At 47.8% G+C, this 54213-nt stretch carries 70 protein-coding genes and 2 other annotated features; of the genes, 1 reads left to right on the plus strand and 69 read right to left on the minus strand.

Annotated features, from left to right (window positions below; translation table 11 throughout):
• Positions 1 to 222: 222 nt before the first annotated feature.
• The 3 genes from D3D03_RS15360 to D3D03_RS15370 all read right to left on the minus strand — a co-directional run bounded on the left by D3D03_RS15360 (position 223) and on the right by D3D03_RS15370 (position 2676).
• Positions 223 to 828 (minus strand): KinB-signaling pathway activation protein, encoded by a 606-nt coding sequence (locus D3D03_RS15360; protein ID WP_026834288.1) that lies wholly within the window; start codon positions 826 to 828, stop codon positions 223 to 225.
• Positions 829 to 831: 3 nt separating this feature from the next.
• Positions 832 to 1863 carry a P-loop NTPase gene (locus D3D03_RS15365; RefSeq protein ID WP_026834289.1) on the minus strand — a complete coding sequence of 344 codons (1032 nt, stop codon included), beginning with the start codon at positions 1861 to 1863 and terminating at the stop codon, positions 832 to 834.
• 180 nt (positions 1864 to 2043) lie between these two features.
• On the minus strand, positions 2044 to 2676 hold the full coding sequence (locus tag D3D03_RS15370) for a M15 family metallopeptidase (RefSeq protein WP_026834290.1): 633 nt from the start codon (positions 2674 to 2676) through the stop codon (positions 2044 to 2046).
• 100 nt (positions 2677 to 2776) lie between these two features.
• Between D3D03_RS15370 and D3D03_RS15375 the strand changes: the two genes are divergently transcribed.
• Complete coding sequence (locus tag D3D03_RS15375; RefSeq protein ID WP_119924073.1) at positions 2777 to 3067, plus strand: hypothetical protein; 291 nt, start codon at positions 2777 to 2779, stop codon at positions 3065 to 3067.
• Positions 3068 to 3151: 84 nt separating this feature from the next.
• Here the strand turns inward: D3D03_RS15375 and rpsI are convergent, their stop codons facing one another.
• The 66 genes from rpsI to D3D03_RS15705 form a co-directional block, all read right to left on the minus strand.
• The gene (gene rpsI, locus D3D03_RS15380; protein WP_012369042.1) at positions 3152 to 3544 is read right to left on the minus strand and encodes a 30S ribosomal protein S9; all 393 of its coding nucleotides are present in this window, start codon (positions 3542 to 3544) and stop codon (positions 3152 to 3154) included.
• 24 nt (positions 3545 to 3568) lie between these two features.
• Positions 3569 to 4006, minus strand: a complete 438-nt coding sequence (gene rplM / locus D3D03_RS15385) for a 50S ribosomal protein L13 (RefSeq protein WP_012369041.1) — start codon at positions 4004 to 4006, stop codon at positions 3569 to 3571.
• A 155-nt stretch (positions 4007 to 4161) separates the two neighbouring features.
• Positions 4162 to 4911, minus strand: a complete 750-nt coding sequence (truA, locus tag D3D03_RS15390) for a tRNA pseudouridine(38-40) synthase TruA (protein ID WP_026834292.1) — start codon at positions 4909 to 4911, stop codon at positions 4162 to 4164.
• Complete coding sequence (locus D3D03_RS15395; RefSeq protein WP_026834293.1) at positions 4911 to 5702, minus strand: energy-coupling factor transporter transmembrane component T family protein; 792 nt, start codon at positions 5700 to 5702, stop codon at positions 4911 to 4913. Before D3D03_RS15395 ends, truA begins: the two co-directional genes overlap by 1 nt.
• A complete protein-coding gene (locus tag D3D03_RS15400) occupies positions 5699 to 6556 on the minus strand; it encodes an energy-coupling factor transporter ATPase (RefSeq protein ID WP_119924074.1) in 858 nt (285 codons plus the stop codon). Before D3D03_RS15400 ends, D3D03_RS15395 begins: the two co-directional genes overlap by 4 nt.
• Complete coding sequence (locus D3D03_RS15405; protein ID WP_119924075.1) at positions 6544 to 7374, minus strand: energy-coupling factor ABC transporter ATP-binding protein; 831 nt, start codon at positions 7372 to 7374, stop codon at positions 6544 to 6546. Before D3D03_RS15405 ends, D3D03_RS15400 begins: the two co-directional genes overlap by 13 nt.
• Before the next feature lie 96 nt (positions 7375 to 7470).
• Positions 7471 to 7842, minus strand: coding sequence for a 50S ribosomal protein L17 (gene rplQ, locus D3D03_RS15410; protein ID WP_012369036.1), 372 nt, complete (start codon positions 7840 to 7842; stop codon positions 7471 to 7473).
• A 33-nt stretch (positions 7843 to 7875) separates the two neighbouring features.
• On the minus strand, positions 7876 to 8820 hold the full coding sequence (locus D3D03_RS15415; RefSeq protein ID WP_012369035.1) for a DNA-directed RNA polymerase subunit alpha: 945 nt from the start codon (positions 8818 to 8820) through the stop codon (positions 7876 to 7878).
• Between the two features lie 137 nt (positions 8821 to 8957).
• The gene (gene rpsK / locus D3D03_RS15420; protein WP_012369034.1) at positions 8958 to 9353 is read right to left on the minus strand and encodes a 30S ribosomal protein S11; all 396 of its coding nucleotides are present in this window, start codon (positions 9351 to 9353) and stop codon (positions 8958 to 8960) included.
• 16 nt (positions 9354 to 9369) lie between these two features.
• On the minus strand, positions 9370 to 9735 hold the full coding sequence (gene rpsM / locus D3D03_RS15425; RefSeq protein ID WP_012369033.1) for a 30S ribosomal protein S13: 366 nt from the start codon (positions 9733 to 9735) through the stop codon (positions 9370 to 9372).
• Between the two features lie 20 nt (positions 9736 to 9755).
• Complete coding sequence (gene rpmJ, locus D3D03_RS15430; RefSeq protein WP_003156543.1) at positions 9756 to 9869, minus strand: 50S ribosomal protein L36; 114 nt, start codon at positions 9867 to 9869, stop codon at positions 9756 to 9758.
• 33 nt (positions 9870 to 9902) lie between these two features.
• Positions 9903 to 10121, minus strand: coding sequence for a translation initiation factor IF-1 (infA, locus tag D3D03_RS15435; RefSeq protein ID WP_012369032.1), 219 nt, complete (start codon positions 10119 to 10121; stop codon positions 9903 to 9905).
• A 150-nt stretch (positions 10122 to 10271) separates the two neighbouring features.
• Positions 10272 to 11024 carry a type I methionyl aminopeptidase gene (gene map, locus D3D03_RS15440; protein WP_026834296.1) on the minus strand — a complete coding sequence of 251 codons (753 nt, stop codon included), beginning with the start codon at positions 11022 to 11024 and terminating at the stop codon, positions 10272 to 10274.
• Entirely contained in the window at positions 11024 to 11671 is a 648-nt protein-coding gene (locus tag D3D03_RS15445; protein WP_026834297.1) for an adenylate kinase, read from the minus strand. Before D3D03_RS15445 ends, map begins: the two co-directional genes overlap by 1 nt.
• Positions 11672 to 11743: 72 nt before the next feature.
• Positions 11744 to 13033, minus strand: a complete 1290-nt coding sequence (gene secY / locus D3D03_RS15450; protein WP_026834298.1) for a preprotein translocase subunit SecY — start codon at positions 13031 to 13033, stop codon at positions 11744 to 11746.
• Positions 13033 to 13473, minus strand: coding sequence for a 50S ribosomal protein L15 (gene rplO, locus D3D03_RS15455; RefSeq protein ID WP_012369028.1), 441 nt, complete (start codon positions 13471 to 13473; stop codon positions 13033 to 13035). Before rplO ends, secY begins: the two co-directional genes overlap by 1 nt.
• A gap of 36 nt (positions 13474 to 13509) precedes the next feature.
• The gene (rpmD, locus tag D3D03_RS15460) at positions 13510 to 13695 is read right to left on the minus strand and encodes a 50S ribosomal protein L30 (protein WP_012369027.1); all 186 of its coding nucleotides are present in this window, start codon (positions 13693 to 13695) and stop codon (positions 13510 to 13512) included.
• A gap of 18 nt (positions 13696 to 13713) precedes the next feature.
• Positions 13714 to 14214 (minus strand): 30S ribosomal protein S5, encoded by a 501-nt coding sequence (rpsE, locus tag D3D03_RS15465; RefSeq protein WP_012369026.1) that lies wholly within the window; start codon positions 14212 to 14214, stop codon positions 13714 to 13716.
• 22 nt (positions 14215 to 14236) lie between these two features.
• Positions 14237 to 14587: a 50S ribosomal protein L18 gene (rplR, locus tag D3D03_RS15470; protein WP_012369025.1), complete on the minus strand. Its 351-nt coding sequence runs from the start codon at positions 14585 to 14587 to the stop codon at positions 14237 to 14239.
• 37 nt (positions 14588 to 14624) lie between these two features.
• Complete coding sequence (rplF, locus tag D3D03_RS15475; RefSeq protein ID WP_026826919.1) at positions 14625 to 15161, minus strand: 50S ribosomal protein L6; 537 nt, start codon at positions 15159 to 15161, stop codon at positions 14625 to 14627.
• A 31-nt stretch (positions 15162 to 15192) separates the two neighbouring features.
• Positions 15193 to 15591, minus strand: a complete 399-nt coding sequence (gene rpsH, locus D3D03_RS15480) for a 30S ribosomal protein S8 (protein WP_012369023.1) — start codon at positions 15589 to 15591, stop codon at positions 15193 to 15195.
• A 31-nt stretch (positions 15592 to 15622) separates the two neighbouring features.
• Positions 15623 to 15892, minus strand: coding sequence for a 30S ribosomal protein S14 (gene rpsN, locus D3D03_RS15485; protein WP_012369022.1), 270 nt, complete (start codon positions 15890 to 15892; stop codon positions 15623 to 15625).
• Between the two features lie 14 nt (positions 15893 to 15906).
• Positions 15907 to 16446, minus strand: coding sequence for a 50S ribosomal protein L5 (rplE, locus tag D3D03_RS15490; RefSeq protein ID WP_012369021.1), 540 nt, complete (start codon positions 16444 to 16446; stop codon positions 15907 to 15909).
• 31 nt (positions 16447 to 16477) lie between these two features.
• Entirely contained in the window at positions 16478 to 16789 is a 312-nt protein-coding gene (gene rplX, locus D3D03_RS15495; RefSeq protein WP_014969156.1) for a 50S ribosomal protein L24, read from the minus strand.
• A 34-nt stretch (positions 16790 to 16823) separates the two neighbouring features.
• Complete coding sequence (gene rplN, locus D3D03_RS15500; protein WP_012369019.1) at positions 16824 to 17192, minus strand: 50S ribosomal protein L14; 369 nt, start codon at positions 17190 to 17192, stop codon at positions 16824 to 16826.
• 48 nt (positions 17193 to 17240) lie between these two features.
• Positions 17241 to 17504, minus strand: a complete 264-nt coding sequence (gene rpsQ, locus D3D03_RS15505; protein WP_014969155.1) for a 30S ribosomal protein S17 — start codon at positions 17502 to 17504, stop codon at positions 17241 to 17243.
• Between the two features lie 31 nt (positions 17505 to 17535).
• The gene (rpmC, locus tag D3D03_RS15510) at positions 17536 to 17739 is read right to left on the minus strand and encodes a 50S ribosomal protein L29 (RefSeq protein WP_012369017.1); all 204 of its coding nucleotides are present in this window, start codon (positions 17737 to 17739) and stop codon (positions 17536 to 17538) included.
• Positions 17726 to 18163, minus strand: a complete 438-nt coding sequence (gene rplP / locus D3D03_RS15515; RefSeq protein WP_012369016.1) for a 50S ribosomal protein L16 — start codon at positions 18161 to 18163, stop codon at positions 17726 to 17728. The genes rpmC and rplP overlap by 14 nt, the downstream gene beginning before the upstream one ends.
• Before the next feature lie 33 nt (positions 18164 to 18196).
• Complete coding sequence (gene rpsC / locus D3D03_RS15520) at positions 18197 to 18853, minus strand: 30S ribosomal protein S3 (protein ID WP_026834299.1); 657 nt, start codon at positions 18851 to 18853, stop codon at positions 18197 to 18199.
• 12 nt (positions 18854 to 18865) lie between these two features.
• Complete coding sequence (gene rplV / locus D3D03_RS15525; RefSeq protein WP_012369014.1) at positions 18866 to 19198, minus strand: 50S ribosomal protein L22; 333 nt, start codon at positions 19196 to 19198, stop codon at positions 18866 to 18868.
• Positions 19199 to 19218: 20 nt separating this feature from the next.
• Positions 19219 to 19497 carry a 30S ribosomal protein S19 gene (rpsS, locus tag D3D03_RS15530; protein WP_012369013.1) on the minus strand — a complete coding sequence of 93 codons (279 nt, stop codon included), beginning with the start codon at positions 19495 to 19497 and terminating at the stop codon, positions 19219 to 19221.
• Positions 19498 to 19560: 63 nt separating this feature from the next.
• Entirely contained in the window at positions 19561 to 20391 is an 831-nt protein-coding gene (gene rplB / locus D3D03_RS15535; RefSeq protein WP_012369012.1) for a 50S ribosomal protein L2, read from the minus strand.
• Positions 20392 to 20423: 32 nt separating this feature from the next.
• Entirely contained in the window at positions 20424 to 20708 is a 285-nt protein-coding gene (gene rplW / locus D3D03_RS15540; RefSeq protein ID WP_012369011.1) for a 50S ribosomal protein L23, read from the minus strand.
• Complete coding sequence (rplD, locus tag D3D03_RS15545) at positions 20708 to 21331, minus strand: 50S ribosomal protein L4 (protein WP_012369010.1); 624 nt, start codon at positions 21329 to 21331, stop codon at positions 20708 to 20710. Before rplD ends, rplW begins: the two co-directional genes overlap by 1 nt.
• A gap of 29 nt (positions 21332 to 21360) precedes the next feature.
• Positions 21361 to 21987: a 50S ribosomal protein L3 gene (rplC, locus tag D3D03_RS15550; protein WP_026834300.1), complete on the minus strand. Its 627-nt coding sequence runs from the start codon at positions 21985 to 21987 to the stop codon at positions 21361 to 21363.
• 68 nt (positions 21988 to 22055) lie between these two features.
• The gene (rpsJ, locus tag D3D03_RS15555) at positions 22056 to 22364 is read right to left on the minus strand and encodes a 30S ribosomal protein S10 (RefSeq protein ID WP_012369008.1); all 309 of its coding nucleotides are present in this window, start codon (positions 22362 to 22364) and stop codon (positions 22056 to 22058) included.
• A gap of 318 nt (positions 22365 to 22682) precedes the next feature.
• On the minus strand, positions 22683 to 23870 hold the full coding sequence (gene tuf, locus D3D03_RS15560) for an elongation factor Tu (protein ID WP_026834301.1): 1188 nt from the start codon (positions 23868 to 23870) through the stop codon (positions 22683 to 22685).
• Between the two features lie 117 nt (positions 23871 to 23987).
• Positions 23988 to 26066, minus strand: a complete 2079-nt coding sequence (gene fusA, locus D3D03_RS15565; RefSeq protein WP_026834302.1) for an elongation factor G — start codon at positions 26064 to 26066, stop codon at positions 23988 to 23990.
• A gap of 124 nt (positions 26067 to 26190) precedes the next feature.
• Entirely contained in the window at positions 26191 to 26661 is a 471-nt protein-coding gene (gene rpsG, locus D3D03_RS15570; protein ID WP_026834303.1) for a 30S ribosomal protein S7, read from the minus strand.
• Positions 26662 to 26710: 49 nt separating this feature from the next.
• Positions 26711 to 27133, minus strand: coding sequence for a 30S ribosomal protein S12 (rpsL, locus tag D3D03_RS15575; protein WP_012369004.1), 423 nt, complete (start codon positions 27131 to 27133; stop codon positions 26711 to 26713).
• Positions 27134 to 27258: 125 nt separating this feature from the next.
• On the minus strand, positions 27259 to 27510 hold the full coding sequence (locus D3D03_RS15580; protein ID WP_026834304.1) for a ribosomal L7Ae/L30e/S12e/Gadd45 family protein: 252 nt from the start codon (positions 27508 to 27510) through the stop codon (positions 27259 to 27261).
• Between the two features lie 80 nt (positions 27511 to 27590).
• On the minus strand, positions 27591 to 31190 hold the full coding sequence (rpoC, locus tag D3D03_RS15585; RefSeq protein WP_026834305.1) for a DNA-directed RNA polymerase subunit beta': 3600 nt from the start codon (positions 31188 to 31190) through the stop codon (positions 27591 to 27593).
• A gap of 20 nt (positions 31191 to 31210) precedes the next feature.
• Positions 31211 to 34768, minus strand: coding sequence for a DNA-directed RNA polymerase subunit beta (rpoB, locus tag D3D03_RS15590; RefSeq protein ID WP_026834306.1), 3558 nt, complete (start codon positions 34766 to 34768; stop codon positions 31211 to 31213).
• A 230-nt stretch (positions 34769 to 34998) separates the two neighbouring features.
• Positions 34999 to 35595, minus strand: coding sequence for a class I SAM-dependent methyltransferase (locus D3D03_RS15595; protein ID WP_119924076.1), 597 nt, complete (start codon positions 35593 to 35595; stop codon positions 34999 to 35001).
• Between the two features lie 83 nt (positions 35596 to 35678).
• Positions 35679 to 36044: a 50S ribosomal protein L7/L12 gene (rplL, locus tag D3D03_RS15600; protein ID WP_026834308.1), complete on the minus strand. Its 366-nt coding sequence runs from the start codon at positions 36042 to 36044 to the stop codon at positions 35679 to 35681.
• A 76-nt stretch (positions 36045 to 36120) separates the two neighbouring features.
• Complete coding sequence (gene rplJ / locus D3D03_RS15605) at positions 36121 to 36627, minus strand: 50S ribosomal protein L10 (RefSeq protein ID WP_014969141.1); 507 nt, start codon at positions 36625 to 36627, stop codon at positions 36121 to 36123.
• Between the two features lie 50 nt (positions 36628 to 36677).
• Positions 36678 to 36832 (minus strand) — a sequence feature (ribosomal protein L10 leader region).
• Positions 36833 to 36886: 54 nt separating this feature from the next.
• Positions 36887 to 37573 (minus strand): 50S ribosomal protein L1, encoded by a 687-nt coding sequence (gene rplA / locus D3D03_RS15610; protein WP_026834309.1) that lies wholly within the window; start codon positions 37571 to 37573, stop codon positions 36887 to 36889.
• A gap of 116 nt (positions 37574 to 37689) precedes the next feature.
• A complete protein-coding gene (gene rplK, locus D3D03_RS15615; RefSeq protein WP_012368996.1) occupies positions 37690 to 38115 on the minus strand; it encodes a 50S ribosomal protein L11 in 426 nt (141 codons plus the stop codon).
• Positions 38116 to 38264: 149 nt separating this feature from the next.
• Positions 38265 to 38816, minus strand: coding sequence for a transcription termination/antitermination protein NusG (gene nusG / locus D3D03_RS15620; RefSeq protein WP_026834310.1), 552 nt, complete (start codon positions 38814 to 38816; stop codon positions 38265 to 38267).
• 19 nt (positions 38817 to 38835) lie between these two features.
• On the minus strand, positions 38836 to 39006 hold the full coding sequence (gene secE, locus D3D03_RS15625; RefSeq protein ID WP_012368994.1) for a preprotein translocase subunit SecE: 171 nt from the start codon (positions 39004 to 39006) through the stop codon (positions 38836 to 38838).
• Between the two features lie 44 nt (positions 39007 to 39050).
• The gene (rpmG, locus tag D3D03_RS15630) at positions 39051 to 39197 is read right to left on the minus strand and encodes a 50S ribosomal protein L33 (protein ID WP_012368993.1); all 147 of its coding nucleotides are present in this window, start codon (positions 39195 to 39197) and stop codon (positions 39051 to 39053) included.
• A gap of 157 nt (positions 39198 to 39354) precedes the next feature.
• Positions 39355 to 39996 carry an RNA polymerase sporulation sigma factor SigH gene (gene sigH / locus D3D03_RS15635; RefSeq protein ID WP_026834311.1) on the minus strand — a complete coding sequence of 214 codons (642 nt, stop codon included), beginning with the start codon at positions 39994 to 39996 and terminating at the stop codon, positions 39355 to 39357.
• Positions 39997 to 40187: 191 nt separating this feature from the next.
• On the minus strand, positions 40188 to 40718 hold the full coding sequence (locus tag D3D03_RS15640) for an NYN domain-containing protein (protein WP_026834312.1): 531 nt from the start codon (positions 40716 to 40718) through the stop codon (positions 40188 to 40190).
• A complete protein-coding gene (gene rlmB / locus D3D03_RS15645) occupies positions 40715 to 41479 on the minus strand; it encodes a 23S rRNA (guanosine(2251)-2'-O)-methyltransferase RlmB (protein WP_026826906.1) in 765 nt (254 codons plus the stop codon). Before rlmB ends, D3D03_RS15640 begins: the two co-directional genes overlap by 4 nt.
• 94 nt (positions 41480 to 41573) lie before the next feature.
• Complete coding sequence (locus D3D03_RS15650) at positions 41574 to 41978, minus strand: Mini-ribonuclease 3 (RefSeq protein WP_026834313.1); 405 nt, start codon at positions 41976 to 41978, stop codon at positions 41574 to 41576.
• Positions 41975 to 43372 carry a cysteine--tRNA ligase gene (gene cysS / locus D3D03_RS15655; RefSeq protein ID WP_026834314.1) on the minus strand — a complete coding sequence of 466 codons (1398 nt, stop codon included), beginning with the start codon at positions 43370 to 43372 and terminating at the stop codon, positions 41975 to 41977. The genes D3D03_RS15650 and cysS overlap by 4 nt, the downstream gene beginning before the upstream one ends.
• Complete coding sequence (gene cysE / locus D3D03_RS15660; protein WP_026834315.1) at positions 43326 to 44009, minus strand: serine O-acetyltransferase; 684 nt, start codon at positions 44007 to 44009, stop codon at positions 43326 to 43328. Before cysE ends, cysS begins: the two co-directional genes overlap by 47 nt.
• 45 nt (positions 44010 to 44054) lie before the next feature.
• Positions 44055 to 44272 (minus strand) — a binding site (T-box leader).
• Entirely contained in the window at positions 44272 to 45717 is a 1446-nt protein-coding gene (gene gltX / locus D3D03_RS15665) for a glutamate--tRNA ligase (RefSeq protein ID WP_119924078.1), read from the minus strand. (Overlaps the previous feature by 1 nt.)
• Positions 45718 to 45762: 45 nt before the next feature.
• Complete coding sequence (ispF, locus tag D3D03_RS15670) at positions 45763 to 46245, minus strand: 2-C-methyl-D-erythritol 2,4-cyclodiphosphate synthase (RefSeq protein ID WP_026834317.1); 483 nt, start codon at positions 46243 to 46245, stop codon at positions 45763 to 45765.
• 2 nt (positions 46246 to 46247) lie between these two features.
• Positions 46248 to 46931: a 2-C-methyl-D-erythritol 4-phosphate cytidylyltransferase gene (ispD, locus tag D3D03_RS15675; RefSeq protein ID WP_119924079.1), complete on the minus strand. Its 684-nt coding sequence runs from the start codon at positions 46929 to 46931 to the stop codon at positions 46248 to 46250.
• 58 nt (positions 46932 to 46989) lie between these two features.
• Complete coding sequence (locus D3D03_RS15680; RefSeq protein ID WP_119924080.1) at positions 46990 to 48081, minus strand: PIN/TRAM domain-containing protein; 1092 nt, start codon at positions 48079 to 48081, stop codon at positions 46990 to 46992.
• A gap of 131 nt (positions 48082 to 48212) precedes the next feature.
• Positions 48213 to 49589 (minus strand): DNA repair protein RadA, encoded by a 1377-nt coding sequence (radA, locus tag D3D03_RS15685; RefSeq protein ID WP_026834320.1) that lies wholly within the window; start codon positions 49587 to 49589, stop codon positions 48213 to 48215.
• A gap of 75 nt (positions 49590 to 49664) precedes the next feature.
• Positions 49665 to 52118 carry an ATP-dependent protease ATP-binding subunit ClpC gene (gene clpC / locus D3D03_RS15690; protein ID WP_026834321.1) on the minus strand — a complete coding sequence of 818 codons (2454 nt, stop codon included), beginning with the start codon at positions 52116 to 52118 and terminating at the stop codon, positions 49665 to 49667.
• Entirely contained in the window at positions 52118 to 53191 is a 1074-nt protein-coding gene (locus D3D03_RS15695; RefSeq protein WP_026834322.1) for an ATP--guanido phosphotransferase, read from the minus strand. Before D3D03_RS15695 ends, clpC begins: the two co-directional genes overlap by 1 nt.
• Entirely contained in the window at positions 53184 to 53612 is a 429-nt protein-coding gene (locus D3D03_RS15700) for a hypothetical protein (RefSeq protein ID WP_026834323.1), read from the minus strand. Before D3D03_RS15700 ends, D3D03_RS15695 begins: the two co-directional genes overlap by 8 nt.
• A 16-nt stretch (positions 53613 to 53628) precedes the next feature.
• Positions 53629 to 54084 carry a CtsR family transcriptional regulator gene (locus tag D3D03_RS15705; protein WP_026834324.1) on the minus strand — a complete coding sequence of 152 codons (456 nt, stop codon included), beginning with the start codon at positions 54082 to 54084 and terminating at the stop codon, positions 53629 to 53631.
• Positions 54085 to 54213: the final 129 nt, after the last annotated feature.

Raw genomic sequence — 54213 nt, forward strand, 5'->3', positions numbered from 1 at the left:
TCGTTTGACGACTTTTAAATCTTACAGTAAAGTATTAACTGGTGTCAATAACTTTTTTCATAGGTTTTTTTCGTTTCCGACGTGTCTGTGTGGCGTGTGCCTCAGCGACATGTATTAATATATCAACTCTTGTTTTTTACGTCAACTGTTTTTCTAAAAAAATATTAAAAAAAGATGGACGCCGCTCTGACCGGATCAAACGGTAGAACGGCGCCCTTTCTTTTATGCTCTTTTTTCAGACGTTGCGTTAGCTGAATTCGGTTTTTCCTGTAACCGATGTAACATCAAAATCTGATAGGCGTTACAAACGAGTAGTGTGGCGAGTGCCGCCCACAACATCCGTTTATCCTGTGTCGCCTGAAGTGCCGGCACCCATTCAATTAATGTGATGACCGTCATCAGAAACAAGGTCGGGATGAAAGCCGTGAAATTCGTTTCCCGTGCTTTCGTCCGGGCTACGAGGAAGGCGATGAACAACAGAACGACCATTTCCCCGATGTACAAGTTCGTCTTCTCAAACCCAAATGCCAGACCGCGTAAATAGATGCCGTCAAACAAGGCAAACGCAATCAAGACAATTTGGACCCGGTTCCACAATCTCGCGCCCCGGAAGATATCAAGCCCCACCCGGTGCAGGATCAGGTACGAAAAGAATCCCATCAGGCTGATGGCAGTCCATGTGCTGCTGTAAGCCAGTGCGGTGACATATCCGCTGATCGATTGGTTCCGGATATATCCTGGTTCAGCAACAAGGTTAAACACGAAGCCGGCGAGCGTCCCGATGAGGAGCGTCATCCAAAACAGCTTCAAAAATCCTCTAGTCTTCATTCATTATCCCTCTACTTTTTCGATGACACGCGTTGCGAGTTCATTATAGTGTGTTTCAAATGGATGGCCGTCACGATAAATCGACGGTGCAAAATCCGTCTCGTTCGCATACGGTTGACCAAGTGGAATCTTAGCTAGGATATCTGTTTTCAGCGCTTCTGACAACTTCTCTCCGCCACCCGAACCAAAGACATACTCTCTTTCGCCTGTCTTCTGACTTTCGAAATACGCCATGTTCTCGATAATTCCGAGCAGACGGTGGTTTGTTTTGATCGCCATCGCCCCGGCGCGTGCTGCAACAAATGCCGCAGTCGCATGCGGTGTCGTGACGATTAATTCCTGGCAACTCGGCAGCATCGAATGGATATCAAGTGCCACATCACCGGTGCCTGGAGGTAAATCAAGCAACAGATAATCCAGTTCGCCCCACTCGACGTCCGAGAAGAAGTTGTTTAACATCTTCCCGAGCATTGGACCACGCCAGATGACAGGTGCATTGTCTTCGACGAAGAAGCCCATGGAGATGACTTTGACACCAAACCGTTCAGGCGGAACGATCCGGTCATTGACGACCGTCGGACGGGTTTCGATTCCCATCATGTCCGGGACGCTGAATCCGTAGATGTCCGCATCAATCAAACCAACCTTTTTCCCTGCCCGGGCGAGTGCCACTGCCAAGTTGACGGAAACAGTTGATTTTCCGACGCCCCCTTTACCGGAAGCAATCGCGATGAAGGTCGTACCCGACTCCGGTTTGAGAATCGACGGCGTCGTGGCCGCTTGGATCCCGTGATCACCGAGTGCCTCAAAACGTAAGCCGACCGTCTTGAATCCTTTTTCCTTTAATTCTTTGACAATCTGTTGCTGTAACGTCAACTGTTCACCGGAACCCGCTTGAGCAAGGGCGATTTTCAGACTGACATAATCCCCCTTGATGCGGACATCCCGAATCCCGTTCGTATCTGAAAGCGAGCGTTCAATCGTCGGATCGATCAATTGCCCGACCACCTCGCGAATTTCTTGTTCATTCAACATAGTGCCTTCCCCCTGAGAACGTTCGATTTAATCCATTTCAGTATAACAAAAATAAGATAGCGCTTGCACATTTCGGCTCATAAAGGATGACATTTCCTTGTCGACCCGGAAGAATCGGTCCAGCAGCTTTAAAAAAAGAGATCTCCTCCGCGCTGTCGCTAAAAGGGATCTCCCGATTTGTTAAAACATTCGATTCCAGGTTGCCGGTCCGACGACTCCGTCAACCGCTAATCCTTGGCGTGCTTGGTAGGCACGGACCTTTTCAACCGTCTCTGCATCAAATCGTTTCGTGACGGTTGCCTTGACCGCCCGCTGAATCCGCTCGATGTCCCGGCTGTTCATCTGGACGGCCCCTCGATAGAGCGGTTGTCCCGGATAAGGCACCAAAACATCCGTCGTCACTTTATTTAACTCAAAGTGCGGGTAATCTTTAAATCCACTCCAGTCTCCGCCCCAGGAAAACCCTTGCCGTTTCATTGCCTGGACGATTTGTTGAAAGTTGGCATCGGTATTAAAGATCGCTTCCATTCCGTCCATGGAGTATTGAAACAGATCAACGGCAATCCCGCGGTTATGATTCGATTGCCCTCCACGGGCATTCGTGACAATCGCTCCCGGCGTCGTTCGTCCTTGCGCATAGAGTTTCTCCTGCTCGGCATAGGACCGGAAGCCTTGGGCCACCCCGACATAAATTCCTTTGACATGAAGCTCCCGGATGACTTGGCGTGTCTTTCGGGCGACTTCCGGCGAGAGTCCGGGAACATCCAGTTTTCGATTGGCCCGCTCGAGCAACCAACTGACTGATAGTGTCATCTTTCACCACACTCCTTTCTCCTCTGTTCCCGAAAACAGAATCCGGTATACTTGATGATGGACTTGTCCTCACCAAGCATTCGGAAAAAGGAGTTTTTTGATGAAAAAAATGTTCGCCTTCGCGGGCATCTTGACCGTTCTCTTACATATCGGTTATGCGTTCTACTTTTATACGTCGTATGAAGCGAACGCGACTTATCAGCCCGCTCTCCCTGAAAACAGCACCGTATTAAGTCAGGATACATCATTTGTCGGAAAGGTCGGTTCGCAAACTGCGTTTGATCCGGCTGCTTTTTTACAGGATCTGTTCCTGTGGAGTGTACCGCTCACGTTCGTTGGCCTGTTATTGCTTTTCTTATTGATACGCCGGATTCGTCGGCACATATCTTAAAAACCGCTTCTTGACCATTTCCGGTCAAGAAGCGGTTTTTTAAACAAAAAAATCTCCCACCCGTAAGGATGAGAGATAAAACGATTAACGTTTTGAGAACTGAGGTGCACGACGTGCTGCTTTAAGACCGTATTTTTTACGTTCTTTCATACGAGCATCGCGTGTGAGGAAACCTTTAGCTTTAAGTGTGCCACGGAAGTCTGGATCCGCTTGAAGAAGAGCACGTGAGATACCGTGACGGATTGCGCCTGCTTGACCAGTGAAGCCGCCGCCTTTAACCGTTACCATGATATCGTATTTGCCTTCTGTTTCTGTGAGTACAAGTGGTTCTTTTGCAGTCATGATTAAAGTTTCATAACCGAAGTATTCGCTGATATCGCGCCCGTTAACTGTGACTTTACCGTCTCCAGCAACGAGGAAAACGCGAGCTGCCGCGTGTTTACGGCGACCAGTGCCGTAGTAACGTACATCTGCCATCGTGTAGTTCCTCCTAAATTCGTATTAACCGCGAAGTTCGTAAACTTCTGGTTGTTGTGCTTCTTGCTTATGAGTATCTCCAGCGTAAACGTGGAGTTTGTTGAACATTTGACGACCGAGGCTACCTTTTGGAAGCATCCCTTTGATCGCGAGTTCAAGCATACGCTCAGGTTTGTTAGCGAGTAAGTCGCGTGCGACAGTCTGCTTCAAGCCGCCTGGATGACCAGAGTGACGGTAGTAGACCTTTTTGTCGAGTTTGTTACCAGTTAAAACGATTTTCTCAACGTTGATGAGGATAACGTGATCCCCACAGTCAACGTGTGGTGTGAACGTAGGTTTGTGCTTACCGCGGAGAAGTGAAGCCACTTCGCTCGAAAGACGACCGAGTGTTTTGCCTTCTGCGTCGATAAGGAGCCATTTGCGTTCTACATCAGTAGCTTTCGCCATGAAAGTTGTGCGCATGTAAAATACCTCCTAAGGAATTTAAAAATTTCTTTTTTGATTTTTCATTTATTCACTGTTTGAATCTATCAGAATCTTAGGTGTACGGGGCTAAGATTGTGGTTTCATAATAAATGAAATGCCAATAAACATTGTATGTTTTTTAGCGGCTAATGTCAAATGCCTTTTTTAGACTCTGGATAGAAAACTTCCCAAAGGTATAACCCGTGCGGTGGTGCCGTCACACCAGCGACGTTTCGATCCTTCGCTTCGAGCATCCGTTTGATGTCTTCCGGTGCAAAACGCCCGCGTCCGACATCAAGCAACGTGCCGACCATGATACGGATCTGATTGTAGAGAAAGCCGCTTCCCCGGAAACGGAAAATCAGTTCTTCCCCTTGTTCAATCAGCTCTGCCTCATAAATCGTCCGAACACGATTGTCCGTCTCTGTCTTCGCGACACAGAACGAACTGAAGTCATGAGTCCCGATTAAATGCGCCAGTCCCAGACGAACTTGCGCCACATCGAGCGAATACGGAATCAGCACGGATTGATGACGCCGAAACGCATCTTCCGTCTGACGCACGAAGTACCGGTATTCTTTCCCTACTACATCATACCTTGCTTCGAAGTCAGAAGCGACCTCTATACAGTCACGAATTCGAATATCGTCCGGTAATAACGTATTTAGGGCCTTCACCATGCTTGCGGGTGCAATCGACAGTTCCGTATCAAAATGGATCACCTGCCCCTGTGCGTGCACACGGGCGTCTGTACGCCCGGAACCGATAACCTTGACCGGGTGCTTATGCATCCGCTCAAGCGTCTTCTCGAGGACTTCCTGGATCGTCAGACCGTTTGGCTGCACTTGATAACCGGAATAGTCCGTTCCGTCATACTGAATCGTACATTTAAAACGTCGCATCAAAATCCTCCCCGTAAATAGACTAGAAGCAATCCGATGACGACCAGAAGTATCATCAGTCCGGTATCACGGCCTGTCCATTTTGACTCACGGAGCCGTGTCCGCCCTTCTCCGCCCCGGTATCCCCGGGCTTCCATCGCTGTTGCGAGATCCTCCGCCCGTTTAAAGGCCGAGATGAAGAGTGGGATCAGCAGCGGAATGATTGCCCGCAAACGTTCTTTGATCGGACCTGCCGACAAGTCGACGCCGCGTGCCTGCTGTGCCTTCATGATCTTTTCCGTCTCTTCTGCCAACGTCGGCAGGAAACGGAGTGAAATCGACAACATCAAGGCAATCTCGTGCGTCGGTACCCGGACGATCTTAAACGGTTTGAGTAACAACTCAATCGCGTCTGTCAGTTCAATCGGCGACGTCGTCAACGTGACGAGTGTCGTGATCGACACCAAATAGAAGAACCGGAGCGAGACGATGATGGCGAGACGCAATCCTTCTTCGTAAATCTTGAACCAGCCCAGTTCAATCAGAACGGCCCCTTCCCGGGTAAACAGCAGCTGGATGATAAACGTGAAGACGATTAAAAATAAAATCGGCCGCAAGCCTTTTAAGACGTAACGGATTGGCAGTTTACTGCTTGCCAGTGCCAAGAATGTAAACACAAGCAAAAAGACATTCGTTGCCGTATTGTTCGCCAGAAACACGAGCGGAATGAAACAAAAGGCAAAAATGATTTTCGCGACAGCCGACGAACGGTGTAAATACGATGTACCTGGTATATGTTGACCGACGATCATCGTGTTCCCCCCCGTACGTGTAAAATCCACTCAATCAGTTCAGCTTCTGTCTGAAGCGCCGGACGCGTCAGCTTCAACTGATCCGCCATTTGCCAGGCAAACGCCAAGACGTGTGGTAAATCGAGATGGAACTGGCGCAATAACGTTTCTTGACGGAATAGACCCATTGGTTCTCCATCGTAGGCGACTTGCCCATCCTCCATCACGACGACCCGGTTTGTATACTCAAGGACCTGATCCATATCATGTGTGATCAACAGCAACGTCATTCCTGCTTGGGCATGCAATTCGGCAAACAGACGCAACATCTGCTTTCGTCCTTGCGGATCGAGCCCGGCAGTTGGTTCATCGACGATCAACACGTCTGGTTGACTAGCGAGTACGCCCGCAATCGCAACACGCCTCATTTGCCCACCAGACAGGTCAAACGGCGAACGTGACCAGAATACTTCATCCAGTCCGACGGTACGTAATGCATCTTTTGCCAACCGCTCTGCTTCCGCCGGTTCATGACCGAAGTTCATCGGTCCAAACATGACATCCTTCAAGACGGTTTCTTCAAACAATTGATATTCCGGATATTGGAACACAAGACCGACCCGTTTACGTAACGCTTTTAAATCTTGTTTTCGTTTGGGTTCGATGATGATGTCATCGACCTGTACCTTCCCGGCAGTCGGCTTCAACAACCCGTTGATGTGTTGGACGAGCGTCGATTTTCCGGAACCGGTATGCCCCACAAACGCAACAAGCGCCCCTGACGGAATCTCAAGATTCACATCACGCAGCGCGACTCGTTCAAACGGACTATTGAGTTGGTACGTATAATTTAATTCCTGGATTAAGATTGGCATAAGCGGTTCACCAAGTCTCTTTCATCTAGTATCGTGTCCGCGTAAGTAAGACCACGTGCTGAAAGTTGTTCCTGCACCCGGACGACAAACGGAACATCTAGTCCAATCTGCTCAAGAAACGCGGATTGTGCAAACACCTCTTGCGGTGTTCCTTCTAATACGATTTGACCCGCATCCATGACAATCACACGACTGGCCCGTAAGACTTCGTCGAGTTCATGTGTGATGGCAACGACGGCCATCGGATGTTGTTCATATAATTCCTGGACGGTCGACATAACCTCAGATCGTGCAATCGGATCAAGCATCGATGTTGCTTCATCGAGCACGAGAACATCAGGGCGCATCGCAAGCGCCGAGGCGATTGCGACACGCTGCTTCTGTCCGCCGGATAGTTGATGGGGTTCCCGATCAACAAAATCCGTAAGGCCAACGCGCGCTAGACTGTCGTCGATACGACGAACCATTTCCTCGCGTGGCACACCCCAATTTTCAAGGGCAAATGCCACGTCGTCGCGCACGGTCGTGCCAACAAATTGATTATCCGGATTTTGAAAGACGATTCCGATTGCGCGGCGCATCTCCCACAGTTGCTCCGGCACTGCACTCGAGAATGTCTCGTTGACAGTGACCGTTCCTTGTTCAGGAAGCAACAATCCGTTAAACAACTTTGTCAGCGTTGATTTTCCAGAGCCGTTGTGTCCAACGATCGCGACCCATTCCTGCGAATGAATCGAAAGAGAGACATCGCGTAAGGCTGGTTGTTCTTGTTCCGGGTAACGGTATGTCACCTGTTCCAGCTCAATCAGCTTTGTCATGTCTGCTCCTCCTTCATCAAATCAAAATAATTTCATTTGTAACAAAAGGGCAGAAGCGAGTTACGCACTGCCCTTTTTATCCGAATCATTTAAAAATTAAACGAGTTCGATGATGACCATTTCTGCGCCGTCACCACGACGTGGTCCCATTTTCATGATACGTGTGTAACCACCTTGACGCTCAGCAAAACGTGGAGCAACATCAGCAAACAACTTTTGGATTGCATCTTGTGTTTTACCAGCTTCGTTTTGACCAGCAGCTTCGCGACGAACGAACGATGCAACTTGACGACGAGCGTGGAGATCACCGCGTTTACCTAAAGTGATGAGTTTCTCAACGACTGGACGAAGTTCCTTCGCTTTTTGTTCTGTAGTTTGGATACGCTCATTGATGATGAGATCAGTCGCAAGGTCACGCAAAAGTGCCTTACGTTGTGAGCTTGTACGGCCTAATTTCGAGTATGCCATGGATGGATTCCCTCCTTCGTGCAATTAATAGTTTTAGTCTTCTTTACGTAGGCCCAGTCCGAGTTCATCGAGTTTCGCTTGAACTTCTTCGAGTGATTTACGTCCGAGGTTACGAACTTTCATCATCTCGTCTTCGCTCTTGTTCGCGAGTTCTTGAACCGTATTGATGCCGGCACGTTTCAAACAGTTGTACGAACGAACTGAAAGATCGAGTTCTTCGATCGTCATTTCAAGTACTTTTTCTTTTTGATCTTCTTCCTTTTCGACCATGATTTCGGCATGGAGCGCTTCGTCCGTAAGACCAACAAAGATGTTTAAGTGTTCTGTCATGATTTTTGCACCGAGTGACACTGCTTCTTCAGGGCGGATTGAACCGTCCGTCCAAACATCAAGCGTCAACTTATCGAAGCTCGCATCTTGACCAACACGTGTTTTTTCAACTTGATAGTTTACACGTTGAATTGGCGTGTAAATCGAGTCAATTGGGATTACACCGATTGGCATATCGTCCCGTTTGTTATCTTCAGCCTGAACGTAACCACGGCCACGACGAGCTGTCAGACGCATATGAAGTGATGCACCTTCTGCAAGTGTTGCGATGTGCAGTTCTGGGTTGAGGATTTCGACGTCGCTGTCATGCGTAATGTTCGCAGCAGTAACAACGCCAGCGCCTTGAATATCGATCTCAAGTGTTTTCTCTTCTTCCGAGTAAACTTTGAGGGCGAGTTTCTTGAGGTTCAAGATGATTTGGGTAACGTCTTCTACAACGCCATCAATCGTCGAGAACTCATGAAGAACGCCATCGATTTGGACTGCAGTGACTGCAGCACCCGGAAGTGAAGATAATAGGATACGACGCAATGAGTTACCAAGCGTTGTACCGAATCCACGCTCAAGCGGTTCTACCACGAATTTACCAAACGTAGCGTTGTCGCTTAATTCGACCGTTTCAATCTTCGGCTTTTCGATTTCGATCATCTGAACCCCTCCTTGAATATCGTCATGTTGGCCATCGCGTTCAATCGCCAACCGTCTTGTGCACGTTTCTACTGCCTTGCTTGGTCATACGATCAACAAAAGTCTACTCGAATTCCCGCTTTGCAGTACAAGACGGGTTACACGCGACGACGTTTTGGAGGGCGGCAACCGTTGTGTGGAACTGGAGTTACGTCACGGATCGCTGTTACTTCAAGACCGATTGCTTGGAGCGCACGGATTGCAGCTTCACGACCTGCACCAGGACCTTTAACGTTAACTTCTACAGTACGCATACCGTTATCCATTGCTGTTTTCGCAGCAGTTTCAGAAGCGAGTTGCGCAGCAAATGGAGTTGATTTACGTGAGCCTTTGAAGCCCATGTTTCCTGCAGTTGCCCAAGAGATTGCATTCCCTTGCATGTCAGTGATCGTAACGATTGTGTTGTTGAATGTTGAACGGATATGCACGATACCAGATTCAATATTCTTTTTGACTTTACGTTTACTACGAACATTCTGTTTACGTTTTGCCATCTTAGTTTACCCTCCCTTACTTCTTCTTGTTCGCTACTGTACGGCGTGGGCCTTTACGAGTACGCGAGTTGTTTTTAGTGTTTTGACCACGAACTGGAAGACCACGACGGTGACGAACACCACGGTAGCAACCGATTTCGATCAAACGTTTGATGTTGAGTGAGATTTCACGACGAAGGTCACCCTCAACTTTTACTTTATCTAATCCATCACGGAGTTGGTTGAGTTGTTCTTCAGTCAATTCACGAGTACGAGTATCTTCAGAGATACCAGCTTCTTTCAAGACTTTCTGAGCAGTCGTTTTACCAACACCATAGATGTAAGTGAGTGAGATAACGATGCGTTTCTCACGTGGAATATCTACACCAGCAATACGTGCCATGTGTGCACCTCCTTGTTTAATTACCCTTGTTTTTGTTTATGCTTAGGGTTTTCGCAAATAACCATTACTTTGCCTTTACGGCGGATAACTTTACACTTTTCACAGATCGGTTTAACCGAAGGTCTTACTTTCATTGTGAATACCTCCTCCTGAAAAAATCGGAGTTTTTATTTGAAACGGTATGTGATCCGTCCGCGAGTCAAGTCGTATGGTGACAACTCAACTGTTACTTTATCTCCTGGCAGGATCCGAATGAAGTGCATCCGAATTTTCCCTGAGACGTGCGCGAGGACCGTGTGGCCGTTTTCTAACTCCACCTTAAACATCGCGTTTGGAAGCGGTTCGATAACCGTACCTTCCACTTCGATTACATCTTGTTTCGCCATCAATTATACCCCTTTCTCTATAAAGTTGATTGGGAGCCCAGACGATTTGTAGCGCTTAGGGGCTTTCTACAGTAGCCGTGAGAGAATCATCGGTCACAAACACGAGTGGATAGCGGCTTATAGAAAGGTGACACCAATAACGCGCACAGCTCACTCTGCATCGACCGTTAAGATCTCGTAGCCTTCGTCTGTGATGGCGATGGTGTGCTCAAAGTGGGCGCACATGCTACCGTCCACTGTCACTACCGTCCAATTGTCCGATAGCGTGCGAACATAGCGTTTCCCGACATTCACCATTGGCTCAATCGCCAAGGTCATGCCGGTTTTCAGGCGCGGCCCTTTCCCCGGTGGTCCATAATGTGGAATTTGCGGATCTTCATGCAAATTTTGTCCCACGCCGTGGCCCACATATTCGCGGACTACAGAAAAATTCGCAGCTTCAACATGTGACTGAATCGCATGCGAAATATCTGTCAGGTGCACGCCGGCTTTGGCGCGCTCCAATCCTTTATACAGAGATTCTTCAGTTACGTCAAGTAACCGCTTCGTCTCTTCAGAGATTGTACCTACCGGATATGTCCAGGCTGAATCTCCGTGATATCCGTTATACTCCGCCCCGATATCAATCGAGATGATGTCTCCATCGTGGAGTACGCGGTCACCCGGAATACCATGGACAAGTTCTTCATTTACCGACGCACAGATGCTGCCAGTAAACCCATTATAACCTTTAAACGATGGTGTTGCCCCTTGACTTCGAATATACCGTTCAGCAATCGCATCGAGTTGCCCCGTTGTGATCCCTGGACGAATATGAGCTTTCAACTCTTTATGCGTCCGGGCGACGATTTGTCCCGCCTTCCGCATAATATCGATTTCACGCGGCGCTTTCGTAATGATCATTACTGACCACCAAGAAGTGCTTGAACATCGGAATAAACTTCATTAATCGGACGATCACCGTCCAAATTACGAAGATACCCTTTTTCAGCGTAAAAGTCAATCAAAGGTTGCGCTTGTGCGACGTTGACTTCAAGACGACGGCGAACCGTTTCTTCTTGATCATCTTCACGTTGAACAAGTGCTGATCCGTCGATATCACAGACACCCTCCACTTTTGGTGGGTTGTAGATGACGTGATACGTTGCTCCACATGTCGGACAAATCCGGCGGCCTGTCAAACGAGGGACAAGTTTCTCCGGGTTCACACCGATGTGAATGACGTGATCGATTTGTTTGTTTAGATCCGCAAGCAATGCCTCAAGAGCGTCTGCTTGTTTCACTGTGCGTGGGAAACCGTCAAGAAGAAAACCATTTGCACAGTCTTCTTTGGCGAGACGCTCACGTACGATGCCGATTGTGACTTCGTCCGGAACGAGTTCCCCTTTATCCATGTACGATTTCGCTTCCTGCCCGAGCGGTGTTTGATCTTTGATCGCCGCGCGGAACATGTCGCCTGTCGAGATGTGTGGAATGGCGTAGTCTTCGATAATTTTCGCAGCCTGCGTCCCTTTTCCAGCACCCGGCAAGCCCATCAATACAAGATTCATGTCGGTAGCCTCCACTTCTATAGACTCTATAGACACAACAGAAAGGAAAGGGATGGTCCCCTTCCTCCCGCCTTATCGGATAAAGCCTTTGTAGTGTCGTTTAACCAGTTGACTTTCAATCTGTTTCATCGTCTCAAGACCTACACCGATGACGATCAACAAGCTTGTTCCACCAATCTGCACCGAGTTCGGTAAACCAGCGAACTTAATAAAGAACGTTGGTGTTACCGCGATGACAGCAAGGAAGAGTGAACCGAAGAATGTCAGACGGTATAGGATCTTCGTGATGTATTGTTCCGTTTGCTTACCAGGACGAATACCAGGAATGTATCCGCCTTGTTTTTGAAGGTTCTCTGCCATTTGTTCCGGATTGACCTGAACGAATGTATAGAAGTACGAGAATGCGATGATGAGCGCCACATAAATCGACATACCGATTGGACTCGTATAGTCGAAAATGTCACGGATCTTCGTCGCGTTCTCCGGACTTGCAAAGAAACTTGCAACCGTTGGTGGAGTCACCATAAACGATACAGCGAAGATAACTGGGATAACACCAGCAGCGTTAAGCTTAATCGGCAAGTGTGTCGATTGGCCGCCGACTGGTGCACGGTTCACCGTACGCTTGGCGTACTGAATCGGAATCTTCCGGGCAGCTTGCTGCACATAGATGACACCGACGATGACCGCGATGATGATTAAAAGCAACAGTACGATATAAAGCACATTGACAAACAAAGCATCCCCTGCATTTTGGAGCTTTGTTTCATAGATCTGACGGAATGCGTTCGGGAAGCCCGCGACGATCCCAGCGAAGATGATCATTGATATCCCGTTACCAATGCCCTTCTCCGTGATGAGTTCACCGAGGAACATCAAGAATGCGGTACCCGCCGTCAAAACAAGTGCAATCATCACGTACGTCCAGGTGCCAAAATCTTCATTGACAAGACCTGGGTAGATACGGTTAAATCCAAGCGCGATTCCAAACGCTTGGACTAAGCCGAGTACGATCGTTCCATAGCGCGTTACCGTTGCTAACTTCTTACGGCCCGCCTCTCCTTGTTTTGCCCATTCGGCAAACTTTGGAACAACGTCCATCTGTAAGAGTTGGACAACGATCGAGGCCGTGATATACGGCATGATTCCCATCGCAAAGAGTGAGAAATTCTGCAAAGCATTCCCGCCGAAGGAGTTCAAGAAGCCAAGAATACCATTCTCGTCAATCTTGAATACTTCAGTGTTTACCATTGGGACTGGGATATGTGCACCGATACGGAACACGATAATCAGAGCCAAGGTAAAGAGAATGCGCCGACGGATGTCGGCTACGCGCCACATATTGGAGATCGCTTGAAACATTAGATCACCTCAACCGTACCGCCGGCAGCTTCGATCGCTTGCTTCGCAGCTTCGGAGAACTTGTGAGCTTTTACTGTCAGTTTCTTTTCAATCTTACCGTTAGAAAGGATCTTCACGCCATCCTTCATACCTTTGACTGCGCGAGTCTCGATAAGAAGTTCTGGTGTTACTTCCGTTCCATCTTCAAAACGGTTAAGTGTGTCAAGGTTGATAACCGCGAACTCTTTACGAGTTGGGTTGTTGAAGCCGCGTTTTGGTAAACGACGGAAAAGTGGGTTTTGTCCACCTTCGAAACCTGGACGAACACCACCGCCTGAACGAGCTTTTTGACCTTTGTGACCACGGCCAGAAGTCTTACCGTTACCAGAAGACATACCGCGACCTACACGGTTGCGTTCTGAACGTGAACCAGCAGCTGGTTTCAATTCATGGAGTTTCATAGTGGGGCACCTCCTCATAAAATTATATCGAACGTATTACTCTTGAATTTCTTTTACTGTCAATAAGTGTGACACGTGGTTAATCATCCCACGCATAGCAGCGTTGTCAGGTACGACAACAGTTTGGTGCATCTTACGGAGACCAAGCGTACGAGTAGTAACGCGTTGGTTCTCCGGACGACCGATCATGCTGCGTGTGAGGGTAACTGCGAGTTTCGCCATCTGTATTCCCTCCCTTTCTTAACCGCGAAGTTCTTCGACGGTTTTACCGCGGAGTTTCGCAACGTCTTCAGCACGTTTAAGTGAAGTGAGACCTTTAACAGTCGCACGAACCATGTTGATTGGAGTGCTTGATCCAAGTGATTTCGAAAGAATGTCGTTGATTCCCGCTAATTCGAGAACCGCACGAACTGGGCCACCAGCGATGACTCCAGTACCTTCAGAAGCAGGTTTCAAGAAGACGTGACCTGCACCGAAAATTCCGTTGATTTCGTGTGGAATTGTAGTGTTAACGATTGGAACGTTAACCATGTTTTTCTTTGCATCTTCGATTGCTTTACGGATCGCTTCAGGCACTTCCTGAGCTTTACCCGTACCGAAACCTACGTGACCATTCTTGTCACCTACGACGACGAGTGCAGCAAAACGGAAGCGACGGCCACCTTTTACTACTTTCGCGACGCGGTTTACAGTAACAACGCGTTCTTCGAGTTGATCCATGTTAATTTCTAACTGGCGCATGTAGAGGTTCCCTCCTTTTCTATTAGAATTTGAGACCAGCTTCACGAGCTGCTTCAGCTACTGCTTTAATACGTCCATGATAGAGATATCCTCCACGGTCGAAAACGACTGTTTCAATACCTTTTTCAAGAGCGCGTTCAGCTGCAAGCTTACCAACTGCTGATGCAGCGTCAGTCGTGTTGCCTTTTTCAAGGTCGAGTGATGATGCAGATGCGAGTGTTGCATGTGTTGCATCGTCAATGACTTGTACGTAAATGTTCTTGTTCGAACGGAATACATTCAAGCGTGGACGAGCTGCAGTCCCGATGATTGTACGACGTACACGACCATGACGCTTTTTACGCGTAGCATTTTTGTTTGCCTTTGAGATCATTTATGCCACTCCTTTCCGGTCAATTCGTATCAACGAATTACTTACCTGTTTTACCTTCTTTACGACGAACGACTTCATCACTGTAACGAATTCCTTTACCTTTGTACGGCTCAGGCTGACGGTACGAACGGATCAATGCAGCAACGTGTCCAACACGCTCTTTGTTGATTCCGCGGACGATGATTTGCGTATTCGTAGGAACTTCGACTTCAATGCCTTGTTCCGGAGTGTACTCGATTGGGTGTGAATAACCGAGGTTGAGTACGATTTTGTTACCTTGCTTTTGAGCACGGTAACCAACACCTTGGATATCGAGTGTCTTAGCGAAACCGTTGTTTACACCTTCGACCATGTTCGCGATAAGCGCACGAGTCGTTCCGTGGATTGTACGGTTAGCTTTCTCGTCGTTTGGACGAGTGACAGTCAATTCATTACCTTCTACGTTGATAGCCATTGTCGGGTTGAACTCACGAGTAAGTTCACCTTTAGGACCTTTTACCGTAACTGTGCTGTTTTCAACTGTTACTGTAACGCCTGCTGGGATAACGACTGGCTTTTTACCAATACGTGACATTTAAGACACCTCCGTTCTTTTTATGCGTGAATTACCAGATGTATGCGATCACTTCGCCGCCGACTTTTTGTTGGCGAGCTTCTTTGTCTGTCATAACACCTTTAGATGTTGAAACGATAGCGATTCCGAGACCACCGAGTACTTTCGGGATTTCATCAGCTTTCGCGTAAACGCGAAGACCTGGTTTCGAGATACGTTTGAGTCCAGTGATGACGCGTTCGTTGCTTGCGCCGTACTTAAGGAATACGCGGAGCGTACCTTGTTTGCTGTCCTCGAGATATTCAACATCGCGGATGAAACCTTCACGTTTGAGGATTTCAGCGACTTCACGTTTGATTGTAGAAGCTGGCATTTCCAACTTCTCATGGCGAACCATGTTTGCATTACGAATGCGTGTAAGCATATCTGCAATCGGATCTGTCATAACCATGCGATGTACCTCCTTTCACAACTTTAATGAATTACCAGCTTGCTTTTTTAACACCAGGGATTTGACCTTTATGAGCAAGATCACGGAACTTAATACGGCTGATACCGAATTTACCAATGTAACCGTGTGGACGGCCAGTGATACTGCAACGGTTGTGTAAACGAACCGCTGAAGAGTTACGTGGGAGTTTGCTCAAGCCGATGTAGTCGCCTTGTGCTTTCAATTCTGCGCGTTGTTCAGCGTAGCGCTCTACGAGTGCTTGGCGTTTTACTTCACGTGCGATCATTGATTTCTTAGCCATGTTGTCGACCTCCCTTATTTTTGGAATGGCATGCCGAGTGCAGTGAGAAGCTCACGTGACTCTTCATCCGTATTTGCAGTTGTAACGATAACGATGTCCATACCACGGACTTTCGATACGCGATCGTAGTCGATCTCTGGGAAGATCAATTGTTCCTTCACGCCTAGCGTGTAGTTACCACGGCCATCGAATGATTTCTTCGATACACCACGGAAGTCACGTACACGTGGAAGTGACACGTTGATCAACTTGTCGAGGAACTCATACATGCGCTCTCCACGAAGTGTTACCTTCGCGCCGATTGGCATACCTTCACGAAGTTTGAAACCAGCGATTGATTTCTTAGCTTTCGTGATGAGTGGCTTCTGACCAGTGAGGAGCTGAAGCTCTTCGACTGCCATGTCAAGTGCTTTCGTGTTCGTAACAGCGTCACCAACACCCATGTTGATTACGATCTTATCGACTTTCGGCGCTTGCATTACAGAAGTATAGTTGAATTTCTCCATCATTACTTTGACGATTTCGTCTTGGTATTTAGCTTTTAAACGGTTCATCAGAAAGTGGACCTCCTTTCTTTAAATCTTCTTATTTATCTAAAGCTTCGCCCGATTTTTTAGCGATACGTACTTTCTTGCCGTCAACCACAGTGAAACCAACGCGTGTTGGGTTTCCTGTCTTAGGGTCGATGAGCATAACGTTCGATACGTGAATCGGTGCTTCTTTCTCGACAATTCCGCCTTGCGGGTTGAGTTGAGAAGGTTTTGAGTGTTTTTTGATCATATTAACGCCTTCGACGATAATGCGATCTTTTTTAGGCATAGCAGTAAGGACAACACCTTGTTTGCCTTTATCTTTACCAGTCATAACCTGAACTTTATCACCTTTTTTGACATGCATCGTTAGAGCACCTCCTTGTAGGAATTCTTTGGAATTAAAGTACTTCCGGTGCCAACGAGACGATCTTCATGAAGTCTTTTTCACGAAGTTCGCGTGCGACTGGTCCGAAGATACGTGTGCCACGTGGGCTTTTATCATCTTTGATGATGACTGCTGCATTTTCGTCAAAACGGATGTACGAACCGTCTTTACGACGAACGCCACGTTTAGTACGAACGACTACTGCGCGTACAACTTCACCTTTTTTGACAACGCCACCTGGTGTTGCTTGTTTAACTGTGCAAACAATTACATCACCGATGTTAGCAGTTTTACGACCAGATCCACCGAGGACTTTGATCGTCAAGACTTCACGAGCTCCTGAGTTATCTGCTACTTTCAAGCGAGATTCTTGTTGAATCATACGATTGTACCTCCCTCCGGATGTTTATTCACCCGAACTAATTAGAGTTTAGATGATTACTGCTTTTTCGACGACTTCTACGAGACGGAAACGTTTGTCCTTAGAAAGTGGACGTGTTTCTTGAATGCGTACAACATCACCGATTTTAGCTGTGTTGCTTTCATCATGCGTTTTATACTTCTTCGAGTAGTTTACGCGTTTGCCGTAGAGCTTGTGCTTTACTTTTGTCTCAACTGAAACAACGATCGTTTTATCCATTTTGTCAGATACGACGCGTCCAGTTAATACTTTGCGGTTGTTAGTGCGTTCCATTGAGTGTTCCTCCTCTCAGAATCCGAGTGAATTATGCGTTGTTGATGCCGAGTTCGCGTTCACGAAGAACGGTTTTCGCGCGTGCAATCGACTTGCGCACTTCACGGATACGAGCAGGGTTCTCAAGCTGACCAGTCGCGAGTTGGAAACGAAGGTTGAACAACTCTTCTTTCCACGAACCGACTTTACCGTTGAGCTCTTCTGTAGTTTGCTGACGGAGATCAGTTGCTTTCATTCGTATCACCACCATTTTCTTCACGTTTTACGAACTTACATTTTACTGGAAGTTTGTGTGATGCAAGACGGAGAGCTTCGCGTGCGATCTCTTCCGATACTCCTGCGATTTCGAACATTACTTTACCCGGTTTGACGACTGCAACCCAGCCCTCCGGAGCACCTTTACCTGAACCCATTCGGACTTCAAGAGGTTTTTTAGTGTATGGTTTGTGTGGGAAGATCTTGATCCACACTTTACCACCACGTTTCATATAACGAGTCATCGCGATACGCGCTGATTCGATTTGACGGCTAGTGATCCAGCTAGCTTCTTGAGCTTGGATACCGAACTCGCCGAAGTGTACTGTAGTACCACGTTTCGCTTTACCACGCATGTTGCCGCGGTGAACACGACGATATTTTACACGTTTTGGTAACAACATGTTGTGTTGCCTCCTTCCCTAGACGGATGTGGATTATTGTTCGTTTGATGCTGCTTTTTTCGTAGGAAGCACTTCACCGTGGTGGAGCCATACTTTTACGCCAATTTTGCCGTAAGTTGTATCAGCTTCAGCAGTACCGTAATCGATGTCTGCACGGAGTGTATGAAGTGGAACTGTTCCTTCTGAATACTTCTCTGAACGAGCGATATCAGCGCCGCCAAGACGACCAGAAACTTCAGTCTTGATTCCTTTGATACCTGAACGCATAGAACGTTGGATTGATTGCTTCATTGCACGACGGAACGAAACACGACCTTCAAGTTGGCGTGCGATGTTCTCAGCGACAAGTTTAGCAACTGCATCCGGGTTTTTCACTTCAACGACGTTAACGTGAACGCGTTTGCCTTTTGCAAGGTTAGTGATGTCTGTACGAAGTGTTTCGATTTCAGAACCGCCTTTACCGATAACCATACCCGGCTTAGCAGTGTGAAGTGAAATGTTCAAGCGGTTTGCTGCGCGCTCGATTTCAATTTTAGAGACACTAGCGTCTTTAAGACGTTTTTCGATATATTCACGAACTACGTAGTCTTCATGAAGGAGATCAGCATAGTCTTTATCTGCGAACCAACGTGATTCCCAGTCTTTGATGATACCTACGCGAAGACCAGTTGGGTTAATCTTCTGACCCACGGTAATCCCTCCTTATTTTTCAGATACCACGATGTGAACGTGGCTCGTACGTTTGTTGATGCGGCTTGCGCGACCCATTGCACGTGGGCGGAAACGTTTGAGCGTTGGACCTTCGTTTACGTAAGCCTCTGTTACTACGAGGTTTTCGATGTTCATGTCGAAGTTGTGCTCAGCGTTCGCGATTGCCGATTTCAATACTTTCTCAACGATTGGCGTTGCTGCCTTGTTCGTGTAAGCAAGAATCGAAAGTGCTTCGCCGATTTGCTTCCCGCGGATTAAGTCTACTACTAGACGTGCCTTACGAGGAGCAATGCGAACCATATTAGCCGATGCTTTTGATTGCATAATGAGTACCTCCCCTCAGATTAACGTTTAGTCTTCTTATCGTTTCCAGCATGTCCTTTATAAGAACGTGTTGGCGCGAATTCACCAAGTTTGTGACCGACCATATCTTCTGTCACGTAAACCGGTACGTGTTTACGACCATCGTAGACAGCGATCGTGTGACCGATGAACTCTGGGAAGATTGTAGAGCGGCGTGACCAAGTTTTGATAACATGCTTGTCACCAGCTTCGTTGGCTTTATCAACCTTAGCGAGCAAATGGTGATCTGCAAATGGACCTTTTTTCAAGCTGCGACCCATAGTTGTACCTCCCTTTGGCATGATTCAGGAACGGTTCCTGCGAACCGTTCAGAAATCACGTAATTATTTTTTAGAACGACGGACGATATATTTATCGCTCGCTTTGTTTTTCTTACGAGTTTTGTAGCCGAGTGCCGGTTTACCCCAAGGAGTAAGTGGGCCTGAACGACCGATTGGAGCACGTCCTTCACCACCACCGTGTGGGTGATCAACTGGGTTCATTACAGAACCACGAACTGTAGGACGTTTTCCGAGCCAGCGTGAACGACCAGCTTTACCGATATTGACGAGCTCATGCTCTTCGTTACCGACAGCGCCGACTGTTGCACGGCAAGTAGCAAGGATCATACGTGTTTCGCCTGATTGAAGACGAACGATCGCGTATTTACCATCTTTACCGAGAAGCTGAGCAGAAGTACCAGCTGAACGAACGAGCTGACCACCTTTACCTGGCTTAAGTTCGATGTTGTGGATCAATGTACCAACTGGGATGTTTGAAAGTGGAAGAGCGTTACCGACTTTAATGTCAGCCTCAACTCCTGACATGACTTGCATGTCAACTTTCAATCCTTTAGGTGCGAGGATGTAGCGTTTTTCACCATCGATGTAGTGTACAAGAGCGATGTTTGCAGAGCGGTTCGGATCGTACTCGATTGTAGCGATACGGCCAGCGATGCCATCCTTGTTACGTTTGAAGTCGATGATACGGTATTTACGTTTGTGTCCGCCACCTTGGTGACGTACTGTCAAGCGACCTTGGTTGTTACGTCCGCCCTTTTTCGAAAGCTTTTCAGTTAACGATTTTTCAGGACGTGAAGCCGTAATCTCAGCAAAGTCAAGAGCAGTCATATTACGACGACCGTTAGTGGTCGGTTTAAACTTTTTAATTCCCATCGAGAGTTCCCTCCTTTTCTACAGAGTACCGATTAACCGAGGTAATCGAGTTCTTTGCTATCTGCAGTAAGCGTGACGACCGCTTTTTTGCGGCGTGCTGTGTAACCAGCGTGACGACCTACGCGTTTTGCTTTTGGTTTAGAGATAAGTGTGTTGATTTTTTCAACTTTAACGCCGAAGATCGCTTCAACTGCATCTTTGATTTGTGTCTTAGATGCCTTTACGTCTACTTCGAACGTGTACTTTTTCTCAGCCATTTGGTTCACTGAGCGTTCAGTAATTACAGGACGTTTGATAATGTCGTGTGCGTTTGCCATTATGCAAGCACCTCCTCTACTCTCGCAACTGCATCCTTCGTGAAGATGACTTTGTCGTGTGCGACAAGATCAAGGACGTTTACTCCAGCAGCGTCAACGACTGTGACACCCGGAATGTTGCGTGTTGAAAGAACGACTGTCTCGTTGTAATCAGCAGTAACGACGAGGACTTTACGTTCGATTGAAAGAGCAGCGAAGACCGAAATCATGTCTTTTGTTTTCGGAGCATCGATTGTCAATCCTTCAAGAACGATGAACTCGTTGTTAGCGACTTTCGAAGAAAGTGCTGAACGTAATGCGAGACGACGAACCTTTTTAGGAAGTTTATAAGCGTACGAACGTGGTGTTGGACCGAAGACTGTTCCACCGCCAACCCATTGTGGCGAACGGATCGAACCTTGGCGTGCACGACCAGTACCTTTTTGTTTCCATGGTTTACGGCCGCCACCGCGAACTTCCGAGCGACCTTTTGTATCATGTGTACCTTGGCGACGTGAAGCTTGTTGCATGACGATTGCATCGTATACGACTGCTTCGTTTGGCTCGATTCCGAAAACGGCATCTGCCAACTCGATGTCTCCAACTTGTGTACCTGTTTGGTTAAGCAAAGCTACTTTAGGCATTCGTTATTCCTCCTTTCCTTGCAAACAAATTAGTTGCCTTTTACCGCAGTTTTGACGACAACTTGGCTCTTACGTGCGCCTGGGATAGCACCCTTGACGAGGAGTAAGCCGCGTTCTACATCAACTTTTACGATTTCAAGGTTTTGAACAGTGACTTGCTCTCCACCCATGCGTCCTGGGAGCAATTTCCCTTTGAATACACGGTTTGGAGCGACAGGACCCATTGAACCTGGGCGACGGTGGTAACGCGAACCGTGAGCCATTGGACCACGTGATTGGTTGTGACGCTTGATTGCTCCAGCGAAACCTTTACCTTTCGACGTACCTGTTACATCAACCATTTCGCCTGCAGCGAAAGTATCTGCTTTAATCTCTTGACCGATTTCGAAATCTGTTACAGATGTACGGATTTCTTTAATGAAGCGCTTAGGTGTCGCACTAGCTTTCGCTGCGTGACCTTTTTGCGGTTTGTTTTGACGACCTTCTTTGATATCACCAAAGCCGAGTTGGACTGCTTCGTAACCGTCCACTTCCATTGTCTTCAATTGAAGAACAACGTTACCTTCTACTGAAACAACAGTAACCGGTACTACTTCGCCTGACTCGTTGAAGACTTGTGTCATACCGAGTTTAGTTCCTAAGATTCCTTTAGCCATGAGATACACCTCCTAATATTGAATGATTTTGATCTTCTGGCTAGTATCAACTATTTATAGAAGAAAAATTAAAGTTTGATTTCGATGTCAACGCCCGATGGAAGTTCAAGACGCATAAGCGCATCAACTGTTTTCGGTGTTGGGTTAACGATGTCGATCAAACGTTTGTGTGTACGCATTTCGAACTGCTCACGAGCATCTTTGTACTTGTGAACGGCACGAAGTACTGTGTAGATCGCTTTCTCCGTTGGGAGTGGGATCGGACCAGATACAGTAGCACCAGAACGTTTTGCTGTTTCGACAATCTTCTCAGCCGATTGATCAAGCACGCGGTGATCGTATGCTTTCAAACGGATCCGAATTTTTTCATTTGCCATGTTGTTTCCCTCCTTTTCGCCTATTTTGTAAATAGACATTCTCCGCGGAAATTTCCACACTAGCCATGGCAATGCCGCCTGGTGTGTCATAACCTCCCGCTTCATCGCGTTGTGTTTGTGACCAACATATTCTAGTTTACTTAATTCCAAGCAGGAAAGCAAGTAAAATAAAAATAGAATTTGTTTTCAAGTCTCTCACCACTCGCACAAACACTTTCCTCAGTATATAAGATGTCTGACCATGTTGCAAGACTGTTTTCAGCAAATCAAAAAAAAGGTCTTCCGTCACGGGAGACGGAAGACCTTTTGTCTTAAAAATTACTCAACGATTTCTGTAACTGATCCAGCGCCTACTGTACGGCCACCTTCACGGATTGAGAAACGAGTTTCTTTTTCAAGAGCGATTGGCGCGATGAGTTCAACAGTCAATTCGATGTTGTCCCCAGGCATTACCATTTCAGTTCCTTCTGGAAGTTGGCACATACCAGTTACGTCAGTTGTACGGAAGTAGAACTGTGGACGGTAGTTACCGAAGAATGGCGTGTGACGGCCACCCTCTTCTTTTGAAAGGATGTAAACTTGCGCTTTGAAAGTTTTGTGCGGTGTGATTGTGTTTGGTTTCGCGAGAACTTGTCCACGCTCGATGTCGTCACGTGATACACCACGGAGAAGTGCTCCGATGTTGTCGCCAGCTTCAGCATAGTCAAGAAGCTTACGGAACATCTCTACACCAGTACATACTGATTTTTTAGTTTCTTCGTGAAGACCAACGATTTCAACTTCGTCGTTGACTTTAAGAACTCCACGCTCAACGCGGCCAGTAGCAACTGTACCACGACCAGTGATTGAGAAAACATCCTCAACTGGCATCATGAAGTCTTTTTCAGTGTCACGAGTTGGCTCAGGGATGTACTCATCAACAGCTGTCATGAGTTCCATGATTTTTTCTTCCCATTTAGCTTCGCCGTTAAGCGCGCCGAGAGCAGATCCTTGGATAACTGGGAGGTCATCGCCTGGGAAGTCGTACTCAGAAAGAAGTTCGCGGATTTCCATTTCAACGAGTTCAAGAAGCTCTTCGTCGTCAACCATGTCGACTTTGTTCATGAATACTACGATGAAAGGAACACCTACTTGACGTGAAAGCAAGATGTGCTCACGTGTTTGTGGCATTGGACCATCAGTTGCAGAAACAACGAGGATCGCGCCGTCCATTTGTGCAGCACCAGTGATCATGTTTTTAACATAGTCAGCGTGACCTGGGCAGTCAACGTGTGCATAGTGGCGTTTTTCTGTTTCGTACTCGATGTGAGCTGTTGCGATAGTGATACCGCGCTCGCGCTCTTCTGGAGCACCATCGATTTGGTCAAACTTAGTTGCAGCTTTACCTTGTGCTTTTGCAAGTACAGCTGAGATAGCTGCTGTTAAAGTTGTTTTACCGTGGTCGACGTGGCCAATTGTACCAACGTTAACGTGCGGTTTAGAACGGTCGAATTTTTCTTTACCCATTCTGAATTCCTCCTCTATGTGTCTAATAATATTTTATAACTAGGAAGGTGAATCGTCGAATAACGTACACCTTCCTTAGCTTACACTAATCATAAAAGCGTGACAACCTGTGAAGGATTAGCCGTTTGCTTTTTTGATGATTTCTTCAGCAACTGATTTCGGTACTTCTTCGTAGTGATCGAAGTGCATCGAGTACGTTCCGCGACCTTGTGTGCGTGAACGAAGACCAGTAGCGTAACCGAACATCTCTGAAAGTGGAATCATCGAACGAACGACTTGAGCGTTCCCGCGAGCTTCCATACCTTCAACGCGTCCACGGCGTGATGTAACATCACCCATGATGTCTCCCATGTATTCATCTGGGATGACGATTTCAACTTTCATCATTGGCTCAAGGATAACAGCGCCGCTCTTATCTTTAAGTTGTTTGACGGCCATTGAAGCCGCGATTTTAAATGCCATCTCGTTTGAGTCGACATCGTGGTACGAACCGAAAACGAGTGCCGCTTTAACGTCAACTACTGGATAACCAGCAAGGATACCGTTTTGAAGCGCTTCTTCGATTCCGTGTTCAACCGCTGGGATGTATTCACGTGGAACAACACCACCGACGATTTTGTTGTTGAACTCAAAGCCAGCACCTTCTTCGTTTGGCTCGAATTCTACGACGACGTGACCATACTGACCACGACCACCTGATTGACGAGCAAACTTAGAATCGATTTTCGCCGCTTGGCGGATCGTTTCACGGTAAGCTACTTGTGGAGCACCAACATTTGCTTCGACTTTGAATTCGCGACGCATACGGTCAACGATGATGTCGAGGTGAAGCTCACCCATACCTGAGATGATCGTTTGACCAGTCTCTGGGTTAGTTTCAGTGCGGAATGTTGGATCCTCTTCAGCAAGCTTAGCGAGTGCTTGACCCATTTTATCTTGGTCAGCTTTCGTTTTAGGCTCGATTGCGACCGAGATAACTGGTTCTGGGAATGTCATTGATTCGAGAACGACGTTGTCTTTCTCTGAACAAAGCGTATCACCAGTAGTAGTATCTTTAAGACCTACAGCTGCTGCGATATCACCAGCGAAGACCATTGGGATCTCCTCACGGCTGTTCGCGTGCATTTGAAGGATACGTCCAAGACGCTCACGTTTACCTTTTGTTGAGTTCTTGACGTATGATCCTGCCGAAGCTGTACCAGAGTACACACGGAAGAACGTCAATTTACCAACATACGGGTCAGTCATAACTTTGAATGCAAGTGCAGAGAATGGCGCTTCGTCAGTTGACTCACGAACGATCTCTTCATCTGTATCCATGTTAATTCCTGTGATTGCTTTTACGTCGACTGGTGATGGGAGGTAGTCAAGGACTGCGTCAAGCATAAGCTGAACACCTTTGTTCTTGAATGCCGAACCAACGAGAACTGGGTAGAAATCAACTGTAAGTGTCGCTTTACGGATACCCGCTTTAAGCTCTTCAATTGTGATTTCCTCGCCCTCGAGGTATTTCATCATCATTTCTTCTTCGTAATCTGCAACTGCTTCGATTAATGACGCGCGAAGTTCTTCAGCTTCTTCTGCGAATTCTGCAGGGAAACCTTCAGTTTCTTCGATGTCAGTACCGAGGTCGTTACCGTACATGTATGTTTTCTTTTCAACGAGGTCGATGATTCCTTTGAATTCATCTTCAGCGCCGATTGGGATTTGGATTGCGTGTGCGTTCGCTTGAAGGCGGTCGCGGAGCGTTCCAACCGAGTACAGGAAGTCTGCACCGATTTTATCCATTTTGTTAACGAAAACGATACGTGGTACGCCGTAAGTTGTAGCTTGGCGCCATACTGTCTCAGTTTGTGGCTCAACACCAGACTGAGCATCAAGTACTGCTACCGCACCATCAAGTACACGGAGTGAACGTTCAACTTCAACAGTGAAGTCTACGTGTCCAGGTGTATCGATGATGTTTACGCGGTTACCTTTCCATTGTGCAGTTGTTGCTGCCGATGTAATCGTGATTCCGCGCTCTTGCTCTTGCTCCATCCAGTCCATCTGTGAAGCACCTTCGTGCGTTTCACCAATCTTGTGGATACGACCCGTGTAATAGAGGATACGCTCAGTCGTTGTTGTTTTACCAGCATCGATGTGGGCCATGATCCCGATATTACGGGTGTTCTTAAGGGAGAATTCTCTTGCCATCTTTAAACATTCTCCTTTCGCATTTTAGTTTAGTGTCCGTGTGTTGCCACACGTCATGACTATACCCGAAAGCCACCTCATATTTCCATACAAAATGGCATAGATGAGGTGGTTAATTCCGGATTTACCAGCGGTAGTGAGCAAACGCTTTGTTCGCTTCCGCCATTTTGTGCATATCTTCGCGCTTCTTAACAGAAGCACCAGTGTTGTTTGCAGCGTCCATGATTTCGTTAGCAAGACGAGCATCCATTGTTTTCTCGTTACGGAGACGTGAGTAGTTCACGAGGTAACGAAGTGCGAGTGTCGTACGGCGCTCAGGGCGGACTTCGACAGGAACTTGATAGTTAGCTCCACCTACACGGCGTGCTTTTACTTCAAGAACTGGCATGATGTTGTTCATCGCCTCTTCAAAAACTTCCATTGCATCGCGACCTGAACGTTCAGCGATAGTTTCGAAAGCTTTGTATAAGATTTGTTGAGCAGTACCTTTTTTACCATCTAACATAAGACGGTTGATAAGGCGGGTAACGAGTTTAGAGTTGTAGATCGGATCAGCCATTACATCACGGCGTTCTACTTGACCTTTACGTGGCATTCCGAGTCCCTCCTTTCATATAGTGAGGTGATATCTTCTGATATCTAGATTATTTTTTTGCTGCTTTTGGACGTTTAGTACCATATTTCGAACGACCTTGCATACGGCCGTCAACTCCAGCTGTATCGAGTGCACCACGAACGATGTGGTAACGTACCCCTGGTAAGTCTTTTACGCGACCGCCGCGAATAAGAACAACACTGTGTTCTTGCAAGTTGTGGCCGATACCTGGGATGTAAGCTGTTACTTCCATTGTGTTCGTTAAACGTACACGTGCGTACTTACGAAGAGCCGAGTTCGGTTTCTTCGGAGTCATTGTACCTACACGAGTACAAACACCACGTTTTTGTGGTGAGCTGATGTCAGTACGAGCTTTAATAAAGCTGTTGTACCCTTTGTTCAGCGCTGGCGAATCTGATTTCACAACTTTTGATTGACGTCCTTTACGGACTAATTGGTTGATAGTAGGCATCTTTGAGATCCTCCCTTCCTGAATTCATGACAAGTTTCAAAACCACCGAGCCGGGTGGTTCATCGAAAGTCATAATGAAACGTTTTGCGTGGCTCAGGCATTCCATCGCCACACAAAACGTATTATCAAACTTTCTTAATGGCAACAGCAGTTGCAGCAACGTCGATTCCACAAGCCTTACCAAGCTCAAGCTTAGAAGGAACGCTCACGACTGGAACGTTTGCTTGTTTCGCCGCGTCGAGCAATGCTTGCTTTACGTGTTCATCTGCGTCATCTGCGATGATCACTTCCGACGCCTTGCCAGATCGCAATGCTTTGAGCGTTTGCTTTTGACCGACAAACTTCAAATCTGCGCCGACTACTTTTTTGTAAGACATGAAGATATCCTCCAAAATAACACAGCCGGTTGGCAACACTATATCATAGTAGCACCGCCATACCGGCGTGTCAAGGCGTTTTATTCTACAGGAGAATCTGCTTCTACAGGTGTTTCGCCTGCTATTTCGAGACCGATTTGACGGTAACGTGTCATTCCTGTACCAGCTGGAACAAGTTTACCGATAATAACGTTCTCTTTCAAGCCGCGAAGGTAGTCGCTCTTCCCTTTAATCGCCGCATCCGTAAGGACACGAGTAGTTTCCTGGAACGAAGCAGCTGATAGGAACGAATCCGTTTCAAGCGACGCTTTTGTGATACCGAGGAGAACTGGTTTAGCCGAAGCGAGTGCTTTACCGGCACGGAGCGCTTCTTTACATGCTTCTTTAAACGTGCTGATATCGACAAGCGAACCTGGTAAGAGTGATGTCTCACCTGATTCGATGACGCGGACGCGACGGATCATCTGACGTACCATGACCTCGACGTGCTTGTCACCGATCTCAACCCCTTGCATCCGGTATACTTTTTGAACTTCTTGGAGAAGATAGTTCTGTACGCCTGATACACCTTTGACGTTCAAGAGTTCTTTCGGGTCGATTGAACCTTCTGTGAACACTTGTCCGGCTTTGACTTCTTCACCGAGTTGAACACGCAGACGCGATCCGAAAGGAATCGTGTATGTCCGTGTCTCGCTCAGACCTTGAATCGTCAACTCACGCTTGTCACGCGACTCCGTAAAGTCGATGACTTGTCCGTCGATCTCCGAGATGACCGCTTGACCTTTCGGGTTACGGGCCTCGAACAACTCCTGGATACGCGGGAGACCTTGTGTGATATCGTCTCCGGCAACCCCACCTGTGTGGAAGGTACGCATTGTAAGCTGCGTTCCTGGCTCACCGATTGATTGTGCCGCGATGATTCCGACTGCTTCGCCGACTTCGACGTCGTTACCAGTCGCAAGGTTACGTCCGTAACATTTCTTACAGACACCATGACTTGTGTTACATGTGAAGGCTGTACGAATCTCAACGTTGTCGATGCCTGCGTCCGTAATCGCACGCGCGATATCTTCGTCGATGAGTTCGTTTGTTGAAACGAGAACGGCACCTGTTTCCGGGTGAACGACTTTTTCAAACGCTGTACGGCCAACAAGACGGTCGTAGAGGTTTTCAATTTCTTCCGTTCCTTCACGAAGTGCTGTGACGCGGATACCACGATCCGTTCCACAATCATCTTCACGAATGATAACATCTTGCGCTACGTCAACGAGACGACGAGTCAGGTAACCTGAATCGGCAGTCTTCAAGGCTGTATCGGCAAGACCTTTACGCGCACCGTGCGTCGAGATGAAGTATTCCTGAACCGTCAGACCCTCACGGAACGAAGATTTGATCGGGAGCTCGATGATCCGTCCACTTGGAGCGGCCATGAGTCCACGCATCCCTGCAAGCTGCGTAAAGTTTGACGCGTTACCACGGGCACCGGAGTCACTCATCATGAAGATCGGGTTGAGACGGTTAAGGGATTTCATCAGACGAGACTGAATTTCATCCTTCGCATCATTCCACGATTTAACGACACGCTCATAGCGCTCTTCTTCTGTGATGAGACCACGACGGTACGATTTCATAACGCGGTCAACATTATCTTGTGCCTCGACGAGGATTTCCTGTTTGTCCGGAAGTACGATGATATCGGCGATACCAACCGTAATACCCGCACGTGTCGAGTGTTTGAAACCAAGGTTTTTCATTCGGTCAAGCATGCGGCTCGTTTCAGTCGTTTCAAAACGCTTGAAGACTTCAGCGATGACATTTCCGAGGAATCCTTTTTTGAATGGTTCGATGATCGGACGGCTCTTGATTTCAGCAGCGACATCCGTTCCTTTTTCAAGGAAGTACTGATCAGGCGTTGCTTCCTGCAGATTGCTCATCGATGGTTCATTCAAGTATGGGAACGTCGTTGGGAGGATCTCGTTGAAGATCAACTTACCGACCGTCGTAACCAATAATTTCTCGTTTTGCGCTTCCGTGAATGTCGGGTTTTTAAGAACGCCGGCTGGAACTGCAACACGTGTATGGAAGTGGACATACCCATTTTGGTAGGCAATCAACGCTTCGTTCACGGTCGAGAATGTTTTCCCTTCGCCGATTGCGTTTTCACGCTCAAGCGTCAGGTAGTAGTTACCGAGGACCATATCCTGCGATGGTGTAACAACAGGTTTACCGTCTTTCGGGTTCAAGATGTTTTGAGCAGCGAGCATGAGAAGACGTGCTTCTGCTTGTGCTTCTGCCGAGAGTGGTACGTGAACCGCCATTTGGTCACCATCGAAGTCGGCGTTGTATGCCGTACATACGAGTGGGTGAAGGCGAATCGCGCGACCTTCGACGAGCGTTGGTTCGAACGCCTGGATACCGAGACGGTGAAGGGTCGGGGCACGGTTCAAGAGAACCGGATGCTCACGGATGACTTCTTCTAAAACGTCCCAAATTTCAGGTTGTACACGTTCGATTTTCCGTTTTGCACTCTTGATGTTAGGTGCGATGCCACGTGAGACAAGCTCTTTCATGACAAACGGTTTGAAGAGCTCAAGGGCCATTTCTTTCGGAAGACCACACTGATACATCTTCAGGTTTGGACCAACGACGATAACCGAACGACCAGAGTAGTCGACACGTTTACCGAGCAAGTTTTGACGGAAACGTCCTTGTTTCCCTTTCAACATATGTGAAAGAGATTTTAATGGACGGTTACCCGGTCCAGTAACAGGACGACCGCGACGACCGTTATCGATCAAGGCATCAACCGCTTCTTGCAACATCCGTTTTTCATTCTGAACGATGATGTTCGGAGCGCCAAGGTCAAGAAGACGCTTGAGACGGTTGTTACGGTTGATGACACGACGGTACAAATCGTTTAAGTCAGATGTCGCGAAGCGTCCACCATCAAGCTGGACCATCGGACGGAGTTCCGGCGGGATGACCGGTAATACTTCAAGAACCATCCACTCCGGGTTGTTGCCTGAGTTACGGAAGGCATCGAGGACTTCAAGGCGTTTAATCGCACGAGTACGACGTTGTCCTTGAATCATTCGAAGATCTTCACGTAAGCCAGCTACTTCTTTTTCGAGTTCAACATCGCGAAGCAATTTACGAACGGCTTCTGCACCCATTTCAGCGGTAAACGAACTACCGAATTTCTCGCGGTATGCGCGATACTCTTTTTCTGAAAGGAGTTGTTTCTTCTCGAGTGTCGATTCGCCTGGATCCGTTACGACGTACGACGCGAAGTAAATGATCTCTTCGAGTGCACGTGGTGACATATCAAGGACGAGACCCATACGACTTGGGATTCCTTTGAAGTACCAAATGTGCGAAACCGGTGCAGCAAGTTCAATGTGACCCATGCGTTCACGGCGGACTTTCGACTTCGTGACTTCAACGCCACAGCGGTCACAAATGATTCCTTTATAACGGATTCGTTTGTATTTCCCACAGTAACATTCCCAGTCTTTCGTCGGACCAAAAATCCGTTCACAGAACAAGCCGTCTTTCTCTGGCTTGAGCGTACGATAGTTGATCGTTTCCGGCTTCTTCACTTCCCCGAAAGACCACGAACGGATCTTTTCAGGGGAAGCGAGGCCGATTTTCATATATTCAAATCTATTAACATCTACCAAGGGGTGGACCTCCCTTTCGCTTATTCCTCTTCAGTAACAACTGGTGCGACAGGCGCTTGAACTTCTTCGAGTGCTGGAGTCGCGTTCGGGATGTTGTCCTCGTCGTCGTCTTTCATTTCGATCTCTTCATCTTCGGCAGACATCATCTTAACATCCATACCCAGTGATTGAAGCTCTTTAATGAGGACTCGGAACGATTCCGGTACGCCCGGTTGTGGTACATTTTCACCTTTAACAATCGCTTCATATGCTTTGACACGACCGATTGTATCATCCGACTTGATTGTCAGGATCTCTTGGAGCGTATAAGCGGCACCATATGCTTCCAGTGCCCATACTTCCATCTCACCGAAACGCTGTCCACCGAACTGGGCTTTACCACCGAGCGGCTGCTGCGTAACGAGTGAGTAAGGACCCGTCGAACGTGCGTGAAGTTTATCATCGACCATGTGGGCGAGTTTGATCATATACATGACACCGACCGAGATACGGTTGTCGAAGGCTTCACCAGAACGTCCATCATAAAGGATGGTTTTGGCGTCGCGATCCATACCGGCTTCTTCAATCGTTGCCCAAACATCTTCCTCACGCGCACCATCGAATACCGGTGATGCGACTTTGATTCCGAGTTGGCGTGCAGCCATACCAAGGTGAAGCTCGAGCAACTGCCCGATGTTCATCCGTGATGGTACACCAAGTGGGTTCAACATGATGTCGATTGGTGTGCCGTCTGGCATGTACGGCATGTCTTCTTCTGGCAAGATACGTGAGATAACACCTTTGTTACCGTGACGTCCCGCCATTTTATCTCCTTCGTGAATCTTACGCTTCTGAACGATGTACGCACGGATCAACTGGTTGACACCAGGTGACAGTTCGTCGCCGTTATCACGATCGAAGATTTTCACGTCAAGGATGATACCGTCGCCGCCGTGTGGTACACGGAGTGATGTATCACGGACTTCACGTGCTTTTTCACCGAAGATGGCATGAAGCAGGCGTTCTTCAGCTGTCAATTCCGTTACGCCCTTAGGTGTAACTTTACCGACCAGGATATCCCCGTCTTTAACTTCAGCACCGACGCGGATGATTCCGCGGTCGTCGAGGTTTTTCAGGGCGTCGTCGCCGACGTTCGGAATGTCACGAGTGATCTCTTCCGGTCCGAGTTTTGTATCACGCGACTCACACTCATATTCCTCGATGTGGATCGACGTGTAGACATCGTCTTTCACGAGACGTTCGCTCATGATGACGGCATCCTCGTAGTTGTAACCATCCCATGTCATGAAACCGACGAGTACGTTACGACCAAGCGCAAGTTCCCCACCGTCCATCGATGGACCATCTGCAAGAATCTCGCCTTTATCGACTGGATCGCCTGCTTTGATGATTGGTTTTTGGTTATAGCACGTTCCTTGGTTGGAACGGATGAATTTTTGAATCTTGTAACGATCGAGCTCACCTTGAACGATGTTGCCATCGACTTCCGTCGTACGACGGACAAGGATTTCACGCGCCGTTACACGCTCAGCGATACCTGAGTGTTTTGCAACAACCGCAGCACCTGAGTCTTTCGCAGACACGTACTCCATTCCTGTTCCGACAATCGGTGATTCCGGATCGAGAAGTGGGACGGCCTGACGTTGCATGTTTGCTCCCATGAGGGCACGGTTCGAGTCATCGTTCTCAAGGAACGGGATACATGCCGTCGCTGCCGAAACAACCTGTTTCGGAGATACGTCCATGTAATCGACACGAGCTGGTTCGACAGACAAGTTTTGTCCACGGAAACGTGATAAGACGTGTGTATCTTGGAACGTCTTCTCTTCCGTCAACAACATGTTTGCCTGTGCGACGACGTAGAGATCTTCTTCGTCTGCCGTCATGTAGTGGATTTCATTCGTGACGACACCCGTTTCCGGATCGACACGACGGTATGGTGCTTCAATGAAACCATACTCATTGACCTTCGCGAACGAAGACAGTGAGTTGATCAGCCCGATGTTCGGACCCTCAGGCGTTTCGATTGGACACATACGGGAATAATGCGAGTAGTGAACATCTCGGACTTCGAAGCCGGCACGCTCACGTGTAAGACCACCGGGTCCAAGTGCAGAGAGACGACGTTTGTGCGTCAACTCGGCAAGCGGGTTCGTTTGGTCCATGAACTGTGACAACTGCGAGCTACCGAAGAACTCTTTAATCGATGCGATAACCGGACGAATGTTGATCAATGCCTGTGGCGTGATCGCGTTCTGATCCTGAATCGACATCCGCTCTTTAACGACACGTTCCATACGAGAAAGCCCGATCCGGAACTGGTTTTGGAGCAATTCACCGACTGAACGGAGACGACGGTTACCGAGGTGGTCGATATCGTCTGTCGTTCCTACTTCATGCAACAAGTTGAAGAAGTAGTTGATAGCAGAAATCATGTCAGCAGGCGTAATGTGCTTGATGTCACGATCGATGTTACCGTTACCGATGATATTGATGATGCGTTCACCTTCAGCATCGTCCGGTGCGAACACCTTGATCGACTGCAAGTTGAAGGCTTCGCCTTGTGTTACGCCGCCAGTTGGCGTCGCTTCGATATAACCGACAGATCCTTCAAGGAATGGCAGAACCTTATCGAGCATACGACGATCAAGGACTGTTCCTTCTTCTGCGATTACTTCACCTGTTTCCGGATCCACAAGCGTTTCCGCAAGTTTCTGTCCGAACAGACGATTCTTCAAATGAAGTTTTTTATTGATTTTATAACGACCAACGTTTGCCAAATCATAACGTTTCGGGTCAAAGAACCGTGACACGAGAAGTGCTTTCGCATTTTCGACAGTCGGTGGCTCTCCCGGACGCAGACGCTCGTAAATCTCGATGAGGGCTTTTTCCGTTGTTTCTGTATTATCTTTTTCAAGGGAGTTGCGGAGGTATTCATCATCTCCAAGGAGATCGATGATTTCCTGATCCGTGCCGAAACCAAGAGCACGTAAAAGAACCGTTACTGGAATCTTACGCGTGCGGTCGATTCGGACATATACGATATCCTTCGCATCTGTCTCAAGTTCGAGCCATGCTCCACGGTTCGGGATGACCGTTGCCGAAAATCCACGTTTACCGTTCTTATCTAACTTATTGTTGTAATACACACTTGGCGAACGAACAAGCTGAGAAACGATGACTCGTTCCGCACCATTAATAATGAATGTTCCCGACTCCGTCATAAGCGGGAAGTCACCCATGAAGACTTCTTGTTCCTTCAATTCACCCGTCTCTTTGTTTTGAAGACGGACTTTTACGCGTAGTGGTGCCGAATAGGTCACATCGCGTTCTTTTGATTCATCAATCGAATACTTCGGCTCTCCGAGCGAGTAGTCGATGAATTCTAATACGAGATTTCCAGTGAAGTCGGAAATCGGCGAGATATCATGAAACATCTCACGAAGACCTTCCCGCAGGAACCATTCGTATGAATTCGTTTGAATCTCAATAAGATTTGGAAGTTCTAATACTTCGCTGATACGTGCATAGCTTCTTCTCTGACGGTGACGACCGTACTGAACAAGTTGACCAGTCAACTGATTCACCTCTCAGACCCACTTCTTCTTCTAGAGAAGGACGGGTGTAATATCGAACATTGAAGCCATTTTTTGACCGATAAGCGCAAAAAAGCGACGTCTTGTCTACTCAATCATCTGTAGTCGAGAACGCCAGCTGCTTCAAACTGCTTATCCAAAAATCACTCCAATGGCATTTTATAATACTATCATAGACATTAGACAAGGTCAACGACAAATCACTCGATTTGTCAAGACCGAATTGATTTAAATATCGAGTACCCTTTATCCCGGGTAACGGTTTCACATGAACCAAAGACTTCTTCCATCAATTTTTTCGCTGACGGTCCGCCTTGTTTTTTCTGAATGACGACCCATAAGGCACCGCCGATTTCCAAATGATCATACGCTTCCCGTAAAATCCGGTGAACCACAGTTTTTCCTGCGCGAATCGGTGGATTCGTCACGATCGCTGCAAACGTCTGATCAACCACGCCAGCGTATCCGTCACTTACACCGGTCGTCACGGAAACACCATTCGCACGTGCGTTGTCAGCAGCAAGCTCAAGCGCCCGCTCGTTTACATCAACCAAAACCGCTTCTCGTCCAGTCGTCTTCGCCAGGGAAATGCCCATCGGTCCATAGCCGCAACCGACATCAAGAATTGCACCGGTGACGTCTGGTTCGACAAATGCTTCTATTAAAAGGCGTGAACCAAAATCAACGCCGCCTTTTGAAAAGACACCATGATCGGATGTAAAACGGAACGTTTCACCACGTAATACAAACTCCCACGACTTCGGATCCCGTTTCGAGGAGGGATCATTTGTGTAATAATGATCTGCCATGTTTCCTTCCCCTCTCTGCATTAAAGTTGAAAACAAAAGAAGCCCGCAAAGCGAGCTTCTTTTGTTTTACGTGAAGAAGAAAATTACTTAACTTCTACAGTAGCGCCAGCTTCTTCAAGCTTAGCTTTGATTGCGTCAGCGTCTTCTTTCGAAACGCCTTCTTTAACTGGAGCTGGAGTTCCGTCAACGAGTGCTTTCGCTTCTTTAAGACCGAGGCCTGTCAATTCGCGAACTGCTTTGATGACGTTGATTTTACCAGATCCTGCGTTTGTGAGGATAACGTCGAATTCAGTTTGCTCTTCAGCTGCTGCTGCGCCTGCACCTGCTGCTGCTACTGGAGCTGCTGCTGATACGCCGAATTCTTCTTCGATTGTTTTTACGAGTTCGTTAAGTTCAAGAACAGTCATGCCCTTGAGGTCTTCGATAAATTGCTCTTTGTTGAAAGCCATTATGGTTTTCCTCCTTTGATTTAGCCCACGTTGGGGTTTGAAAAATTGTGTGTTTGCCTATCCCGCTAAGCGGACATTAAGCAGATTGTTCTTCTTTTTGCTCTGCAATTGCGTTCGTTGCCACCGCAAGACCACGGATTGGCGCTTGAAGCACGCTGAGAAGCATCGAAAGGAGACCTTCGCGTGATGGAAGTTCCGCAAGGGCTTTGACATCTTCTACTGAAGTGACTTTGCCTTCGATGATACCACCTTTAAGCTCAAGAGCTTTGTGTTCTTTCGAGAAGTTGTTTAAGATCTTAGCTGGAGCGATAACGTCTTCATTGCTGAAGGCGATCGCAGTAGGACCTGTAAAGACTTCCTCAAGACCTTCAAGATTGCTTTGAACTGCTGCACGGCGGAGGAGACCGTTTTTGTAAACTTTGAATTCAACACCCGCTTCGCGGAGTTGTTTACGAAGTTCAGTCACTTCGTCTACTGTGAGACCACGGTAGTCGACGACGATCGTTCCAGCACTCGCTTGCATTTTCTCAGCGATCTCAGATACGAGATCCGCTTTGACAGCGATAACTTTTTCGTTTGCCATTTCTGTTGCACCTCCTGGTAAATGGAATGTACCGGCGCGAGGGGCTGCTCGATTTCAAATAAAAAGCCTCCGTCTGCGAAGCAGAGGAGGCGTAATCGTCAAAAAGGATACCTGAACAAACAGGCTCTCTGAGCAAGAACACCTCGGAAGGGTTTATGCTCAATCGATGAGCACCTTCTGTCTACGGTATGTCGAATATATCAACGTTTTATACTGTAACAGCGTTCTTAGAACGTTGTCAAGTTCGTTTTAGACGAAATTATTTCGCGAAGTCAGCTGAAGATACTTTTACACCAGGACCCATTGTTGAAGCGATCGCGATGTTCTTAAGGTAGATACCTTTAGCAGTAGCAGGCTTAACTTTAACGAGTGTTTCGATGACTGTGTTGATGTTCTCAACAAGTTTCGTGTCATCGAATGATTTTTTACCGACAGGAACGTGGATGTTACCTGATTTGTCGACACGGTACTCAACTTTACCAGCTTTGATATCGTTGATTGCTTTTGTGACGTCAAATGTAACTGTTCCTGTTTTCGGGTTAGGCATGAGGCCTTTAGGTCCGAGAACACGACCGAGTTTACCAACTTCACCCATCATGTCAGGTGTCGCAACGATAACATCGAAGTCGAACCATCCTTGTTGGATTTTAGTGATGTACTCAGAATCACCAGCGAAGTCTGCTCCAGCAGCTTCCGCTTCTTTCAATTTCTCACCTTTAGCAAAGACGAGAACTTTTTGTGTTTTACCAGTACCGTGTGGCAATACGACTGCTCCACGGATTTGTTGATCTGCTTTCTTCGGATCGACTCCGAGACGAACAGCAAGTTCGATTGTTTCATCGAATTTCGCAGTTGCAGACTTTTTAGTCAAGTCTACCGCTTCAGCGAGTTCGTATGAAACCGTACGATCGATAAGTTTAGCAGCTTCTTTATACTTCTTACCCATTTTAGGTTCCTCCTTTGTGGTTGTGCGGAAAATCCTCCCACATAATGAAAGGGTAGCAAGGCTTCAAGTAACTATCCGCCTGCGACCCTCATCGTTGTTCATTGCAATCAAAAGACTCAGTCTTCGATTACGATACCCATAGAACGTGCAGTACCTTCAACCATCAACATCGCTGTTTCAACAGATGCTGCGTTGAGGTCTGGCATTTTCGTTTCAGCGATTTCGCGAACTTTGTCACGTTTGACAGTCGCTACTTTCTTACGGTTAGGCTCGCCTGAACCGCTCTCGATTCCAGCTGCTTTCTTCAAGAGAACTGCTGCTGGTGGAGTTTTAGTAATAAACGTAAATGAACGATCTTCAAAAACCGTGATGACTACAGGAATAATCAAGCCGGCTTGGTCTTGTGTACGAGCGTTGAACTCTTTACAGAAGCCCATGATGTTCACACCTGCTTGACCGAGTGCCGGTCCAACTGGTGGAGCTGGGTTTGCTTTGCCCGCAGGAATTTGAAGTTTAACTAGTTTCATAACCTTCTTCGCCACGAGACACACCTCCTTAATTCTTTAATGTGGTTTAATTGGACGTTGCGCGTCCTCCCACTCATTCTATTCGACGAGTAATTTATCGAAATAAGCACAACATCAAACAGGAAAAATTGTACCATTAAAACAAAAGTTTCGCAATAGGAAACTTAATCTATTTTCTCAACCTGTGAGAAATCAAGCTCCACTTTTGTTTCACGACCGAACATATCGACAGAAACCTTCATTTTTTCCGTTTCCGTGTCGAGCTCTTCAACCGTTCCTTCCAAGTTCTCAAACGCACCTTCTTTGATCCGAACAATTTGTCCCATTGCAAAGTCGTAACGACTCTTCATGTCGACAAGTCCCATTGATCCAAGAATGTTTTCTGCTTCTTCAGGAAGAAGTGGTGTCGGTTTTGAACCGCCGCCGACCGAACCAAGGAATCCTGTGACGTTCGGCGTGTTACGGACGACGTACCAAGAATCATCGGTCATGACCATTTCCACGAGGACATACCCCGGGAAGATCTTGATTTCACGTTCCTTGATTTTCGTCTCGCCTTTTTTATTTGTTACTTCTTCCTGTACCGTTTCGATCGGAACGAGTACACGGAAGATTTTCTCGTCCATGTTCATAGACTCGATCCGACGCTCAAGGTTCGCCTTGACGTTGTTTTCGAATCCAGAGTACGTTTGGACAACAAACCACTGCTTATCCATGGTACGTCACCTCTTCTTTTTACTTAATCAACCAACTCATGAATGCGCTGAGCCCAGAATCGACACCAAAGATGAAGACACCCATGAAAATGACCATACCGATTACGGTCAGTGTATACTTCGTCAGTTCTTTTCGTTTTGGCCAGCTCGTCTTTTTCAGTTCATTCCATACGTCACGCAAAAATTTCATCGTACTTTCCCTCCAGGATGTATTAAATCGGGACAGATGAAGCCTTATTTCGCTTCTTTATGAATCGTATGCGCGTTACAGCGGCGACAGAACTTTTTCAGTTCCAAGCGGATGCTGACATCCTCTTTTTTCATCGTCGTGTAGTCGCGGGCACCGCAAATATCACAAGCAAGGCCTACTTTCTTCGCCATCTCAAAAGACCTCCTTCTTTGCCACTCTTTCTCTTTGCGAAGAGAAGTCTCTCTCCAAAAAAGAGCGTAAAAAAAAACGCCTATGAGCGGCGTCTCGCTAGTAAGGCGCTATTTATACAGTAGCACACCCGGATTCAGTGGTCAATCCACCTCTCGATCATACTGTCAGTTTCCGCGCCTCAAGGTACCGTTCCAGTTTCTTCTTGACGCGTTGCAATGCATTATCGATCGACTTTACATGGCGGTCGAGATCATCCGAAATTTCCTGATACGTTCTACCGTCCAAGTAAAGGGCCAGGACTTTTCGTTCCAGATCACTTAAAATTTCATCCATCTTACTTTCGATATCGGCATACTCTTCCCGGTTGACGATCAAGATTTGCGGATCAGACGGCGCCGTCGACGTGATGATATCGAGTAACGTCCGTTCCGATTCGTCATCGTAAATCGGTTTATCCAGCGAGATGTACGAATTAAGCGGAATATGTTTTTGACGTGTCGCTGTTTTGATGGCTGTGATCATCTGTCGTGTAATGCAGAGTTCGGCAAATCCTTTAAACGAAGCCAACTTATCGGTCCGGTAATCACGAACCGCTTTATACAGTCCGATCATGCCTTCTTGAACGATATCTTCCCGGTCCGCTCCGATTAAGAAGTAAGACCGTGCTTTAGCTCGTACGAAGTTGCGATACCGCTCGATCAGAAATTCGAGCGCATCACTGTTGTCAAATACCTTCGCTTGTTCCACAAGCGCCTCATCGGTCATGCACTCAAACTGGTCGAACGAAACCAAACTCATCCTTCATCCCTCCAAGCTTCTCTAGCCAACTAATCGATTGTTTCTAATTATACAATAATTTCCTATCGTACGACAATGAAAATTGGCATGACCTCTTTTTGTCTTAACGGTCGGATGAAGATTCGGCACAGATGACGATAAAAAAAAACGGGATCCACGACTGTATCGTGAACCCCGCTTGTCCGACTATTTTATGAATCTGAATTTTTACGCCGTCGGATTTCTTCCAGACGTTCGATGACATCCGCCGGCATATCGATTGTCGACCGCGGTTTTTTGCTGGTCTTCGACATCGTCGTCTGCCCCCGGATGACAACGACGGCCGCCTTCCAGTCCCGGCGTAACTCCTGTGCCGAAATCCGCAACGCACCCAGTGTGAAAATGACCCACTGCTCGGTGAAGTCGTTTGTCGCAACCGTCAGTTTAACCCGGATGTCCTGCAACCATTCCGCTGCTGTTTTTTCAATCCATTCATCCGCCGTCTCGTTTTCACGTGTATAGATGACTTCGATCCCGCTTTTCTTAATGCGGGACTCTCGTCCCGGTTGCAAGTAGGCATCAAACACAATCGTCACACTGATTCCCGTGACGGCTTGATACTCGGCCATCGCATCGACCAATCGTTCCCGTGCTAATTCAAAATCCTGCTCCCGCAATGTCCGGAATTCCGGCCATGCGCCAATGATATTGTAGCCATCAACGATCAGACGGTCATATTTCATCGCGAATACGGCTTTCTCGTCCGGTAGACCTCATACAACAGTAACGAGGCTGCGACCGATGCATTGAGTGATGTGACGTGCCCTGCCATCGGGAGATGCACGAGGAAATCACATTTTTCACGGACGAGTCGACTCATCCCCTTGCCTTCACTGCCGATGACGATTCCAAGTGGCATCGTCCCGTCAAGCGTTCGGTAATCATCACTTTCGCGTGCATCCGTTCCAACAAACCAGATGCCCTTTTTCTTCAAGTCTTCCATCGTCCGGGTCAAGTTCGTCACGCGGACAACCGGAATGTGTTCGATTGCCCCTGTTGAGGCTTTGGCGACGACTTGTGTCAATCCGACCGACCGGCGTTTTGGAATGATGATCCCGTGGGCACCGACGGCGTCCGCCGTCCGGAGAATCGATCCGAGGTTATGTGGATCTTCCAGCTCGTCGAGCAAAATCATCAGCGGCGTTTCGTCTTTCTTCTCTGCGAGCGCGAAGATGTCATCCAGCTCCGCATATTCGTAGGCAGCGACGGCAGCCACGACACCCTGGTGGTTGTCACTGCCTGTCAGCCCGTGTAATTTCGAACGCGGGACGATTTGTGTCTGGACACCGGCTTCTTTCGCCATCGCATGGATGACGGCAAGCGGTCCCTTCTGCTGTCCTTCTTGAATAAAGAGCTTATTCATCTCACGACCCGTCCGCAATGCTTCAAGGACCGGATTACGTCCGTATAAGAAATCCTGCCCTTCCTCAAGCGGCTCGATCACGATCGAATCTTCTTGTTTTGGTTCGACCTTCTTCTGTTTCGTTTTTTCGCCGTGCGGCTTGTCGTTTTTTGGTTTCCGCGACGGGTGAACCGATTTATTTTCCGTCCGCTGCTTCGGCTTCGAGTAATTCGAACGCTTGTCCGATGAGTTCTTCAAGACGATCTCCTCCTTCTGAAAGATAGACATATCCTAACAAGGCTTCAAATGCCGTCGCATAACGGTACGTGTGGACATCCGTGCTTTTAGGGACGGATCCAGACTTCGCATTTTTTCCGCGACGGACAACAGCTTGTTCTTCTTCTGTCAACGTATTTTCGTTTAACCAATGTGTCACGACAAAGGCTTGGGCTTGCGCACGAACATAACGAATGGCGGCTTGATGCAACTCACCCGGTTTGACGAATCCTTGATCAAGCAACCGTTCCCGGACATGCATCTCATAGACGACGTCGCCCATGTAAGCGAGCGCCAACGCATTTAATTGTTTGTAGTTCTTCATCCGCGCTTCCACCGCATCCCTTGTGCTGTATCCTCAAGCAAGATGCCTTGATCACGCAATTGATCACGGATCGCATCCGCACGGGCGAAGTCACGTTCTTTTCGTGCTGTGTCACGATCGCGAATCAGCTGTTCGACTTCTTCATCAAGTAATCCTTTGTCGACCGTCAACGTCACACCGAGGACCGTTGAAAGTTCTTGGAAGACCGCTAAGAATTGTTCGAGGACTTCCGTTGCGACTTGGTCCTCGCCAAGATAGAGGTTCGCTTCTTTTGATAAATCAAACAAATCCGTCACAGCATTGGCTGTATTGAAATCATCATCCATCGATGTAATGAAATGTTGTTTGATTTCCTCGATCCGCTTCAACCATTTTTCGTTTGCTGTTCCAAGGTTCGCGGTCATTGCCAAACGGTGTTCGACGTTTGCGACCGATTCCCGGATCCGGGCCAGACCATTTGCCGCCTGATCGATCAATTCACGGCTGTAGTTGATCGGATGACGGTATTGGACCGACAACATGAAGAAACGCAAGACCATCGGATCAACCGCTTGAATCGCTTCATGGACTGTCAGGAAGTTACCGAGGGATTTTGACATCTTTTCATTTTCAATGTTGAGGAATCCGTTGTGCATCCAGTAATTCGCGAACTTTTGCGAATTGCAGGCTTCCGACTGGGCAATCTCATTCTCGTGGTGGGGGAACTTCAAGTCCTGTCCGCCCGCGTGAATATCAATCGTGTCGCCGAGATACTTTTTCGCCATCGCCGAGCACTCGATGTGCCAGCCGGGACGTCCTTCTCCCCATGGACTTGTCCAAGCCGGTTCGCCCGGTTTCGCTGCTTTCCATAACACGAAATCAAGGGGATCTTCTTTTTTCTCGCCGACTTCAATCCGGGCACCGGACCGGAGCTCATCAATCGACTGTTGGCTCAATTGTCCGTAATCTTTGAAACTGCGTGTCCGGAAATAGACGTCTCCACTCGAGGCATAGGCATTTCCCTTTTCAACGAGCACTTCGATGAAGGCAATGATATCGTCCATCGTTTCCGTCACAAGCGGGTGGATGTCTGCCTTTTGAACGTTCAATGCACCTGTATCCGCGTGGTAAGCATCGATGAACCGTTTCGTCAAGGCATGGTAGTCTTCACCGAGTTCGTTTGCTGTGCGGATGATTTTATCATCCACATCCGTGAAGTTCGAGACGTATTTGACGTCATACCCCCGATACGTGAAGTAGCGGCGGACCGTATCAAACACGATTGCCGGACGGGCATTTCCAATATGGATGTAATTGTAGACGGTCGGGCCGCAGACATACATCTTGACCTTTCCCTCTTCTAACGGTTTAAATGGTTCCTTTTTTCCGGTCATGCTGTTGTACAGTTGTATCATGGCGGCGTCCTCCTTTTATTCGTTCAATTTCACGTTTTAACCGATCCAGTTCCAGCTCGATTCGTTCCTGGCATTCGCTGACGGGATCCGGGAGTTGATGATCAAGCGGCGCATTGACCTTGATGCCGTCTTGAATGACGACTCGTCCGGGAATACCGACGACTGTCGCATTCGCCGGAACATCCTTTAACACAACGGAACTCGCACCGATTTTTGAGGAGTCACCGATTGTAATATCACCCAGTACACGTGCTCCAGCAGAAACCAACACCCCATCGCCGAGCGTCGGATGCCGTTTTCCGGTTTCTTTCCCCGTCCCTCCAAGTGTCACACCTTGAAAGATCGTCACATCGTCGCCGATGATGGCCGTTTCGCCGATGACGACTCCCATACCGTGATCGATGAAGAAACGCCGGCCGATCGTTGCACCGGGATGGATTTCGATTCCCGTGATGAAACGACTGAATTGCGACAGCATCCGGGCAGCCAGGTGCAGATTCATCTTCCACATGCGATGAGCCAGCCGGTGCATCCAGACCGCATGCAGTCCGGGATAGGTCAACACCACTTCCATCGCACTCCGGGCAGCTGGATCCTGCTTAAATACATTTCGGATATCTTCACGCATCCGTGTCATGTTTGTTCTCCTCTCCATAAGAAAAAGCGCCTCCGTGCATCGCTGCACAGAGACGCTAATCAGCGCGGTCCCACTCTGTTTGGATGAACGGGTCATCCCTCTCCGGTCCGTTAACGCCGGAGATACGTCTACGCCTACTCTCACTGATTTCGGGTAGCACTCAGAGGGGCATTTCGCGAACGCGTCCGTTCAAGCTCTCTCACCGTTCAAGCTTGTCTCTGTACAACAGACATCGTCACTACTTTCCTCATCTACGCTTTATTTATGCGTCCAGACGCGCAAGTACGCGGTCTTTTCCTAATAGTTGAATCGTGTTTGGAAGCTCTGGTCCGTGTGTTTGTCCGGTCGTTGCGACACGGATCGGCATGAACAGATTTTTCCCTTTTTGTCCGGTTGCTTTTTGAGTCGCTTTGATCGCGCCTTTGATGGCTTCCGGTGTCCATTCCTCAAGCGTCCGCAACTGTGCTGCGAATTCACTCAAGACAGCAGGAACCGTTTCTCCTGCCAAGACAGTGTTTGCCTCTTCATCATACACCAGTTCATCCTCAAAAAACATCTCTGAAAGCTCAACAATTTCCGCACCGTGTGTCATTTGTTCGCGGTACAGTCCAACCAAGTTTTGCGCCCAGACGAGTTCTTCTTCCGTCGGCTCACTCGAGACACGTCCTGCTTCTTGTAAGAACGGCAGGCTCGCTTCGAATACTTCTTCAAACGATTGGTGTTTCATGTATTGACCGTTGATCCAAGCAAGTTTTTGTTGGTCAAAGACAGCCGGACTCTTCGATAGACGAGATGCATCAAAAATTTCGATGAACTCCTCTTTCGTAAAGATTTCCTGTTCGCCGACCGGTGACCATCCGAGCAACGTCACGAAGTTGAGTAACGCTTCCGGCAGGTAACCGAGGTCTTTGTACTGCTCGATGTATTGAATGATCGATTGATCACGTTTCGACAGTTTTTTGTGTTCTTCGTTGACGATCAATGTCATGTGACCGAATGTCGGGTACTCCCAACCAAACGCATCATAAATCATCATCTGTTTTGGTGTGTTCGAGATGTGGTCGTCTCCGCGGAGAACATGACTGATCGCCATCAAGTGGTCATCGATGACAACAGCGAAGTTGTACGTCGGGATACCGTCTTTTTTGACGATGACCCAGTCTCCGAAGTCTTTTGATTCAAACGAGACGTCTTCTTTGACGATGTCATTCCATGTATACGTGACCGCTTCCGGGACACGGATCCGAATCGACGGCGTCCGGCCTTCTGCCACAAATGCCTCTTCTTGTTCCTGTGTCAGGTTGCGGTGTGCACCCGAATAACGGGGTGCTTCGCCGCGGGCAATCTGGGCTTCCCGCTCTGCTTCGAGTTCTTCTGAAGTCATGTAGCACCGGTATGCGAGGCCTTTTTCAAGCAACTCGTCCGTATACTTCTTGTACAGATCCAGTCGTTCCATTTGGAAATAAGGACCGTACTCCCCGCCGCGACCCGGACCTTCGTCCCAGTCGATGCCGAGCCATTCCAGATACTTCATCTGACTTTCAACACCACCATCGATGTTTCGCTTCTGATCCGTATCCTCAATTCGTAAAATCATCTTGCCGCCTGCGTGCCGTGCAAACAGGTAGTTGAACAATGCTGTTCGTGCATTCCCGATATGAAGGTGTCCCGTTGGACTTGGTGCATAACGTACACGTACTTCTGCCATTACCGATCCACTCCTTTAGTCTAAAATTCGCTTACCTAGTATACCTTATTCTTCGATTCGTTTCAGCAAAATCACAGCCTGACACGCGATTCCTTCTTCCCGTCCCGTAAAGCCGAGCCATTCCGTCGTCGTTGCCTTGACGTTAATCTGCTCGATATCCGCTTCCAGCAATTCCGCAATCCGGGCCCGGATTGTGTCGATGTACGGACGTAACTTCGGCGCCTGTGCGATGACGGTTGCATCGAGATTCCCAAGTTCGTATCCCTCGGCTTTGACAAGCGCATAGACATGTTGCAACAACTTCGCCGAGTCCGCGTCCTTGAATTCCGGATCCGTATCCGGGAAATGTTTCCCGATGTCACCGGCTGCGATGGCTCCGAGTGCCGCGTCCGCAATCGTATGTAACAACACGTCCGCATCCGAGTGACCAAGCAATCCTTTAGTGTGTGGAATCTCAATCCCACCTAAAATCAGTTTCCGATCCTCTGCAAATGCATGTACATCAAAACCTTGTCCAATTCGAATCATCATCATTTCCCTCGTTTCGTTAAAATCGCTTCACCAAACAATAAGTCGTCCGGTGTCGTCACTTTAATGTTCTCGTATTGTCCGGTGACCCAAGTCACCGTTCCTCCGTCCCATTCTATCAAACTTGCGTCATCCGTACCTAAAAATTCGGTTGCCGCTTTTTCGTGAACGGTCCGAATCACTTCCAGCTGAAAAGCTTGCGGTGTCTGGGCTGCCATCAACTCATCACGGGGGACTGTCTCGACGATCTCATCATGTTGAATCCGTTTGACCGTATCCTTGATCGGAACACCTAAAATTGCAGCCCCGGTCTGTTCGGCTGCTTCGACGACCTGCTGAATCGATTCGATTGTCACGAATGGTCGTGCCCCGTCATGAATCAAGACGATTCCCGGTTCTGTGATGACTTCCAGTCCACGCTGGACACTTTCCTGACGCTCACGTCCGCCCGGAACGAGACGGATCGGTGTTTGATACTGTGCCGTCATCTCTTCAAACCAAATCTGTTCGACCGGATTGATGGCTAAGATGATTTCAAGACACGCCGGATCCTGCTCAAAAACATCGAGTGTCCATTCGATGATCGACCGGTCCCGTAATGTCAGCATCAACTTGTTTCGATCCGCCCCCATCCGTTTTCCTGCTCCGGCAGCCGGAATGACGATCCGGTATGTATGTTCTTTCATCTAATTCCCTCTTTTCACATAAGTAAAGACTGCCAAAACAGATTTGGCAGTCCCTTGTTTATTTTTCTTGTGGTTTCGCAAAAATCATCCGACCTGCAGACGTTTGCAGAACACTGGTCACGACGACACCAATCGTCTTCGAAATCAAATGTTTTCCCTCTTCGACGACGACCATCGTCCCGTCCTCGAGGTACGCAATTCCCTGTTTTTGCTCTTTTCCTTCTTTGATGACAAGGACCGTCATCTCTTCACCCGGAATCACGACTTGTTTGACGGCATTCGCCAAATCGTTGATGTTCAAGACCGGTACGTTCCGGACTTCACAGACCTTATTTAAGTTGTAATCGTTGGTCACGACGATCCCTTTGATCAGTTCGGCAAGCTTAATCAACTTGATGTCAACTTCCGGTACATCTTCAAAATCACCATCATAAATTTCAACTTCCATCCCGGGAATCGACTGCAATTCCTTGAGGACATCCAGCCCGCGGCGTCCACGGTTCCGCTTCAGTGTATCGGATGAGTCGGCGATATACTGCAACTCACCGATGACGAATTGAGGGACAATCAATTTGCCTTCCACGAATCCGGTTTTGGCGATATCCGTGATCCGACCGTCGATGATGACACTCGTATCGAGTACTTTACTGTTCGATTTTGCGACGACGACGGGTTCTGCCGCCGCTTTTTTCTCAGTTTGATTGTTGTTGTTGCGCAAGAAGACTTTTGTCAGTTCATGACGCTTCCGGTAACCGACGGTAAATCCGAGGTAGCCGAACAGGACTGCGACAATCATCGTTAACACGTTACTCAGTAAAGGAATACCGACAAGTTCAATCAACATACTGACGAGAAAGGCCATGACAAGACCAATCAATAGACCAAATGTGCCGAAAAACAAATCGGCGACAGGTGCTTTCACTAATTTTTCTTCTAAAAACCGGAGAAGTCGAATCACAGAATCCGTAATGAATAATCCAATTAATAAAAATATGAGTGCACCAATCGTTCCTGTTACGTATGTGGTCATCAACCATTCCGGGAAAGCCGTCTTCGTCGCTGCTTCAATCAGTTGAAATAATTCAGGAAGCAACAAGATACCAAGCGCAAGACCTAGTAACGCAAAAAAGATCCTGATGACGATTTTCAATCTTCCCACCTCCTTCTATTATTTTAAGTTCATTGTAACATGTATTTATTTGATTCACCTACGGCTTAAGGTGGGGAAACTGTTTACAATTCTTTAACACCTTCCCCATCTTTTCCCGCAGTTGAAACCGCTTAAAACGGAATTGTCTCACGTAAGGCTTCATCGACACTTTCAACACCGATCACCGTGATGCCGGGAGGATAGGTCCAACCCCCGAGGTTGTTTTTCGGAATGATCGCCCGCGTGAAACCGAGCTTGGCTGCTTCGGCGACACGTTGTTCAATCCGGGATACCCGTCTGACTTCTCCTGTCAAACCGACTTCGCCAATGACGACGTCAGTCGGACGTGTTGGCTTATCACGGAAACTCGAGGCGACGGCAACACAAATCGCTAAATCGATTGCCGGTTCATCCAATTTGACACCACCTGCTGCCTTGAGATACGCATCCTGGGTTTGAAGCAACAAGCCGGACCGTTTTTCCAGAACTGCCATCAATAAAGCCACTTTATTTTGATCAATGCCTGTCGCCATACGGCGTGGATTACCAAATGAGGTCGGTGAAATCAACGCCTGTAACTCAACGAGGACTGTTCGCGTCCCTTCCATCGAGGCGACGATTGTCGATCCGGAAACACCGGACGTCCGTTCTTCGAGGAAAATCTCCGACGGATTCAAGACTTCTTCGAGTCCCGATTCCCGCATTTCAAAAATCCCGATCTCATTGGTTGAACCAAACCGGTTTTTGACGGCACGTAAAATCCGGAACGTATGATGACGTTCTCCTTCAAAATACAATACGGCATCAACCATGTGCTCAAGCAGACGGGGACCCGCAATCGAACCTTGTTTCGTCACATGACCGACGATAAAGATAGCGATTCCGCGGCTCTTCGCGATTTTCATCAGCATCGCTGTACATTCACGGACTTGCGTGACGCTACCCGGCGCTGACTGGATCTCATCGATATACACCGTCTGAATCGAGTCAATGATCAAAAAGCCCGGGTTTTCTTCATCGACGACCCGTTCGATCATGTTCATATCGGTTTCACTTAACACGAACAAATCCTGTGTCGGTAATCCCAGTCGTTCAGCTCGTAATTTCGTTTGTTTCAGTGATTCTTCTCCTGAAATATAGAGCACCTTTTCGCCCCGTTGTGCGAGACGGGCACTTGTCTGGAGTAATATCGTCGATTTCCCGATTCCGGGATCTCCTCCGACCAGTACCATCGATCCGGGAACGATTCCCCCACCGAGCACACGGTCAAACTCACTGCTTCCGGTAAAGACGCGGCTTTCTTCCTGCGAAACGATATTCGACAAACGTTCCGGTTTTAATTGCTTTGTCGTCGTATGCACAAAAGCAGAACCACGACGGGCTTTTTTCTCTTCTACGACTTCTTCGACCATCGTGTTCCATTCGCCACAGCCCGAACAACGGCCCATCCATTTTGGAGATTCCGTTCCACAACTTTGGCAGACAAATTTCGTCTTCAGTTTAGCCAATCGATTCATCCTTTCTCTTTATCAAGAAAAAAATCCAGCTTTCGCCTCATACTTGCGAAAGCTGGACCCTGTTGATCACTTATTCTCAGTCGTTGCTGGTTCAGCTTGATGACGACGGACGATAAATTCACCGTTCTCGACATCAAGTGCCACGCGTTCACCTTTTTGGATGTCTCCCGCAAGCAATGCTTCCGATAGACGATCCTCCGCTTCCCGTTGAAGCGCTCGGCGAATCGGACGGGCTCCGTATTCCGGATCGTATCCGACATCTGCGATTTTCGAGAGGGCTGCTGGTGTCAACTCGAAATGCACCTGTTGTTCAGCAAGTCGTTGTTCCAGTGTTTTCGCCATCAACTTCACGATTTCTTCGATGTGTTTTTTCTCAAGTGAGTGGAAGACGATGGTTTCGTCGATCCGGTTCAAGAATTCAGGGCGGAAAGCTTTTTTGAGCTCATCCATGACTTTGCCCTTCATGTCTTTGTACTCACGATCCGTATCATCCGAGACGGCAAATCCAACATATTTATTGCGTTTAAGGGCACTTGCCCCGACGTTCGATGTCATGACGATGATCGTATTTCGGAAATCGACCGTCCGGCCTTTTGAATCCGTCAAACGACCGTCATCAAGCACTTGAAGTAAGATGTTGAAGACTTCAGGGTGTGCTTTTTCGATTTCATCCAACAAGATGACCGAGTATGGTTTCCGGCGAACTTTTTCCGTTAACTGACCGCCCTCTTCATATCCGACATATCCTGGAGGAGAACCGACCAAACGACTTGTTGCATGTTTCTCCATGTACTCGGACATATCGATGCGGATGATGGCATCCTCGTCACCAAACATGGCTTCTGCGACTGCTCGTGCCAGTTCCGTCTTACCAACACCAGTTGGACCGAGGAAGATGAACGAACCGATTGGACGTTTTGGATCTTTTAGTCCTGCCCGCGCACGGCGGATGGCTTTTGAAATCGATTTGACGGCTTCGTCTTGACCGATGACACGTCCATGCAGAATTTCTTCGAGACGTAATAAACGATCCGTTTCTTCTTCTGCGATTTTCGTGACCGGAACACCTGTCCAGTTGGCGACGACTTGCGCGATATCATCTTTTGTCACTTCTAGTTTTTCATTGCCTTGCTTGTTCTGCCATTCTTCTTTCAAACGTTCCAATTCATCCCGTAATTTTTGTTCCGTATCACGGAGACTGGCTGCTTTTTCGAATTCCTGGCTTTGAACTGCTTCATCTTTGTCTTTACGAATGCCTTCAAGCTTCGCTTCGACTTCTTTTAAGTTTGGTGGTGCCGTGTAAGAACGTAAACGGACTTTTGAAGCCGCTTCGTCGATCAAGTCGATCGCTTTATCCGGTAGGAAACGGTCTGAGATATAACGGTCCGAGAGTGTTACAGCTTCTTGGATCGCTTCATCCGTGATGGTGACACGGTGGTGGGCTTCATAACGGTCACGCAGACCAAACAAGATTTGTGTTGCTTCATCCGTTGTCGGCTCAGCGACTTGGATCGGTTGGAAACGACGTTCGAGTGCCGCATCTTTTTCGATGTATTTCCGGTACTCATCCAGTGTCGTTGCTCCGATACATTGAAGTTCACCACGAGCGAGTGACGGCTTGAGGATGTTCGAGGCATCAATCGCCCCTTCCGCTCCACCGGCACCGATTAACGTGTGCAACTCATCGATGAAGAGAATGATGTTTCCAGCCTGACGAATCTCGTCCATGACTTTCTTCAAACGATCTTCAAACTCACCACGGTACTTCGTTCCCGCAACGAGTGTCCCCATATCGAGCACCATGACGCGTTTATTCCGTAACGTCTCCGGTACTTCGTTATTGATGATTTGTTGGGCAAGCCCTTCAACGACTGCTGTCTTACCAACACCCGGTTCCCCGATTAATACGGGATTGTTTTTTGTCCGACGACTTAAGACTTCAATGACCCGTTGGATTTCTTTGGCACGACCGATGACTGGGTCGAGACGTGTCTCACGTGCTTGTTGCGTCAAATCACGCGCTAGACCATCAAGTGTCGGTGTTGCGACACCTGAGCCGGCTTGTGAAGCGTTTGCTGTCGTTTCGCTGTTCCCAAGCAACTGAAGTACTTGCTGACGGGCTTTTGAAAGGCTGATCCCGAGATTGTTCAAGACACGTGCTGCGACACCTTCTCCTTCACGGATTAAACCGAGTAAGAGGTGTTCCGTTCCAACGTAAGAGTGACCGAGTTTACGGGCCTCATCCATCGAAAGTTCGATGACTTTTTTCGCGCGTGGTGTATAGTGGATCGTTGTCGCGCCATCTTGACCGCGACCAATTAAAGCTTCAACTTCCATCTGAATCTTATCTGAACTGAGTCCGAGTGCTGTTAAGGCTTTTGCCGCAATCCCGTCTCCTTCACGTACAAGTCCGAGTAAAATGTGTTCTGTCCCGATATTATGGTGACCAAGACGTACCGCTTCTTCTTGTGCAAGTGCGAGTACGCGTTGAGCACGTTCTGTGAATCGTCCAAACATCATTACGCAAAACCTCCTTGTGTGTGATCCCTGTTTGTCTGTTCGGTTAACATCTCACGAATGACTGTCGCTCGTTCGATGTCCCGTTCTCTTGATGTTAATTGTTTCCCGAAATGCTTTTGTAGAAAACCTGTTTGTAGTGATACAAGTAAATGATGGAACAAGTTTGGCGGCAAAGTGACGGCCAACCCTAGGCTATCTGCCAGACGGACATCGGATAAGCGTTCGGTTGCTTCCCGTGCCGTAATCAAACGTGCCGATTTTAAGATACCGTACGACCGATAAAGTCGGTCTTCTAGTTCTTCTTGATACATCTCCAATAATCCTTTTCTTGCAGCCTGTTCTGCTTCAATTAATGCTTCAACGGCAAATTGATAATCAGTAATCAGCATGTCTTCACTGGCTCCAAGCGTCCGTTGATTCGACAGTTGGAACATTCTTCCCGAGGCGTCGCTTCCTTCGCCGTACCGTCCACGAATCGCAAAACCCAGTTGCCGCAGGTGTTTGATATACCCTTGGATCTGATTCGTCAGGACAAGTCCAGGTAGATGTAACATCACAGAAGCCCGCAACCCTGTCCCGACGTTACTCGGGCACGTCGTCAAATAACCGAGTGTATCGTCAAAGGCGATTTTAAACCGTTCACTGATCAAACGATCCACTTGTTTGGCAACCCGGAATGCTTCTTCTAATTGCAGCCCCGGTAAAAGCGTCTGAATCCGGAAATGATCTTCCTCATTCACCATGACACTGATCTGTTCATCTTCGCTGACGAAAAGTCCGGTCCGTGGATGTGTCGCAAGAGCAGGACTGATTAAATGCTTTTCTACTAAAGCAGTTCTTGTCAACGCATCAACTTGATCGACCCGTCCGAACTGAAATCCTTTTAAGCCCGACAATTGACGTTCTGTTTCGTTGATCAAAGCATTGGCTTGATCTTCTGTCATGCGGGTCGAAAACGGATAATGGGTGACGTTTCGCGCCAATCGAATCCGTGTCGAGACGACGATATCATCGTACGGAGCTTGTTGATCCATCTTTTCGCTGAGAGGCCGCGTCAATAATTGTTCAAACATGGCGCAAATCCTCCTCGACGTTCAAAATTTGCTGTTTGATGAGTTCGGCTTCCTCGTAGTCTTCCGATAAAATCTTCCGGTTCAACTGTTCTTTGAGTCGACTTAACTGCTGGGACAAGCGTCTTTCAACCGACTCTTCTTCCGGACGTGATCCATAATGCTTTGTATGACCGTGTTGAAACTGACGAATCATCCCATCTACTTCTTCTTTAAAAAACGAATAGCATGTCGCACAACCAACTTTTCGGACATGTAAAACTTGTTGACGTGTCATTCCACACGAAGGACAAGCGGTTTCTTGATAGGCTTTTGCCAACTCTTTTACGCATACGGAACAGAGTATCTGTTCCGTTCCCTCTTGATCTTGTGGAAGTTTGACACGCACGACGGCTTCTCGTTCACCACACCGTTGACAACGCATACTCATTCCTCCCGCGTCAAAGTCGCTTAATGGTTTGCAGGACTGTCTGCATCAAGTGAGCCCGCATTCGACGTTGGTCTTCAAGCGCCATCGGCAAACTTTCCTTTTGTAACAACGATTGAATGACAATGGCTTCTCGTCGTGTTAAAAGTTGTTCATTCACCAATCGAATCAGATAATCTTCTGCTGCTTGTTGCGTCAAATCATTTCCAATCCATCGGCTCATCTCATCGAGCAGATCGTGGCTATCCAGAATTACAATCTTTTGAATCCGGATATACCCACCACCACCACGCTTACTTTCGACGAAATATCCTTTTTCAATCGTAAAGCGGGTATTGATGACATAATTGATTTGTGAGGGTACACAATCAAAACGTTCGGCAATCTCTTGACGTTTGATTTCAATTTTTTTCTGGTCATGTAAAATCTGCTTTAAATAGGCTTCGATGATATCTGTGATGTTTTGCATGGGCACCACCTCTCTGACCATCTTTGACTATTATTTGATTTAATAGTAATCATCTTAAAAGTGAATTGCAACCATTTCGCCTTTTCATCCGAAGTACACAAAAAAGCCGACCTGCAAATGCAGATCGGC

The organism is Exiguobacterium sp. RIT452 (assembly GCF_003598705.1).
In the GTDB taxonomy this organism is placed as follows: Bacteria; Bacillota; Bacilli; order Exiguobacteriales; family Exiguobacteriaceae; genus Exiguobacterium_A; species Exiguobacterium_A undae.

What these genes read in the sequence shown, in the direction of transcription:
- D3D03_RS15375 (WP_119924073.1), top strand. Translation starts at nt 2,777, where the DNA reads ATGAAAAAAATGTTCGCCTTCGCGGGCATCTTGACCGTTCTCTTACAT.
- map (WP_026834296.1), bottom strand. Translation starts at nt 11,024, where the DNA reads ATGATCATTACGAAAGCGCCGCGTGAAATCGATATTATGCGGAAGGCG.
- D3D03_RS15395 (WP_026834293.1), bottom strand. Translation starts at nt 5,702, where the DNA reads ATGATCGTCGGTCAACATATACCAGGTACATCGTATTTACACCGTTCG.
- rplL (WP_026834308.1), bottom strand. Translation starts at nt 36,044, where the DNA reads ATGGCTTTCAACAAAGAGCAATTTATCGAAGACCTCAAGGGCATGACT.
- rplJ (WP_014969141.1), bottom strand. Translation starts at nt 36,627, where the DNA reads ATGGCAAACGAAAAAGTTATCGCTGTCAAAGCGGATCTCGTATCTGAG.
- fusA (WP_026834302.1), bottom strand. Translation starts at nt 26,066, where the DNA reads ATGGCAAGAGAATTCTCCCTTAAGAACACCCGTAATATCGGGATCATG.
- secE (WP_012368994.1), bottom strand. Translation starts at nt 39,006, where the DNA reads ATGAAATTTTTGCGTGACGTATGGAATGAACTGAAAAAGACGAGCTGG.
- D3D03_RS15360 (WP_026834288.1), bottom strand. Translation starts at nt 828, where the DNA reads ATGAAGACTAGAGGATTTTTGAAGCTGTTTTGGATGACGCTCCTCATC.
- rplE (WP_012369021.1), bottom strand. Translation starts at nt 16,446, where the DNA reads ATGAACCGTTTAAAAGCTAAATACCAAGACGAAATCGTCAAAGTAATG.
- cysE (WP_026834315.1), bottom strand. Translation starts at nt 44,009, where the DNA reads ATGACACGGATGCGTGAAGATATCCGAAATGTATTTAAGCAGGATCCA.
- rplD (WP_012369010.1), bottom strand. Translation starts at nt 21,331, where the DNA reads ATGCCTAAAGTAGCTTTGCTTAACCAAACAGGTACACAAGTTGGAGAC.
- rpmG (WP_012368993.1), bottom strand. Translation starts at nt 39,197, where the DNA reads ATGGCGAAGAAAGTAGGCCTTGCTTGTGATATTTGCGGTGCCCGCGAC.
- truA (WP_026834292.1), bottom strand. Translation starts at nt 4,911, where the DNA reads ATGCGACGTTTTAAATGTACGATTCAGTATGACGGAACGGACTATTCC.
- cysS (WP_026834314.1), bottom strand. Translation starts at nt 43,372, where the DNA reads ATGATACAACTGTACAACAGCATGACCGGAAAAAAGGAACCATTTAAA.
- secY (WP_026834298.1), bottom strand. Translation starts at nt 13,033, where the DNA reads ATGTTTCAAGCGATCTCCAATATGTGGCGCGTAGCCGACATCCGTCGG.
- rplA (WP_026834309.1), bottom strand. Translation starts at nt 37,573, where the DNA reads ATGGGTAAGAAGTATAAAGAAGCTGCTAAACTTATCGATCGTACGGTT.
- D3D03_RS15415 (WP_012369035.1), bottom strand. Translation starts at nt 8,820, where the DNA reads ATGATCGAAATCGAAAAGCCGAAGATTGAAACGGTCGAATTAAGCGAC.
- rplC (WP_026834300.1), bottom strand. Translation starts at nt 21,987, where the DNA reads ATGGCTAAAGGAATCTTAGGAACTAAACTCGGTATGACACAAGTCTTC.
- D3D03_RS15370 (WP_026834290.1), bottom strand. Translation starts at nt 2,676, where the DNA reads ATGACACTATCAGTCAGTTGGTTGCTCGAGCGGGCCAATCGAAAACTG.
- clpC (WP_026834321.1), bottom strand. Translation starts at nt 52,118, where the DNA reads ATGATGTTTGGACGATTCACAGAACGTGCTCAACGCGTACTCGCACTT.
- rplX (WP_014969156.1), bottom strand. Translation starts at nt 16,789, where the DNA reads ATGCATGTCAAAAAAGGTGATAAAGTTCAGGTTATGACTGGTAAAGAT.
- rpsN (WP_012369022.1), bottom strand. Translation starts at nt 15,892, where the DNA reads ATGGCTAAGAAATCAATGATCGCACGTGAAGTAAAACGCCAAGCACTC.
- rplB (WP_012369012.1), bottom strand. Translation starts at nt 20,391, where the DNA reads ATGGGAATTAAAAAGTTTAAACCGACCACTAACGGTCGTCGTAATATG.
- D3D03_RS15445 (WP_026834297.1), bottom strand. Translation starts at nt 11,671, where the DNA reads ATGAATCTTGTATTGATGGGCTTGCCGGGTGCTGGAAAAGGGACGCAG.
- rplO (WP_012369028.1), bottom strand. Translation starts at nt 13,473, where the DNA reads ATGAAACTCCATGAATTGAAACCAGCTGCTGGTTCACGTTCAGAACGC.
- rplW (WP_012369011.1), bottom strand. Translation starts at nt 20,708, where the DNA reads ATGGCAAACGCACACGACATTATCAAACGTCCTGTAATTACTGAACGC.
- tuf (WP_026834301.1), bottom strand. Translation starts at nt 23,870, where the DNA reads ATGGGTAAAGAAAAATTCGACCGTTCTAAACCGCACGTTAACGTTGGT.
- nusG (WP_026834310.1), bottom strand. Translation starts at nt 38,816, where the DNA reads ATGGATAAGCAGTGGTTTGTTGTCCAAACGTACTCTGGATTCGAAAAC.
- rpsG (WP_026834303.1), bottom strand. Translation starts at nt 26,661, where the DNA reads ATGCCACGTAAAGGTCAAGTAGAACGCCGTGATGTAATGGCTGATCCG.
- D3D03_RS15405 (WP_119924075.1), bottom strand. Translation starts at nt 7,374, where the DNA reads ATGACAAAGCTGATTGAGCTGGAACAGGTGACATACCGTTACCCGGAA.
- rplF (WP_026826919.1), bottom strand. Translation starts at nt 15,161, where the DNA reads ATGTCACGTATTGGTAAAAAGCCAGTCGTTATCCCAGCAGGCGTTACA.
- ispF (WP_026834317.1), bottom strand. Translation starts at nt 46,245, where the DNA reads ATGATTCGAATTGGACAAGGTTTTGATGTACATGCATTTGCAGAGGAT.
- rplN (WP_012369019.1), bottom strand. Translation starts at nt 17,192, where the DNA reads ATGATTCAACAAGAATCTCGCTTGAAAGTAGCAGATAACTCAGGAGCT.
- D3D03_RS15695 (WP_026834322.1), bottom strand. Translation starts at nt 53,191, where the DNA reads ATGTTTGAACAATTATTGACGCGGCCTCTCAGCGAAAAGATGGATCAA.
- infA (WP_012369032.1), bottom strand. Translation starts at nt 10,121, where the DNA reads ATGGCGAAACAAGATGTAATCGAAGTGGAAGGTACGGTTATCGAACCG.
- rpsJ (WP_012369008.1), bottom strand. Translation starts at nt 22,364, where the DNA reads ATGGCAAATGAAAAAATTCGGATCCGTTTGAAAGCATACGATCACCGC.
- rpsS (WP_012369013.1), bottom strand. Translation starts at nt 19,497, where the DNA reads ATGGGTCGCAGCTTGAAAAAAGGTCCATTTGCAGATCACCATTTGCTC.
- D3D03_RS15705 (WP_026834324.1), bottom strand. Translation starts at nt 54,084, where the DNA reads ATGCAAAACATCACAGATATCATCGAAGCCTATTTAAAGCAGATTTTA.
- rpsE (WP_012369026.1), bottom strand. Translation starts at nt 14,214, where the DNA reads ATGCGCCAGTTAGAAATTAACATGGATCAACTCGAAGAACGCGTTGTT.
- rplR (WP_012369025.1), bottom strand. Translation starts at nt 14,587, where the DNA reads ATGATCTCAAAGGCAAACAAAAATGCTACGCGTAAAAAGCGTCATGGT.
- rpmJ (WP_003156543.1), bottom strand. Translation starts at nt 9,869, where the DNA reads ATGAAAGTAAGACCTTCGGTTAAACCGATCTGTGAAAAGTGTAAAGTT.
- rpmC (WP_012369017.1), bottom strand. Translation starts at nt 17,739, where the DNA reads ATGAAAGCAACTGATCTCCGTCAGCAAACTACAGAAGAGCTCAACGGT.
- D3D03_RS15365 (WP_026834289.1), bottom strand. Translation starts at nt 1,863, where the DNA reads ATGTTGAATGAACAAGAAATTCGCGAGGTGGTCGGGCAATTGATCGAT.
- rpsQ (WP_014969155.1), bottom strand. Translation starts at nt 17,504, where the DNA reads ATGGAACGCACTAACAACCGCAAAGTATTAACTGGACGCGTCGTATCT.
- rplM (WP_012369041.1), bottom strand. Translation starts at nt 4,006, where the DNA reads ATGCGCACAACTTTCATGGCGAAAGCTACTGATGTAGAACGCAAATGG.
- D3D03_RS15400 (WP_119924074.1), bottom strand. Translation starts at nt 6,556, where the DNA reads ATGCCAATCTTAATCCAGGAATTAAATTATACGTACCAACTCAATAGT.
- D3D03_RS15700 (WP_026834323.1), bottom strand. Translation starts at nt 53,612, where the DNA reads ATGCGTTGTCAACGGTGTGGTGAACGAGAAGCCGTCGTGCGTGTCAAA.
- rpsH (WP_012369023.1), bottom strand. Translation starts at nt 15,591, where the DNA reads ATGGTTATGACAGATCCGATTGCAGATATGCTTACACGCATTCGTAAT.
- rpmD (WP_012369027.1), bottom strand. Translation starts at nt 13,695, where the DNA reads ATGGCGAAACTCGCAGTTACCCTCACACGCAGCATGATCGGTCGTCCG.
- rpsK (WP_012369034.1), bottom strand. Translation starts at nt 9,353, where the DNA reads ATGGCAAAACGTAAACAGAATGTTCGTAGTAAACGTAAAGTCAAAAAG.
- rplP (WP_012369016.1), bottom strand. Translation starts at nt 18,163, where the DNA reads ATGTTGTTACCAAAACGTGTAAAATATCGTCGTGTTCACCGCGGCAAC.
- rpsL (WP_012369004.1), bottom strand. Translation starts at nt 27,133, where the DNA reads ATGCCTACTATCAACCAATTAGTCCGTAAAGGACGTCAATCAAAAGTT.
- D3D03_RS15650 (WP_026834313.1), bottom strand. Translation starts at nt 41,978, where the DNA reads ATGAAGAACTACAAACAATTAAATGCGTTGGCGCTCGCTTACATGGGC.
- rpsM (WP_012369033.1), bottom strand. Translation starts at nt 9,735, where the DNA reads ATGGCACGTATTGCTGGTGTAGATATTCCACGTGAGAAACGCATCGTT.
- ispD (WP_119924079.1), bottom strand. Translation starts at nt 46,931, where the DNA reads ATGAAAGAACATACATACCGGATCGTCATTCCGGCTGCCGGAGCAGGA.
- rplQ (WP_012369036.1), bottom strand. Translation starts at nt 7,842, where the DNA reads ATGGCATACTCGAAATTAGGCCGTACAAGCTCACAACGTAAGGCACTT.
- D3D03_RS15580 (WP_026834304.1), bottom strand. Translation starts at nt 27,510, where the DNA reads ATGTCTTACAAAAAAGTAGTCGGCGCAGATTTGAAGTTTGTCGGTCAA.
- sigH (WP_026834311.1), bottom strand. Translation starts at nt 39,996, where the DNA reads ATGAGTTTGGTTTCGTTCGACCAGTTTGAGTGCATGACCGATGAGGCG.
- rpsI (WP_012369042.1), bottom strand. Translation starts at nt 3,544, where the DNA reads ATGGCAGATGTACGTTACTACGGCACTGGTCGCCGTAAACACGCGGCA.
- rplV (WP_012369014.1), bottom strand. Translation starts at nt 19,198, where the DNA reads ATGCAATCAAAAGCATCGGCTAATATGGTTCGCATTGCTCCTCGTAAG.
- gltX (WP_119924078.1), bottom strand. Translation starts at nt 45,717, where the DNA reads ATGGCAGAAGTACGTGTACGTTATGCACCAAGTCCAACGGGACACCTT.
- D3D03_RS15640 (WP_026834312.1), bottom strand. Translation starts at nt 40,718, where the DNA reads ATGAAATATGACCGTCTGATCGTTGATGGCTACAATATCATTGGCGCA.
- D3D03_RS15595 (WP_119924076.1), bottom strand. Translation starts at nt 35,595, where the DNA reads ATGGCAGATCATTATTACACAAATGATCCCTCCTCGAAACGGGATCCG.